Source organism: Desulfotruncus alcoholivorax DSM 16058 (genome assembly GCF_000430885.1).
GTDB lineage: Bacteria > Bacillota > Desulfotomaculia > Desulfotomaculales > Desulfallaceae > Desulfotruncus > Desulfotruncus alcoholivorax.
In genome coordinates, this window is sequence record NZ_AUMW01000011.1 from 1 (window position 1) to 57671 (window position 57671).

At 46.4% G+C, this 57671-nt stretch carries 51 protein-coding genes and 1 pseudogene (1 of these 52 running past the window's edge); 6 read left to right on the forward strand and 46 right to left on the reverse strand.

Annotated features, from left to right (window positions below; genetic code table 11):
• Positions 1-70 precede the first annotated feature (70 nt).
• Complete coding sequence (locus H569_RS22445; protein WP_169726456.1) at positions 71-226, forward strand: hypothetical protein; 156 nt, start codon at positions 71-73, stop codon at positions 224-226.
• A gap of 142 nt (positions 227-368) precedes the next feature.
• Here the strand turns inward: H569_RS22445 and H569_RS19370 are convergent, their stop codons facing one another.
• Complete coding sequence (locus tag H569_RS19370) at positions 369-908, reverse strand: DUF1097 family protein (protein ID WP_051273337.1); 540 nt, start codon at positions 906-908, stop codon at positions 369-371.
• Between the two features lie 656 nt (positions 909-1564).
• On the reverse strand, positions 1565-2650 hold the full coding sequence (locus tag H569_RS19375) for an AMP-binding protein (protein ID WP_051273339.1): 1086 nt from the start codon (positions 2648-2650) through the stop codon (positions 1565-1567).
• Positions 2651-2833: 183 nt separating this feature from the next.
• Between H569_RS19375 and H569_RS0105885 the strand changes: the two genes are divergently transcribed.
• Both H569_RS0105885 and H569_RS0105890 read left to right on the forward strand, forming a co-directional pair.
• Positions 2834-4786 (forward strand): sigma-54-dependent Fis family transcriptional regulator, encoded by a 1953-nt coding sequence (locus H569_RS0105885; protein WP_027364237.1) that lies wholly within the window; start codon positions 2834-2836, stop codon positions 4784-4786.
• Between the two features lie 55 nt (positions 4787-4841).
• Positions 4842-6476, forward strand: a complete 1635-nt coding sequence (locus tag H569_RS0105890; RefSeq protein WP_081410890.1) for an AMP-binding protein — start codon at positions 4842-4844, stop codon at positions 6474-6476.
• A 46-nt stretch (positions 6477-6522) separates the two neighbouring features.
• On the opposite strand, the pseudogene H569_RS23565 reads toward H569_RS0105890, so the two are convergent.
• Positions 6523-6594 (reverse strand): annotated as a pseudogene (locus H569_RS23565) (diguanylate cyclase domain-containing protein); the annotation flags it as partial.
• Between the two features lie 328 nt (positions 6595-6922).
• Here H569_RS23565 and H569_RS0105895 point away from each other — a divergent pair.
• The gene (locus H569_RS0105895) at positions 6923-8035 is read left to right on the forward strand and encodes an NAD(P)H-dependent flavin oxidoreductase (protein WP_027364239.1); all 1113 of its coding nucleotides are present in this window, start codon (positions 6923-6925) and stop codon (positions 8033-8035) included.
• A 271-nt stretch (positions 8036-8306) separates the two neighbouring features.
• Here the strand turns inward: H569_RS0105895 and H569_RS0105900 are convergent, their stop codons facing one another.
• The 11 genes from H569_RS0105900 to H569_RS0105950 form a co-directional block, all read right to left on the reverse strand.
• The gene (locus tag H569_RS0105900; protein ID WP_027364240.1) at positions 8307-9281 is read right to left on the reverse strand and encodes an electron transfer flavoprotein subunit alpha/FixB family protein; all 975 of its coding nucleotides are present in this window, start codon (positions 9279-9281) and stop codon (positions 8307-8309) included.
• Between the two features lie 31 nt (positions 9282-9312).
• Positions 9313-10083: an electron transfer flavoprotein subunit beta/FixA family protein gene (locus H569_RS0105905; protein ID WP_027364241.1), complete on the reverse strand. Its 771-nt coding sequence runs from the start codon at positions 10081-10083 to the stop codon at positions 9313-9315.
• A gap of 53 nt (positions 10084-10136) precedes the next feature.
• The gene (locus tag H569_RS0105910) at positions 10137-10565 is read right to left on the reverse strand and encodes a Zn-ribbon domain-containing OB-fold protein (protein ID WP_027364242.1); all 429 of its coding nucleotides are present in this window, start codon (positions 10563-10565) and stop codon (positions 10137-10139) included.
• Between the two features lie 15 nt (positions 10566-10580).
• On the reverse strand, positions 10581-11585 hold the full coding sequence (locus tag H569_RS0105915; protein ID WP_238492478.1) for a hydroxymethylglutaryl-CoA synthase: 1005 nt from the start codon (positions 11583-11585) through the stop codon (positions 10581-10583).
• Positions 11585-12754: a thiolase domain-containing protein gene (locus tag H569_RS0105920; RefSeq protein WP_238492485.1), complete on the reverse strand. Its 1170-nt coding sequence runs from the start codon at positions 12752-12754 to the stop codon at positions 11585-11587. The genes H569_RS0105915 and H569_RS0105920 overlap by 1 nt, the downstream gene beginning before the upstream one ends.
• Before the next feature lie 35 nt (positions 12755-12789).
• Positions 12790-13944 carry an acyl-CoA dehydrogenase family protein gene (locus tag H569_RS0105925; RefSeq protein WP_027364245.1) on the reverse strand — a complete coding sequence of 385 codons (1155 nt, stop codon included), beginning with the start codon at positions 13942-13944 and terminating at the stop codon, positions 12790-12792.
• A gap of 70 nt (positions 13945-14014) precedes the next feature.
• Positions 14015-14794: an enoyl-CoA hydratase-related protein gene (locus H569_RS0105930; protein WP_027364246.1), complete on the reverse strand. Its 780-nt coding sequence runs from the start codon at positions 14792-14794 to the stop codon at positions 14015-14017.
• A gap of 262 nt (positions 14795-15056) precedes the next feature.
• Positions 15057-15926, reverse strand: a complete 870-nt coding sequence (locus H569_RS0105935) for a 3-hydroxyacyl-CoA dehydrogenase family protein (protein ID WP_027364247.1) — start codon at positions 15924-15926, stop codon at positions 15057-15059.
• A gap of 42 nt (positions 15927-15968) precedes the next feature.
• Positions 15969-17312, reverse strand: a complete 1344-nt coding sequence (locus H569_RS0105940; RefSeq protein ID WP_027364248.1) for an acetyl-CoA hydrolase/transferase family protein — start codon at positions 17310-17312, stop codon at positions 15969-15971.
• Between the two features lie 34 nt (positions 17313-17346).
• Positions 17347-18531 (reverse strand): thiolase family protein, encoded by a 1185-nt coding sequence (locus H569_RS0105945; RefSeq protein WP_027364249.1) that lies wholly within the window; start codon positions 18529-18531, stop codon positions 17347-17349.
• A 38-nt stretch (positions 18532-18569) separates the two neighbouring features.
• Positions 18570-20408, reverse strand: coding sequence for an acyl-CoA dehydrogenase (locus H569_RS0105950; RefSeq protein WP_051273341.1), 1839 nt, complete (start codon positions 20406-20408; stop codon positions 18570-18572).
• Between the two features lie 479 nt (positions 20409-20887).
• On the opposite strand from H569_RS0105950, the gene H569_RS0105955 reads away from it, so the two are divergent.
• Positions 20888-22330, forward strand: a complete 1443-nt coding sequence (locus H569_RS0105955; protein ID WP_034629731.1) for a helix-turn-helix transcriptional regulator — start codon at positions 20888-20890, stop codon at positions 22328-22330.
• Between the two features lie 182 nt (positions 22331-22512).
• On the opposite strand, the gene H569_RS0105960 is transcribed toward H569_RS0105955, so the two are convergent.
• The 22 genes from H569_RS0105960 to H569_RS0106070 all read right to left on the reverse strand — a co-directional run bounded on the left by H569_RS0105960 (position 22513) and on the right by H569_RS0106070 (position 46145).
• On the reverse strand, positions 22513-24429 hold the full coding sequence (locus tag H569_RS0105960) for a sigma 54-interacting transcriptional regulator (protein ID WP_027364252.1): 1917 nt from the start codon (positions 24427-24429) through the stop codon (positions 22513-22515).
• Positions 24430-24563: 134 nt separating this feature from the next.
• On the reverse strand, positions 24564-25859 hold the full coding sequence (locus H569_RS0105965) for a DUF362 domain-containing protein (protein ID WP_027364253.1): 1296 nt from the start codon (positions 25857-25859) through the stop codon (positions 24564-24566).
• A 156-nt stretch (positions 25860-26015) separates the two neighbouring features.
• Positions 26016-27386: a hypothetical protein gene (locus tag H569_RS0105970; protein ID WP_027364254.1), complete on the reverse strand. Its 1371-nt coding sequence runs from the start codon at positions 27384-27386 to the stop codon at positions 26016-26018.
• Between the two features lie 230 nt (positions 27387-27616).
• The gene (folK, locus tag H569_RS0105975; protein WP_027364255.1) at positions 27617-28108 is read right to left on the reverse strand and encodes a 2-amino-4-hydroxy-6-hydroxymethyldihydropteridine diphosphokinase; all 492 of its coding nucleotides are present in this window, start codon (positions 28106-28108) and stop codon (positions 27617-27619) included.
• A complete protein-coding gene (gene folB, locus H569_RS0105980) occupies positions 28102-28482 on the reverse strand; it encodes a dihydroneopterin aldolase (RefSeq protein WP_207637526.1) in 381 nt (126 codons plus the stop codon). The genes folK and folB overlap by 7 nt, the downstream gene beginning before the upstream one ends.
• A gap of 14 nt (positions 28483-28496) precedes the next feature.
• Entirely contained in the window at positions 28497-29690 is a 1194-nt protein-coding gene (folP, locus tag H569_RS0105985; RefSeq protein ID WP_027364257.1) for a dihydropteroate synthase, read from the reverse strand.
• Positions 29691-29713: 23 nt separating this feature from the next.
• Entirely contained in the window at positions 29714-30199 is a 486-nt protein-coding gene (locus H569_RS0105990) for an HD domain-containing protein (protein WP_238492479.1), read from the reverse strand.
• A 202-nt stretch (positions 30200-30401) separates the two neighbouring features.
• Positions 30402-30929, reverse strand: a complete 528-nt coding sequence (locus tag H569_RS0105995) for a gamma carbonic anhydrase family protein (RefSeq protein WP_027364259.1) — start codon at positions 30927-30929, stop codon at positions 30402-30404.
• 45 nt (positions 30930-30974) lie between these two features.
• Positions 30975-31586 (reverse strand): nitroreductase family protein, encoded by a 612-nt coding sequence (locus H569_RS0106000; RefSeq protein ID WP_027364260.1) that lies wholly within the window; start codon positions 31584-31586, stop codon positions 30975-30977.
• A 16-nt stretch (positions 31587-31602) separates the two neighbouring features.
• Positions 31603-33519, reverse strand: coding sequence for a sigma-54-dependent Fis family transcriptional regulator (locus H569_RS0106005; RefSeq protein WP_027364261.1), 1917 nt, complete (start codon positions 33517-33519; stop codon positions 31603-31605).
• A gap of 344 nt (positions 33520-33863) precedes the next feature.
• A complete protein-coding gene (locus H569_RS0106010) occupies positions 33864-34337 on the reverse strand; it encodes a DUF134 domain-containing protein (RefSeq protein WP_027364262.1) in 474 nt (157 codons plus the stop codon).
• 156 nt (positions 34338-34493) lie between these two features.
• Positions 34494-36254, reverse strand: coding sequence for a formate--tetrahydrofolate ligase (locus H569_RS0106015; protein WP_027364263.1), 1761 nt, complete (start codon positions 36252-36254; stop codon positions 34494-34496).
• A 225-nt stretch (positions 36255-36479) separates the two neighbouring features.
• Positions 36480-36878, reverse strand: coding sequence for a thioesterase family protein (locus H569_RS0106020; protein WP_027364264.1), 399 nt, complete (start codon positions 36876-36878; stop codon positions 36480-36482).
• A gap of 220 nt (positions 36879-37098) precedes the next feature.
• A complete protein-coding gene (ndk, locus tag H569_RS0106030) occupies positions 37099-37548 on the reverse strand; it encodes a nucleoside-diphosphate kinase (RefSeq protein WP_027364265.1) in 450 nt (149 codons plus the stop codon).
• Between the two features lie 12 nt (positions 37549-37560).
• Positions 37561-39387 carry an ATP-dependent zinc metalloprotease FtsH gene (ftsH, locus tag H569_RS0106035; RefSeq protein WP_027364266.1) on the reverse strand — a complete coding sequence of 609 codons (1827 nt, stop codon included), beginning with the start codon at positions 39385-39387 and terminating at the stop codon, positions 37561-37563.
• 75 nt (positions 39388-39462) lie between these two features.
• The gene (gene tilS / locus H569_RS0106040; protein ID WP_027364267.1) at positions 39463-40884 is read right to left on the reverse strand and encodes a tRNA lysidine(34) synthetase TilS; all 1422 of its coding nucleotides are present in this window, start codon (positions 40882-40884) and stop codon (positions 39463-39465) included.
• A gap of 130 nt (positions 40885-41014) precedes the next feature.
• Positions 41015-43459, reverse strand: a complete 2445-nt coding sequence (gene spoIIE, locus H569_RS19380; protein ID WP_157833471.1) for a stage II sporulation protein E — start codon at positions 43457-43459, stop codon at positions 41015-41017.
• Positions 43460-43563: 104 nt separating this feature from the next.
• A complete protein-coding gene (locus tag H569_RS0106050; protein WP_027364268.1) occupies positions 43564-44433 on the reverse strand; it encodes a Ppx/GppA phosphatase family protein in 870 nt (289 codons plus the stop codon).
• A 139-nt stretch (positions 44434-44572) separates the two neighbouring features.
• Entirely contained in the window at positions 44573-44950 is a 378-nt protein-coding gene (locus tag H569_RS0106055) for a S1 RNA-binding domain-containing protein (protein ID WP_027364269.1), read from the reverse strand.
• A 74-nt stretch (positions 44951-45024) separates the two neighbouring features.
• A complete protein-coding gene (locus tag H569_RS19385; protein ID WP_238492480.1) occupies positions 45025-45426 on the reverse strand; it encodes an FtsB family cell division protein in 402 nt (133 codons plus the stop codon).
• Positions 45427-45434: 8 nt separating this feature from the next.
• The gene (locus tag H569_RS0106065) at positions 45435-45659 is read right to left on the reverse strand and encodes a helix-turn-helix transcriptional regulator (RefSeq protein WP_027364270.1); all 225 of its coding nucleotides are present in this window, start codon (positions 45657-45659) and stop codon (positions 45435-45437) included.
• 201 nt (positions 45660-45860) lie between these two features.
• The gene (locus H569_RS0106070) at positions 45861-46145 is read right to left on the reverse strand and encodes a transcriptional regulator (RefSeq protein ID WP_027364271.1); all 285 of its coding nucleotides are present in this window, start codon (positions 46143-46145) and stop codon (positions 45861-45863) included.
• A gap of 180 nt (positions 46146-46325) precedes the next feature.
• On the opposite strand from H569_RS0106070, the gene H569_RS0106075 reads away from it, so the two are divergent.
• Positions 46326-46964, forward strand: a complete 639-nt coding sequence (locus H569_RS0106075; protein WP_027364272.1) for a stage II sporulation protein R — start codon at positions 46326-46328, stop codon at positions 46962-46964.
• 39 nt (positions 46965-47003) lie between these two features.
• Here H569_RS0106075 and yabQ read toward each other — a convergent pair whose 3' ends face one another.
• From yabQ to H569_RS0106125, 10 genes are all read right to left on the reverse strand, one after another.
• Positions 47004-47561, reverse strand: coding sequence for a spore cortex biosynthesis protein YabQ (gene yabQ / locus H569_RS0106080; RefSeq protein WP_027364273.1), 558 nt, complete (start codon positions 47559-47561; stop codon positions 47004-47006).
• A 43-nt stretch (positions 47562-47604) separates the two neighbouring features.
• Positions 47605-47931: a YabP/YqfC family sporulation protein gene (locus tag H569_RS0106085; RefSeq protein ID WP_169726451.1), complete on the reverse strand. Its 327-nt coding sequence runs from the start codon at positions 47929-47931 to the stop codon at positions 47605-47607.
• Positions 47932-48002: 71 nt separating this feature from the next.
• Positions 48003-49313, reverse strand: a complete 1311-nt coding sequence (locus H569_RS0106090; RefSeq protein WP_309294772.1) for a SpoIID/LytB domain-containing protein — start codon at positions 49311-49313, stop codon at positions 48003-48005.
• A gap of 194 nt (positions 49314-49507) precedes the next feature.
• On the reverse strand, positions 49508-49768 hold the full coding sequence (locus H569_RS0106095; protein WP_027364276.1) for an RNA-binding S4 domain-containing protein: 261 nt from the start codon (positions 49766-49768) through the stop codon (positions 49508-49510).
• Positions 49769-49792: 24 nt separating this feature from the next.
• Positions 49793-50065: an HU family DNA-binding protein gene (locus H569_RS0106100; protein ID WP_027364277.1), complete on the reverse strand. Its 273-nt coding sequence runs from the start codon at positions 50063-50065 to the stop codon at positions 49793-49795.
• An 89-nt stretch (positions 50066-50154) separates the two neighbouring features.
• Positions 50155-51648, reverse strand: a complete 1494-nt coding sequence (yabN, locus tag H569_RS0106105; RefSeq protein ID WP_027364278.1) for a bifunctional methyltransferase/pyrophosphohydrolase YabN — start codon at positions 51646-51648, stop codon at positions 50155-50157.
• 190 nt (positions 51649-51838) lie between these two features.
• Positions 51839-52399 carry a stage V sporulation protein T gene (gene spoVT / locus H569_RS0106110; RefSeq protein WP_027364279.1) on the reverse strand — a complete coding sequence of 187 codons (561 nt, stop codon included), beginning with the start codon at positions 52397-52399 and terminating at the stop codon, positions 51839-51841.
• A gap of 133 nt (positions 52400-52532) precedes the next feature.
• Positions 52533-53564, reverse strand: a complete 1032-nt coding sequence (locus tag H569_RS0106115) for a peptidylprolyl isomerase (protein WP_027364280.1) — start codon at positions 53562-53564, stop codon at positions 52533-52535.
• Positions 53565-53777: 213 nt separating this feature from the next.
• A complete protein-coding gene (gene mfd, locus H569_RS0106120; RefSeq protein WP_027364281.1) occupies positions 53778-57290 on the reverse strand; it encodes a transcription-repair coupling factor in 3513 nt (1170 codons plus the stop codon).
• 159 nt (positions 57291-57449) lie between these two features.
• On the reverse strand, positions 57450-57671 hold the 3' portion of the coding sequence (locus H569_RS0106125) for an anti-sigma-F factor Fin (RefSeq protein ID WP_027364282.1). 15 nt of this gene lie beyond the right edge of the window; the window shows 222 of its 237 coding nt (coding positions 16-237); its start codon lies off the right edge, out of view; the stop codon is at positions 57450-57452.

Consider the following 57671-nt stretch of genomic DNA (forward strand, 5'->3'; position numbering starts at 1 on the left):
AGAAAGTATCTGGATATGAGCGAATACCTGCAGTGGCGAAAAGAGCAAAACCTTGCCTGCCATCGAAGTAATGTCGCTTATATCCGATAAAAATAAGGCCAATATATTTACCCTTGAACACCGCTTGTCAACCGTTACCAGCGGAGCCGTGCGCCTGTCAAGGGTCCGCGAAGCGGAGGCGCAAGCCTTTACCCTTGACTGGCGCATGGCGAGCTGGATAATTTAAGTGGCGGTGTTCAGGTTAAAATGCTAGCTGAGGAATTTTACACAACAATTTGGACTTGATCCAGGATACAATCCAAATAAAAATCCCGCCAAATATTTAGGCGGGAAGAGATGTCTATTAATATTTAAATAGATGCTTAAATCTAATGGTTACTTACACTATTTACATTATTTACATTCAATGGAGTCGTTATAGCTGCAACAATTTTTTGTACCCCAAGAACACCCAACACTAGGGCGGTTCCACCAATCAATTGGACTGCTATCCATTGCATGGGCTGGGGCGCAGGAGGAACTTTACTGGCAACGCCTGCCACGAATAATAGTAAAAAGGCATTGTTATTAAATACCACGGAGACATGATCTTTTAATAATACTATTAAGCCTACAAACAGACCAATATATATAAGTTGCGCCGGGAAAAGACCAATGGTGGGGGCCATAGCTTTTACGAACATCACCAGGGTAATGTAGTTCACTAAACCAAACAAAGAGCCGATGATTATATGAGGTATTTGCTTAGGATCCATATGCGCATAAAAATAGAGAATCATACATACAAAAGCAGGCCATGTGGGCAGATTGGTTATGTGCAGTACTATTTCACCGATCATTATTAAGGCAATAAGTAAAACTCCAAAGATTACCCTGCTCTTAGCGAATATAGGAATCTTTTGTTCCATAGTTTGTTCCCCTTTCAAAATTTATAATTTAATCAATAAAACAAGCAAAGCGCTCAAAATAACGATACTATAAATATATTGCATAACTTTATATATTATTGCAATTACAATCTAATTAAATATCACCACCAATCAAAAATGCTTTTTATAACTTTATTTAAATTCCCCACACCTCCCCACTTAGTTGCTCAACGAGATTACAATGAGATTACCAAATACAACAAAGTAATAAACGAATCATAATAAAAATTTGCAAATTGCATACCACAACTTAATGAAACCGAAAGAGAACATAGATAATTTAAGAGATTTATTTTTTATTTGGTTGAATTTAATGAAAAAATTTAATTCTTAGAATTACCATATAAGTTTTTACTGTTTAGATTTTTAACAATTTGTTTGCGAATCAAACAAAACGGATTTACTTATACTGACTAGCCAAATTATTTTCAGCTCAAACAAACTGTAAAACAGGCAAAATATAGTAAAGCCAGGCAAAAAATTAGTGGCATTGATTTTGCTCGTTTATAACTTTTAGACAAATAAGAATAATAATATTTATATGAGGAGTAGATTAAGTTGGATTTTCCAAAACCATATTTAGATGTTTATAAGGCCGGGAGGGTAGATTGGGAGATAAAATAGAACCCAAGTCTTTACCCAGCCTGCTTTTTAGTTCCGCACAAAAATATCCGGAAAATATTGCAATCAATTTTTATGGACAAAAGTAGCAGTTTACCCACTGCTGTTTTAGGAAGTTCTGTTCTAAATTCAACCATTTTGGGAACTTTGTAAGGGGCCAGCCTTTCTTTACAATAGTTGATCATTTCCTCCTCGGTTGCATTTTCCCCTTCCTTCAAAACCACGTAGGCCTTGACCGTTTCTCCCCGGTAGGCGTGAGGAACACCTGCCACCAAAGCCTCCTGAACCTTCGGGTTTTCAAACAACACTTCTTCCACCTCACGAGGGTAGATGTTGTAGCCACCGGCAATGATTATGTCTTTTTTCCGGTCCACAATATAGAAATAGCCTTCCTCATCCATTCTGGCCATATCCCCGGTATAAAGCCAACCATCCCTGAGCGTTTTCCCGGTTTCTTCCGGCCTGTTCCAATACCCCTTCATCACCTGGGGTCCTCTGATGATCAGTTCGCCCACCTCGCCGGGCGGTAAAACTCTGGTTCCTGTTTCAATATCCGCCACCGCAGCATCGGTTGCCGGATAAGGCAACCCGGTGCTCCCGGCCTTAATTTCAGCAAAAATGGGGTTACAATGGGTTACCGGAGAAGCTTCGGAAAGCCCGTAACCTTCTACTAAAACTGAATCAGCTCCTTCCAGTTTACCTGACATTTTCATAAATACTTCAATTGGGAGGGGACCGGCACCGGAGCTATAAAGTAAAACATTGGTAAAGTCATTATAATCCTGAAATACCGGATCGTTTAGCAAAGCAACCAGCATAGTCGGTACCGCCGGGAAATATGTCGGCTTTAATTCACTGATAACCTTGGCTACTTCAGATGGAACAAACCTTGGCAGTAAAATCATAGTGGTTCCCTCAGACATAGCCAGGTTCATGCAGCAGGTCATGCCATAGACATGGAAAAAAGGCAATATGCTTAGAATACGTTTTTTTTCATCACTCAAAAAAGAATGGGCTACCTGAATGGAGTTTGCATAAAGGTTCTTATGGGTAAGCATAGCAGCCTTGGGCACGCCGGTAGTTCCCCCTGTATATTGCAATACAGCATCCTCATTTGCCATCCCGTCAAATTTTTTGATCGCTGGCAAAAGTACATTTCTACAAAAATGTTCGTAATTAAGACATTGTTAAAAATTTTGACAATATTTCAATACTTTAAGAAGGTAATAGCCCGTTTAATCTTGAATATATAAAGACACCGAAATGCTTCCAGGGGGGACAAAATGAGCAATACTAAAATCGGCGTAATTTCCCCATACGCGGAATTTACTGAGATTGTCCACAAGTTGGCCCGGGACCAGCACTTAGATGTTATAGTAAGGGAAGAGATAACGGACAGATTAGTTATTAGTGTTAAAGAATGGGAAGATAACGGACAGGTGGAAATTGTTATTGCCAGGGGGGTTACGACTGCTTTACTGAAAGGAAAAGTAAAAATTCCGATAGTGAACATTGAGGTTACCAGTTTTGACATAGCTGAAGCAATATTCCGGGCAAAAGATGCCGGAGACGAAATTATTCTCGTTGACTACGAACACAAGCCTATGAGTCTTAATTACAGCAAAATTTCAGAGATGTTGAGAATAGATTTCAGGACTATTATTTACCAGTGTGAAAAACAGCTTGACAGAATACTAAAAGATATCGCTGCAAATAAATATGTTGTTGTTGTCAGCACGGGGATTCATGTACTTCAAAAGGCTATAGAACTCGGGCTAAAAACGGTTCTTGTGCACAGCAGCCCGGAATTTATTTCCGATGCCTTGAATAAAGCATGGTATATAAGTAAAGTAAGAAAAAAAGATCTGCACCTTTGCAACAGATTTCAGTCTATATTGAATAACGCGCACGATGGAATAATGGCTGTGGAAAACGGTGAAGTAACAATTTTTAATCCGGTGGCGGAAAAAATTACCGGCATGAACATTAATGACGTACTTGATAAACCCATTGCAGAGCTATGCCGTTTAAATGCCACCTTACGGGCTCTCTACGGCAATGGGAAACCGGTCAACAGCCAGATCTTGCATCTTGGGGACCTTCCGATGATTGTCAACAGGGTTACAGTACAACTGGGTCAAAACAACCACGGAATAACTGTAACCTTTCAGGCCGCTGATAAATTTCGCCGGATAGAAGCTAAAATAAGGCAAGAACTCCACAACCTTGGACTGGTGGCCAAATTTAGATTCAGCAACATTATAGGCCACAGTGCTATGATTTCAGAAACTATTAAGGAAGCCCGTAAATATGCCCGGTCTGAAGCAGCGGTACTGATTACCGGCGAGAGCGGCACCGGCAAGGAACTATTTGCCCAAAGCATGCACAATGAAAGCAACCGGAAAGAAGGTCCCTTTGTAGCAATAAACTGTGCCGCTCTGCCGGAAAATTTGCTAGAAAGCGAGCTCTTCGGCTATGAGGAGGGAGCCTTTACAGGGGCCCGAAAGGGCGGTAAGCAAGGTCTTTTCGCCCTCGCTCACGGAGGCACCATTTTCCTGGACGAAGTTGGTGAACTAAGTCCAGGCCTTCAGGCCAGACTATTGAGGGTATTGCAAGAAAAGGAAATAATGCCGGTAGGCGGCCAGAGAGTAATACCGGTTGATGTAAGGGTTATCAGTGCAACCAACCAAAATTTAATCAACTCGGTAAATCAGGGTAATTTTCGAAAAGATCTATTTTATAGAATTAGCGTCCTCAATCTTCATATTCCCCCGCTCAGAGAAAGGCTGGAAGATGTTCCTTTGCTCTTCAAACATTTCCTTTTACGGCTGGGCGGCCCTGATATAATGGAATCCCTAAATATTAATGACAACATGCTGGAGGCACTAAAAAAATATCTGTGGCCCGGCAACGTCAGGGAACTTGAGGGATTTACCGAAAGATATATTGCCCTGGGTGAAGATAATATAACTAATCACGCAACATTTAACGCTCTGTTGGCTAAACTAAAAATGACTGCCAAAGGCAATCCATCAACGATAAATAACAACCATTTTATTGTAGAATATGGAAATATGATTGATATGGAAAAACAGATACTTGCCCAGGCCATCAAGCTATTCCAGGGCAGCAAGGGTGAAATGGCCCGGGCACTCGGAATAAGCAGATCAACCCTGTGGAAGAGACTAAAAGAATTTGGTCTTGACTCCAACAAGGGTAAAGACATAGTTAGTTAATGTCTTATCTCGTTACAAAATTTTTATTCCCATATACCCTGGAAAGAAGGTTAGCATGATGGAACCGCTCTGGTATAAATCCTGGCCCGATGGGGTTCCCAAAAAATTTGATCCCCCAGAGAAAACCTTGCCGGAAATTATTGAAGAAATTGCCAATATATATCCCCGCAGGGACGCTATAAATTTTTACGGGTACAGAATGTATTACGGAAGCCTGGTAAAGATGATCAAATCCTTTTCCTATTTCTTAATAAAACTGGGCGTAAAAAAGGGGGATAGAGTTTGTCTTTTTATGGAGAACTGTCCCCAGTATATTATTTCCATTCTCTCGGTATGGCGCATAGGAGCTGTGGCCGTTCCAGCCAACCCAATGTTTAAAGAAGATGAGCTATTTTATCAATTAAATGATTCAGGAGCCGAGACTATTATCCTTCTGGATATATTATATCCGGTACTGCACCGTATACGTGAAAAGACCTGTTTAAAGAATGTAATTGTTACGGGATACTGGGATTTTCTCCCGGCTATACCCAGCCTTCCCCTGCACCCTTCCCTGAAAGTACCCAGGCAATATTTTCCTGATACGCTGGAAATGTCCGAGTTTTTAAACTGCAAGCCACTGCCTGGAACAGAGGAAATGCCACGCCCCGAAGACCTCGCCCTGCTTCAGTATACTTCCGGTACAACCGGAATACCGAAAGGGGCGATGATAACTCATGCCAATATTCTATTCAATACTATATGCTCAACACTGTGGTTAGAGGATAAGGACAGTATAAACCTGGCTGTGATGCCCCTGTTTAACGTGATGGGACTTATCCACAGCATGAACAAACCCCTGTATACAGGGGGAACGATAATCCTTCTGGCCCGCTATGACACGGCAACAGTGATCAAGGCTATTGAAAAATACCGTGTCACATACTGGGCCGGCGTAGCTACCATGTATGTAGCAGTTTTAAACTACCCGGATGTAAAGAAATATAACCTTAAATCATTACGTGCCTGCGTTTGCGGCGGATCACCCATACCACTACCTATACTCAAGGATTTCAAGGAAATGACCGGCGCAAACGTGGTGGAAGGCTACGGGCTAAGCGAAACGATTTCACAAGTGATAGCTAACCCTGTAGATAAACCTCGCCTGGGTTCAGTGGGAATACCGGTTATAAATACGTTCGTTAAAATAGTGGACCTCGCTGACCCCTCAAAAGAAGTCCAACCGGGAAATATAGGCGAATTGATGGTAAAAGGACCTCAGGTAACAAATGGATACTGGCGACAACCGGCAGAAACCGCCATAAATATCATAGACGGCTGGCTGGCCACCGGCGATATTGTAAAGATGGATGAGGATGGCTATATTTACTTTGTGGGCAGAAAGAAAGAAATGATTAAGGCTTCGGGGTTCAGTGTTTTTCCTGCCGAGGTCGAAAATTTCCTAAGTGAGCACCCGGCCATAGCTGAAGTGGCGGTGCTAGGAATACCGGATTCTTACCGGGGCGAAAGTGTGAAAGCTTTTGTTGTTCTAAAAAGTGAGTACGAAAACAAGGTAAGCGAGACCGACATTATCAACTGGGCCAGAGAAAAAATGGCTGCCTATAAATATCCCAGGGTAGTGGAATTTTGCACTGAACTCCCCAGGAACGGCTCAGGCAAAATAATGCGCCACATCCTGGCAGAAAAATAAGACCGCCTAAACTTATCCGGTTTCTGCCTCCATATTGGCTAGATAAGATAATATCTCCCGCTTGGTGACCATAAGTATCATTAAATACCTTAAAATGATCAATGTCCGCCGGAATAATTCAGATAGGCTTTGATTATCAGATCTCCCTATGGTTCATTTATTGAACATACCGTTTAAAGTTACTACTGTATAAAATGAGGTTATTTCTCCCTATTTGCACCATTGAGACACAGCCTGATTAAACTATTATTGCTCCAGTCAATACCATTAGCGTTAAGAGAGTAATATATTTGTAAAACAACAGGCAGTGAAGCTGGCCAAAAATTTGCATAGATCTATCCATTAGCATACATAGGTATAGAAAAAAAATAAGGGACCTTAGTTGCCGGTTAATTATGCTTCACCCGTAAAACGCTAGTTCAAACCAACAAAGGGAGGTATAGCTTATGATTAAATCAAGACTTTGCGACCTTGTCGGAATCAAGTATCCCATCATCCAGGCGGGAATGGGACCTTTTGGAACCAATAAGCTGAGTATCGCATCTGCAAATGCCGGCGTATTGGGCCTGATTAGTTCGAGCGGTATCACAACCAAGGACAGCCAGCGGGAAATTTTCGATTACTTCTGCCGAAGTGGCGGTGCCGATCCTGATGCCGATCCTGAAACCATTTTGAGAACGATCTTTCAGCAGACTCTGGAGCAAACCAGGGAATCACAGGGTATCTTTGGCATCAACGTAATGGTGTCGGCTGAAATGAAAGAAGCTGCTACACTGATCATCAAAACGGTGATTAAAGCCCGCGAAGAAGACCCGGAAATGAAAAAGCGGTTTAAAGTCCTGGTGACTTCCGCCGGCGATCCCCTCCCTTGGTCGGATGCAGTTAAAAAGACCGACCTGATCTGGATGCATGTTATGCCGTCCGTCAAGGCCGCGCTGCGCTGCAAGAAAGCCGGCGTTGATGTGGTCGTTGCCTCTGGTCATGAGGGAGGTTTCCATACATCCTGGGAGCCGGTTCATTCCATGATCCTGCTGCCCGCCGTGGTTGAGGCGGTTTCCGATGAGAAAACACTGGTAGTGGGCGCCGGCGGCTTTTGCGACGGCAAAACACTGGCTGCAGCTCTTACTCTGGGCGCCGACGGAGCCCAAATGGGAACAAGGTTCCTGGCTACCGAGGAGAGTGACTTTCATCAGATTTGGAAAGAGGGCGTTGTGGAGGCCGGAGACAGGGGAACCCTGATTGCCCGTGGTTTTGTCGGACCGGCCCGCTGGCTAAAGACACCCAGGAGTGAAGAGCACGCCAGGAACACCCTGCAGAAGTCGCCCGGCGTCTTCCTGGGCACACCTGACGATTATACTACCATTGACATGTCCTTGATCAATTTTGAGACTGAATCCATCAATGCCGTATACAGGGGAGACAAGGAAAAGGCATTGCTTGCCGCCGGCGAATCGGCACAGCGAATCAATGATATGCCCAAGGTGAAAGATTTGGTGCAGAGAATGGTCAAGGAAGCCGAAGATATTTTGAGGGGCATCCAATCGAAATACTTGGATTAAGTGCCTCAGTGCAAAGCTAAAACCGGGATCCGGTCTTAAAAAGATAAGGGCTTCTCACTATTAAACGTGCGAAGCCCTTATCTTTTATATGATCCTTGCCGAAAAAACAAGAACAAAAATCTATGATTGATAGAAAAACGCCGCCAACCCCCTGCGTTACTTCACGCCCATACGTGGTCAAATTCTGCAAAAGATAGCCCTGCAGAAATAATTATTTGCAGGGCCATGAGGGGAATAAACCACATGTTATGCGGTAAAAACAAAATTAATATTAAGCTATTATTTTCTTTAACTCGTCAGTCAGCAAAGGAACAACTTCGAACAAATCGCCAACAATACCATAATCGGCTACTTTAAAGATATTGGCCTCTTCATCCTTGTTGATGGCCACAATGCACTTGGCCGAGCTCATACCGGCCAAATGCTGAATGGCGCCGGAAATGCCGCAGGCAATGTATAATACGGGTGATACTGTTTTCCCGGTTTGTCCCACCTGGAAGCTGTGGGATACCCACCCGGCATCCACCGCTGCCCGGGAAGCGCCTACGGCTGCGCCAAGCACGTCTGCCAGTTCCTCCAGTATTTTAAAGTTTTCCGGCCCTTTCATACCCCGGCCGCCGCTTACAATAATATCGGCTTCGGTAAGCTCCGGGCGTTCGGAAATCTGGCGAACAATGTCTTTGATGATCTGGCGCACATCGCCCGGGCCAACTTCAGCTTTTATAATTTCAGCCTGTTTTGCATTAGGCACTGCAGCAAAAGTATTCGGGCGAATGGTGGCCATTACCGGACGGGCTTCCGGGCAGGCAGCCTTAACAATGGCCTTGCCTGCATAAACCGGGCGGGTGAACACCAGCTGGTCGCCGGATATCTCCATCCCGGTACAGTCAGTCATCAACCCTGTTTGCAGGCGCTGGGCCACCTGGGCGGCCAGATCCCGCCCCGTTACTGTACACCCGAGCAATAAGGCGGCCGGCTCATATTGTTTAATCAAACCGGCTATTACATTGGTGTACCCGTCGGTAGTATAGTTCTCCAGGGCATCGTTTTCCACCACGTATACTTTATCTGCTCCGTATTCCCCGAGAGATTCGGCCATGCCGGCAACACCCTTGCCCACCAGTACTGCGCATAACTCCTGCCCCAGTTGATCGGCGGCCTTGCGGCCTTCGCTTAATAATTCAAACGTAACTTTTTTGATTTGTCCTTCGCGCTGTTCGGCAAAAACCCAAATTCCTTGCGCCATTCTATAATCCCTCCCAAGATTTATTTCCCAATTAAATTACTTTAGCTTCTTCACGCAGCAACCTGGCCAGTTCACGGGCAGCTTCCGCAGCTTCCCCGGGAATGACCTTGCCGGCTTTGCGCGGTTCAGGCAATGAGAAAGACAATGCTTTCACCTTGGCTGAGATTTTCCCGTCGTCAAGCCCGAGATCTGCCAGAGTCTTTTTATCCATGGGTTTTTTCTTTGCTTTCATAATACCTTTCATTGACGGGTAGCGCGGTTCATTTAACCCCTTTTGGGCAGTTATTACAGCCGGCAGGGGTACTTCCAGCACTTCGCTGCCGCTCTCAGTCTCGCGGGTGGCAACGGCTTTGCCGCCTTCAATTTCAAGGCCGGTTACCACATTGACCACCGGAATGTTCAGTATTTCGGCTACTCTGCCGGCAACCTGGGCAGAACCGTCATCAATGGCCCTGAAACCGCCCAAGATTAAATCATATTCTAGATCGCTGATAGCCTTCGCCAGAATTGTAGCTGTGGCGTACTCGTCTAATTCCGCTTCACCCTGGTCTACCAGTACGGCTTTATCAGCACCCATCGCCAGGGCCTGTCTGAGCGCATCCTGTGCCTGCTGACCACCTACACTGATTACGGTAACCTCGCCGCCTTCCTTTTCCTTGATCCGCAACCCTTCTTCAACGGCAAATTCGTCATAGGGGTTCATAATTAAGCTGACCCCGGAACTGCTAATTTTACCATTAACATCAAGGATTATTTTGGCTTCGGTATCAAAAGTTTGCTTTACCAAAACAGCAATTTTCATGAAAACCACCTTTTCCTTAAAAATTTAGATTTATAACTTTAAATAATCCTGCTTTACACGCTTTGAGCGGCCATCCTAAACTTAAAGCCGTAGCGGATGACTCCCTCTTCCTCGTAGATTTTTCTAAAAACAGCCTCCACCGGCATGCCGATAGAGTAACCTTCCTCGGGCGGGTTAACCAACTGGGCTATAATCCGGGGGCCCTCGTCCAGCTCTACAATCGCCACCGGGTAACTGCCTTTACACTTGGCTTCTTCCGCAAATTCCGGCGGGGCACCCCCTCCGGCTATTACTGTCTTTGAATAAATTTTTCCTTTACCGCTCAGCGACACGTTTTCAAACTCGTTTCCCGCCTGGCAATATTTACAAACAGCTTTGGGCGGAAAGTTGATTTTGCCGCACTTTGTACACTTTTGCCCGACCAGTCTGTAACGCTGGGCAACCGCCCTTTGGTACATGGGAATGGATATATGAGCGCCCATATTTTATCACCTGCCTCAGATACACCTTTTTAGTTTAAGGTAATAGATATAACTGATATATTTTTTACTTTCAAGTAAACTCTTTACCGGTCTGGTATTTTTACAGGCGCCGGAAAGCTTAAAACTGATGGCCTGGCTCCCCGCGCCTGACCCATAGGAGCAAATAATTATTCTTGCTCCGCTGCGGGCATTGTCCAGAACATTGCACAGGCCCAGCAGCGCCGAGCATGCTCCGGTATCGCCCACCAGGCTGAATAGCTGTCCCTGATTTAGCTGTTCCTCGCTGAAACCCATTTTCTTAGCCAAAGCAGCGGCGGTTTTAGCATCGTTCTGGTGCAGCACCAGGTGGCTGTAATCGTTAGGGTCTAATTGCATTTTCCTCAACAAGCCCAGGACTGCCCCCTTAATGGTTTCATTGTAAACCTGGCTGGCATAGGTTTTTACGCCGATATCCCTGACTCCCGTCTCGCCGGGCAGCCTGTAGCGAAGTCCCATGGCTTCCCCGGCCCGGGCATAGACGCCTTCAATCTCCAGACCCGGCTCATCCTTGGCTAAGACAAAGGCACACGCGCCTGCGCCGAACCCGTGCTCCAGATCTACGGCAGCCGCCGCCGCAGGAGCATCAGAAACAACCACCAGGGCATATTTTTGGTCGGTTTGATCAAGCATCCCCATGGCTGATAAAAAGGCCTCTGTGCCAGCCAGGGTTGAATTGCCATGCTGGCAGGTCAAAATATTGTTGTTGAGGCCCAGTGCTTCAATGACGGTTCCCGCCATTACCTTTTCCGAGTAGGGAAAGTTGGCTGATGCCAGGGATAGCGCTCCAATTTGTGCGGCATCGATGCCGGAAACGGCGTCTCTGGCTGCTTCAACGGCCATGGTAATAGTGTCTTCATCTATATCCATTACTGCTTTTTCCTTGTAAGCAGCACTGCAGCTGCCCAGGGCGCTGATGTATTCATCCCTCTTAATCCGGAGGTAAGGCAGATACACCCCGTAAGAGATTACGCTTTTGTTCATCACTCGTCACCTCTCTGATAGACGAATACCGCTGCTGTTCCACCGGAACCGCCGACATTATGAGACAGCGCAAACCTGGCGTTTTTGATCTGTCGACTGGGCTCCTGGGCCTCGTCACGCAGCTGTTTAAATATTTCAACGGCCATACCGCAACCCGTGGCGCCAATGGGGTGCCCCTTGGCCTTTAAGCCGCCGCTGGCATTAACAGGCAATTTACCGTCGGGACGGGTATAGCCCTCCTCTAACAAGATATGGCCCCGCCCTTCCTCACAAAAGCCCAGATCGCCATAAGCCATAATTTCAGCAATGGTAAAACAATCATGCACTTCGGCAAAATTAATGTCTTTAGGACCGACACCGGCCTGTTTGTAAGCCTCAGCAGCAGCCTTTCGCGTTGCAGCCAGACTGGTGATGGAATTTCTGTCGTGTATCGCCAGGTAATCGCTGGCCGCGCCAAAGCCCCTCAAATAAACTGGTTTATCTGTAAAGTCTTTGGCTAATTTGGCATTACAGAGCAACACTACCGCTGCGCCGTCAGTGGTGGGACTGCAGTCCCAAACGTTAAAGGGATGCGCAACCGGAACTCCTTTAAGTGCCTGTTCCATTGTAATTTCTTTACGAAACTGCGCCTTGGGGTTGGCCACAGCGTTGCGGTGGTTTTTGACCGCCACCATCGATAAATGTTCTCTTTTCATCCCGTAATCGTACATATACCTGGCCGCCATCAAGGCATAGATGCCGGCAAAAGTAGAACCGGCCAGGCGCTCATATTCAGTGTCCCCGGACACTCCCAGCCAGTAGCGCCCTTTGCTGGAGGATACGTCCCTCATTTTTTCCACCCCGGCGGCTATGACGAGGTCGTATTTCCCTGATGCCACTGCGCAGGCGGCATTGTACAGCGCATACCCCCCGGAAGCACAGGCGTTTTCAATCCGAACCGCGTTTACATTGGGTAGGCCCACGTGCCCCATCAGCAGCGGCGCCAGCTGTCCCAGCTGAAAACCGCTGCCGGAACTAAGGCACCCGATATAAGCAGCCTGGATCTGCTGCGGCTCCAATCCTTGATCAATGCTTTGCAGCATCTCCAAATATGCTTCGGCAAAAAGTTCTTTAACGCCCTTGTTTGGATAATCACCATATTTTGTCTGGCCTGCTCCAATAATTGCCACGCCTTCCAATAGTGACACCTTCTTTCATCTTCAAGCTATATTTCAAATTCTTTTAGCAATCTGCCGGCTATAACCATCCGCTGGATTTCATTGGTTCCTTCGTACAAACGGGTAATTCTGGCGTCCCGGTAGAAGCGTTCCACCGGAAACTCCTTCATATATCCCATACCGCCATAAACCTGAACCGCCTTGTCGGCCACCCTGGCCAAAGCCTCGGAAGCAAACATTTTTACCATCGGGCCCTCTTTCACCACCGGCAGCCCCTGGTCAACCATCCAGGCCACCCGGTAGGTCAGGGCCCGGGCAGCTTCGGTATCGGTAGCCATTTCCGCCAGCATCCACTGAATGGCCTGGAAAGAGGAAATCGGTTTGCCAAATTGAATCCTTTGCTGGGCATACCTGGCGCACAGCTCCACCAGTTTATCGCAGGCGCCTACACAGCGGGCACCCAGGGCAACCCGTCCTTTGCTCAGAATTCTTAAAGCGCCGGCATAACCCCGGCCCACTTCACCTATAACATTTTCTTTGGGAACTTCGCAATCTTCAAATATTACCTCTGAAGTATGTGAACCGCGCAAACCCATTTTCTTTTCAATGGTGCCGATGGAAAAGCCGGGAAAGTCTTTTTCCACCAAGAAAGCTGTATAACCCCCGCGGGTTCCTTTTTCACGGTCAGTTACCGCGATAACTGTAAAGACTGATGCATCGGGAGCATTGGTAATGAAATGCTTGATGCCGTTTAAGATCCATTTATCACCCTTTAGTACGGCATTTGTTTTCATACTGGAGGCGTCCGAGCCGGCATCAGGCTCGGTCAGGGCAAAAGCGCCCAGCTTATCACCGCTGGCCATGTCAGGCAGGTATTTTTTCTTTAATTCTTCACTGGCCATTTCCACAATGCCGGTGGTGCCGATACCCGTATGGGCGCCGATGAGGGTCGTAAAACTCATATTGGCCCGGCCCAGTTCCTCCAACAGCAGGCATTTGTCCAGCATGCTCAGACCAAGCCCGCCGTATTGTTCAGGTATGCTCATGCCGAACAAGCCCATCTCTTTGGCCTGGTCGATGAGGTGCTGCGGAATCTTATCCTCTTCTTCAATTTGCTGGCTGTATTTATCAACTTCATTATCAACGAAATCCCTGATGGTGCGCTTCATATCCCGAATTTCCTCGGGTATGCTAAAATCCATAACCAGCACTCCTTTTTTAAATTTGAGATTGCTTCTTTGTTTCACTCCTCGCAATGACAAACCGGTTCAACTATTTACCTTTAAAATCAGCCTTGCGCTTCTCCAGGAAAGCAGAGGTTCCTTCGACCCGGTCCTCAGTTGAAAAAGCAATTGTCTGCGCAAATTTCTCAAACAATAATCCGGAATTCAAGTCGGTATTGGCGCCTACATTAATGGCGGTTTTAGCCAGGCTTACGGCCACAGGTCCTTTGGCGATAATCTTTTGAGCCATTTCCCTGGCTGCAGGCAACAAGTCTTCCGGCTGCTCCACTACCTTGTTCACCAGCCCGATTTCTTTGGCCTCCCGGGCACTGATAATATCACCCGTAAAAATTAATTCTTTGGCTTTTCCTATGCCTACAATCCTTTGCAGCCGCTGGGTACCGCCGGCCCCCGGAATAATTCCCAGGTTAACCTCGGGCTGGCCCAGCTTGGAACGCGCAGTGGCTATCCTGATATCACAGGCCAGGGACAGCTCACAACCGCCGCCGAGAGCGAACCCGTCTATGGCGGCTATAACAGGTTTTTCCAGATTTTCAACATCGTTTAAGCACTCCTGTGCCTCACTTTTCAATACTTCCAGGGTTTCGCGTTCCCGCAGGGAGCGGATATCGGCGCCGGAGGCAAAAGCTTTGCCGCCCGCACCGGTAATAATAACTACGCGCACTTCCTTGTCGAAACGGCATTCCCTAATGGCTGCGCGGATTTCCGCCCAAGTTTGGGGATCCAGCGCATTACGAACTTCCGGTCTGTTTAAAGTAATTAAAGCTATATGCCCGTCTTTTTCCAGCAATAAATTTTTAAATTCCATATTTACAACCTCACTTAACATAATTATAGGTTCTCAATACGGTGACCATTCCTTGCCCGCCTCCCTTACGCAAACGGCAGCCAATCCTTCCTTGACCACAATATCTCCCAGTTCACCGGCGGCGATCAGCCTCAGGGGCCGCCGTACCGGCCAATAGCCGTGCGAACGGCGCTAACTTGGTTATTTAAGATTACGCCACTTCAAAAAAAGGCACGGCAACGGGCGGGCAAATTCTCCGGCCATTGCCATTGCCCGGGGTTATTTATTTACAGTACTCATAAAAACCTTTTCCGGTTTTACGTCCCCACTCTTTCTTGACAAATTTCTCAACAACTACCGGTGAGGGCTTATATTTGGGATCACCGGTCTCCTGATAACGTTCCATTCCGACATAGTAGCTAAGGTCAATACCTGTCAGGTCCATCAGCCTGAACGGGCCCATGGGATGTCCCAAAGCGTATACCACCGCGGTATCAATGTCTTCATGGGTGGCCACACCCATATCGTAAATATAAAGAGCTTCCGTTTTAATCGCCGCCACAATACGGTTGACCAGGAAACCGTAGATTTCTTTTTGTAAAACAACGGGTATTTTCCCCATTTTTTTGCATACATCAACTACAACTTCAACTGTCTCATCCGCTACGTGGGGCCCTTTAACCACTTCCACAAGCTTCATCACCAGCGCAGGATTAAAGAAGTGCATGTTGCAGACCTTCTCGGGCCGCCCGGTTACGTCAGCAATTTTGGAGCTGACAATATAGGAACTGTTGGTGGCCAGAATGGCATGGGGAGGGCAAATTTTATCCAGATCGGCAAATATCTTGCGCTTTAAATCAAGTTTCTCAATAGCTGCTTCGATAACCAGGTCGGCATTCTTGGCCGCCTCTGCCATACTTCCTGTAAAAGTTAGCCTGGCCCTGGCCGCTTTAGCGTCCTCTTCCGAAAGTTTACCCTTGGCCACCCTTTCCGGCAGGTAGGTGTCAGCAAAATTTTCAGCTTTTTGCAGTATCTCCTGGTTAATATCAGTACAAGTTACCGTATACCCGGCCAATGCGGCGGATAGCGATATTTGGTGGCCCATATTGCCCGCTCCGATAACGCAAATTGTTTTTACTTCAAAATTAGCCATTTTTTACACTCCTCGTTTGCTTTTTGGCTGTACCATCAAGAACTAAATTTTTTTATTGGTTTTAGTCCAGATTTTCATTTTTTCAGCCTGTTTGATCAGGTCTTCCCTGTATTCCGGATCGGCGATGCTAATCAGCATTTCAGCCCTTTGCCAGGTTGGTTTCCCCTTTAAATTAGCTTTACCATGTTCGGTAACCACGTACTGAACCACCGACCTGGGCAATGTAACTATATTGCCGGGGGTAATGGTTGGCACAATCCTTGATACAACGGTATCTTTGACTTTTTTGGTGGAACCCAGACAGATAAAGGATTTCCCGCCTTTGGAACGAAAGGCGCCGTAGGCAAAATCAAACTGCCCACCCGTTCCTGATATCTGCCGGGCGCCAACCGTTTCAGAGCACACCTGACCGTACAAGTCTATCTCAATAGCGTTATTAATTGATATTTGCTTATCATTTTGAGCAATTATTGCGGGTGAGTTGGTGTAATCAACAGGATAAATGGCGCAGGCGGGATTGTTATGAATAAATTCATACAGCCTTTTACTACCCAAGGCAAAGGTAAACACCATTTTAAAGCGGTCTATCGTTTTCCTGGCACCCGTAATTTTCCCTTTTTCGTACAAATCAACAAAAGCATCGCACAACATTTCGCTGTGTACTCCCAGATCTTTTAGGCCGGATTCGGCCAGCATCTGGCCTATGGTATTGGGCATCCCGCCAATGCCTAATTGAAGACAGGCCCCGTCTTCAATTTCTTCTACGATCAAAGACGCTATTTTTTTATCTACTTCCGTAGCCGGCAGGGATGGAACCTCAAATAATGGATTATGGTTGCCCTCAACAATATAGTCAACCTCAGATATATGAATAGACTCATGGTCCCCACCAAGACAGCGGGGCGCATTCCGGTTAACTTCAACAATGACTGTTTCTGCTTTCTCGGTGGCCGCCCTTTCGTAGGAGTTGGAAACGCTAAAGTTAAAGTACCCGCTCTCATCCATTGGCGTGGTGACAATCATGGCCACGTTAGGTCTTTCAGCTTGACCGGTTCTGAGAATAGCAGGTGCTTCCTCGTACAAGCCAGGCATAAAGTAAGCCAATCCGTGATCCTGCAGCTTCCTGTCATAGCCGCTAAAAAAGCCATTGTTGTAAATAAAGTGCTGCTGATCAGGGTCTGCCAAAGCCACTTTGACCGGGTAAACGGAGCAGATCCCTCTGACTTTAACGTTGGTTAATTCATCTTTTCTTTTGGCCAGTGCTTCGTCCAATACCACCGGCGTCATGGCAAAATGGCTGTACGCCACCCAGTCGCCGGATTTGACCACTTTTACGGCCTCATCAGCTGAAACAAGCTTTCTATTGTATTCGTCTGTATATCCCATAAGAAATAACTCCCTTGCTGCCTCTAATTATTGATTAACCGACCCATTCCCAGATTGCCGCCGCCCCCTGCCCGTGGCCGATGCACATGCTCTCAACTGCGTATCTGGCTCCGTAATAGGGCATTTCGTGCATAATCGTGGTGGCAATGCGAGCGCCGGTGCAGCCCAGGGGGTGTCCCAAAGCAATACCGCTGCCCCGGGGATTTAACAGCGGGTGATTTCTGATGCCGAGTTCCTCGGTGCAATAAACTGCCTGGGAGGCAAAAGCCTCATTAATTTCCCAGAGATCAATTTGTTCCCTGGTCATGCCCGCTTGTTTTAACGCTTTGGGTATGGCCACAGCCGGCCCAATGCCCATAATGGCGGGATCCACGCCGGTTACCGCATAGGTCACCAGCTTTAATTTAGGTTTTAAGCCCAGTTCCTTGATCTTTTCTTTGCCGGCAACCAGCACAACTGCCGCCGCGTCATTGGTTTGGCTTGAATTCCCGGCTGTTACCGTAGCCTGCTCATCTTGCATAAACACCGGCTTTAACTTGGCCAGTGTTTCCAGGTTGGTACCCGGCCTGATGCCCTGGTCGCGGTCAACCACCATCTTTTGGGTTCCCCCGTCATCGGTGGGGACATCCGCCTCAACCGGCAAAATTTCTTGCTTAAATAAGCCTTCCACAGTTGCCTTGTGGGCCTTGGCATGGCTTTCCACCGCCAGCTGGTCCTGTTTTTCCCTGCTGATGTTAAACCTGCGGGCCACCATTTCGGCTGTGTAACCCATGGAAATCATATTAGGGTCGCAGAATTCGCCCAGCCTGGGGTTAGGGTCGGTACCCGTCCCCATGGGAATATGCGTCATATGCTGGACCCCGCCGGCGATGATCAGGTCGGCCCAACCCATGGCTATGGTAGACACCGCAAAGGCGATAGTCTGAAGACCCGAGGAGCATAAACGGTCTACAGTGCAGCCGGGTACACTGTAGGGCATGCCGGCCATAATCGTTGCGTAACGGCCGATGTTGCTCCCCATTTCTTTCATTAATGCCGTTCCGCCCAGAATAACATCATCGACCTGCTCCCTTTTTTTCCCGGTGATTTCGGCCCGTTCCAATACTTCATTAATTACCTTGGCGGCCAGGTCGTCGGCCCTAATGTTGGCAAACCAGGATTTTTTTCCCGCCTTGGCGATCGCCGTCCGGACACCTTCAACCACATAAACCTCTCTCATCTACAAACAGACCTCCTTGCCGAAGTTTTTAATTTTAATTAGCTGACGATAAAAGCTTCCTCCGGACATTCAAGGGCGGAGACGTCTGCATTTTTAATCAGCCCGGCCTGGTAATCAACGTTGGGCAAGATATTGTTGATAAAGAATTTAGCGGAGTTAACCTTGCCTGCGTAATAAGCATAATCATGGTGACCGGTACCAAGCTCTTCAATTTTACGCTTGGCCAGCATTGCCTGGTCCAAAATAGATTCAGCCGCAAACAACTGGGCGCAGCAGGTTAGCACCCGGTGAGCGTATAAAGGTATTAAATGGCCTTTTTGAGCCTTGTCGGCATAATAAGCGGAGTAAAGTTCTTTGATTTCAGCCACGGATTGATAAGCCTTTTCCAGCCGCTTAAGCTCGGCGCCAAAACCCTCAATATTTTTATTTGCATCAATAAATGCTTTCCTGTCATTCATCCAGTTGGCAAAATGAACGCCGTCGCCCATTCTCATTTTTCTGCCCACCAGGTCCATGGCGTGAATAAATGAGGTTCCTTCCCAAATTGATAAAATCTTAACGTCCCTTGCGTACTGTGAAACGGGGTATTCTTCAGTATAGCCCACGCCGCCGTATACTTGGATAGCCTGCCCGATCATTTGCCAGGCTGTTTCAGCGGCATATGTTTTGATCAATGGCGTTAAAATTTCCGCCAGTCCCTGGCACCTTTTTGCCTTTTCTTTATCGGAACCATGTTCGGCAATGTCCAAATAATAAAAACCCCTAAAAATCATTGCCCTTATCGCTTCCACCTGGGCTTTCATTTCCAGCAGCATTCTTTTGATATCTTCATGTTTGATCAGGGGTACCCGGCCGGCTTTAGGGTTGGTGAACAGGCGTCCCTGGATGCGCTCGGTGGCATATTTGGCGGCAAAATAATAAGCAGCCGCCATTTGGGCCAGGGCATTATGACCGGTTCCGATGCGGGACTCATTCATCATATGGAACATCATGGCCAAACCTTTGGAAGCCCCTTCGCCATCCGGAGGAGGGCCGACCAGAATCCCTCGGCAGTTGTCGTTTTCTCCGAAGCTAAGCATTGCTGTGGCGGAAGCCTTTAAACCCATTTTATGCTCGATGCCGGTACAGACAACATCGTTAGGTTCACCCAAACTGCCGTCTTCATTGACCCATATTTTAGGTACAATGTACAGTCCCAGTCCCTTTGAGCCCGGCGCTCCGCCTTCCGGACGGGCCAGGACCATGTGGATAATATTTTCAGAAAGGTCGACCTCACCGCCGGTTATAAACATTTTGGTGCCCTTAATTTTATAGATTCTGGGATCGTCAGTGGGAAAAGCCCTGGTAGTGGCATCTCCCACATCCGAACCGGCGTTGGGTTCGGTTAAACACATGGTGCCGCTCCACTGCCCGTTGAGCATATTTTCAATAAACATTTCCCGGTCCTGATCGGTGCCAAATCTATAAATCAGGTTTGCCGCACCCGTGGTCAGCTTGATGTAAGAAGTCAAGGCCGGGCATGCAGCCATCAGCATTTCATTGTAGGCCCTGTATAACGTTAAGGGCATCAATTCATCGGAACCCAGCGATTCATTGGCCGAGCCCCAACCGTTTTCCTGTAAAAACTTATACGCCTCAACATAGGCGGGAGGTAGTGTAACTTTGCCGTTTTCAAATTTTAAGCCAATTTCGTCACCCTCTTTATTAATGGGGAAAACAACTTCTTTGGCAATTTTGTAAACTTCATTTAATATAAAATCGATATCGCCCTTTTCATAACTGTCTTTAAACCTTTCCAGACCGAAGACTTCTTCCATATCAAGCCATTCATTGAGAATAAATTTTAAATCCCTGATGTCGTAAGCGAATTCAGCCATTATCTAAACCCTCCCTAAATTACCCAATAATGCAACAGCATGAAAAACTACATTAAATTAGCTGCACACCTCCCCAAAGAATACGAAAGTTTTAAAATTTCTATATGTTTGGAGCAAAACATATGCCATAGCATAAAAGCATGGATATATGGTAAAAACGCTCTGTTATAAAGGCTTTGGGGATAATCTTTTGTTAACTTTGAATAATGCGTTAATTTTTAATGTTTCATTTTGCAACTATAAAGTTTGTTGATGAAACATTTGACTGCCGTTGCTTGAAACTTGGCTAAATACTATTGCAGGGTGTTAAGGTTATTACTGTGGTTCATTCACCTCCCGCCTTAGAGGCGGGAGTCCTCTGGACAGATGATGATAGAAACAAACAAGAAATTTGTAGTATAATATAAAAAAATTTACTCAAAAAACATCATTTAAAAAAAGAAGGATGAACATATCTAATTAACGAGGTGGGTAGCGGTATGGCAGATGGAGGGCACGGCAGGACTTTGCAAATTAATATGGACGATCGCGGATTATCTGTTGTCGTTTTCTCGCTTTTTTTTTCCTGGCTGCTGGCCTTCCCCTTTGAGGGACAGATATTATATGCGCTTGCAAGCAACTTTAATCTGGAGCCTCACGGTATTATTTTTGGGGCGATTGCCAGTCATTTTGCAGGGCTGTTTTTGTGCGGAGCTGTTATTAGAACCATGCGGTCCGCAAAAAGACTGATGATGTCTTCCATTGTTTGTTGCATATTGGGGACAGGTGTGTTTTTCTTTGCACCTTCGGTTCTTTGGCATATTGCACTGATTCTGTGCGCTTTTCTGGCAGGAGGCTGTGTGGCGGCCTGGGGGTTTTATCTAAAAAGCGCCACTCCCCAAAACGAGCGCATCAAAACTGTTGCCGATGGACTAATCTATTCCAACTTACTGATGATAATCCTTAACATGTCGGCCATTCACCTGTCACCCTACGCCGGACTCGCTTTATCCATGCTGTTGCTTGCGGCTGCGTTTGTTTTCGCACTCCGGCTTCCCGCGGATGGAGACAAGGCTGCTCCATCTTCCTCTGAACAGGCGGACACCAGGGTCAGTATTATTAAACCCCTAATTTTTTTGTGCTTATTTATTATAATCATCACCATCAACTCTGGATTGATGTATCAGGTCTTAAACCCTGCATTCGCTCATCTGGAATGGCTGACAAGCTGGTATTGGGCTATTCCCTATATTATTGCGCTGTTTGTTATGAGGAATCTCCCCCCGAAAACAAACAGAGCCTACATACTCTACGTGGCTATCGCTATGATCGGGTTTTCCTTTATTGCATTTATGAGCCTTGACCGTTCTGCGGCAAGCTACCTGGTAGTGGATACGCTAATGTTGGGCGCCTGCGGCGTGTACGATTTATTCTGGTGGAGCATTCTTGGAGAAATGCTGGAGTTTGACAGAAATCCTGCAAAGGTTTTTGGCATCGGACTCTCTTCCAATGTACTGGGTGTGCTGTTAGGCGGACTGATCGGAACCGCTATCACTTTGGCGGGCGGAGATAGCCAGAATTCAACGCTTATAGCGCTGGGAGTGGTTTGCATTACGCTTGTTATCCTTCCTTTATTACACAAGCGGCTGTCCGTGGTGCTCAAAGATCATGTTTATCTCACAGTGCTTTCCGAAATGCCTCCGGAAGAGAAAAGCAGGTTCTTGAATAGTACCATTGCCCTGGAGCAGCTTACGGAGCGTGAATGTGAAATTGCAAACCTGCTTTTCAGGGGGAAAACCTACAAAGCCATTGCAGCCGAGCTGCATATAAGCGAGAACACAGTGAAAACCCATATCAAGAATATCTATGCCAAGTATAAAATACAAAACCGGACCGAACTGTTCAATATTATGCTGGAACAGCGAGCCTCCATTAACCAATAGTGTAAAATGCTGATGCACAGCCGTTTGAAAAGCCCCTCACCCGAAAAGGTGAGGGGCTTCCTGCGGCCCTTCGCTATGCCATGGGGACGCTCAAACCGTCCCCATGGCTCCGCTACCTTTAATTTTAGCTGTAGCACCAACTACTCGCAAGTGTCAGTAACCAGTATGATAAAACCGGCCCATCAATATATAGCCTTATCCAAGGCTTTAACTTTGCGCCATAAAGTTGTCCTGCTGGCCCCGGTTAGTTCTGAAATTTCCTTGATGCTGGCCCCGGTAGAAAGAAGATATTCAATGACCTGCCTTTCCATATCTTCCAGCTTGCCTATTTTTAATGTTATTGAATTCTCATCACCGGTACGGACTTTAAAGGTTTTTCTAATCTTTTCATCAATAAGTTTATCAATTAAATTTTCGCAGCTTTGCTTGGGTTCAAACAAAAGAACATACTTGTGCATAACATTTTGCAATTCCCTGATATTACCGGGCCAGCTATACTTTTTTAATTTTTCCAAAGCTGGCTCCGATAAAAGAGGTACATGTTTTTTCTCTTCAAAAACAAAAACTTTTATAAAATGGTTGGCGAGCAGGTCGATATCTTCTTTCCGCACCCGCAGCGGTGGAATATCCAGGTTTAACACTTCCAGCCGGTGGTACAAATCGCTGCGGAAATTTCCTTGCGCCACTGCCTGGTAGAGTTCATAATTAGTGGCCGCCATAACTCTGACATCAACAGGTATGACCCTGTCGCTGCCAAGCCTCATAATTTCCCGTTCCTGCAAGACCCGCAGCAACCGGGCCTGCACCGGCAAAGTCATTTCCCCTATTTCATCTAAAAATATGGTGCCGCCGTGCGCCATTTCAAAAAGGCCGGTTTTACCACCTTTTTTAGCTCCGGTAAAGGCGCCTTCCTCATAACCGAAAAGCTCGCTCTCGAGCAAATTTTCCGGCAGCGCGGCACAATTTATGGCTACAAACGGGGCCTTGCGCCTGTCGCTGGCATTATGAATGCTTTGGGCAAACAACTCTTTGCCGGTCCCTGTTTCACCGCAAATCAGCACTGTGGCATTGGCGGCGGCAAATTTTTTGGCGCTTTTTATGGTGTCTTTCAGCACCGCGCTGTTTCCGATAATATCTTTAAAAGTATGTTTGGCGTACAAGCCCTTTTTAAACAACTGCCGCCGCAAATTTTGTTCCATCACCTGAATTCTATCGGCACTTTGAAAGAGTATCAGTAAATCTTTTTCCTTATCGTCGGCGGAAAGGGGCATACTGCTGACCCAAAATTGTTTTCTGCCTATTTCTTTAAACTCTTCTTCACCTTGCGTACCGTTAAATAAAGGACCCAAAATAGACGACCGGCGTAATTCCTCCACGTTCCGCCCGATAAAATGATTAACATCGGTTTCCAACAGGTTTTGCGCGGCAGGATTGATAAAAGATATCCTTTTTAATTCATCAACAATAAGAATGCCGTCATTACTGTTTTCCAGCACAGACCGGAACCGTTTTAAACGTGCCTGGTTCCGGCGGATACCATGTACCAATTCTATCGCTCTTCTCATCGAGCTGAAGATCGCTTCATAGCCTGACCGGACAAGAACGGCGTTGGCCCCCGAACGCTTGGCCATTTCGTAAATGCACAAGCCCGTGCTTACCATTACATCAGCATCGGACCTCAACATTTTAGCGGCCTGTTCTTCCATTTCATATATATCGCTGTAAGGGTAACACTCAACTTCAATTCCAAGAATTTTGGTTATAGTCTCAAAATCGGGACAAAACTCCTGGTTATGACCGAGAAAAGCTATTTTGTTCCCCATCATCTTGGCGGAATGAAGGGCCTGCAGGATGTCGAAAGATGTGATTTCTATTGATACCACAGGCACGGAAACCGCTTTTTTAATTTTTTTGCCGGTTACACCCCTGCTGATAATAACGTCTACTCCCTGGTGTTCAAATTGATAGGCCAAAGAGACGCCTTCTTCAAGGACACCTTCTTTTATTTGCAAATCCAGCTTCATTTCGCCGGCTATTTTTTTTATATAATCAGATAGCTCCGGGTAGGTAGATATTACGCCAATCTTTACGTCAGACATGAATTACCCCCCTTTTCAAAAAAATCAGATCACTTAATTAGTTTATCATAAAATTCTTAATGTTTCACCTTGAAACACAGATTAAAAAAAGACGCTCTCAGTTACTACACTGATAGCGTCAAACTATAAAATTTTTACATTATAAACATATCCATATCAAAACCGTCTTCTTTTTTATAGCGATTAAAAATATAGCGGCGATAATTGATGTATTGGTCATAATCACAATGAATGCCTTGTTCAGCAAGTAATTTTTGAAGCTGGCCCAAATCCGGAGGGCAACCCTTAACAGCAATAGCCTGCCTGATATTCGGATTATCCTTATTTTGAAGACAGGCGCATTTGCCAAAAAGTAATGTCTTTTCAAATCCGGGGCTGGCACTTTGCCTTTTCCCGGATAAAACCTCGATGCCCGGAAAAGGTTCTCCCTTAAAGGCAGAAGACAACAGAATCAGCAAAGGGTTATAAAGCTTGGAACATGATGTACAAAGAGAGCTGTCATACTTTCTAATGGCTATCCCTGTAATGCCTCGTTTTTTAAAGCCGGCCGGGCCGGAATCATCTTCCGCCCAAGGCCAATCATATTCGTACTTCTCCGCATGATCTTCTAATCGCTCACCGCGCAACTCGATATCGGACAGCCCAACAACACTGCGCCCACTGCGCCCGGCAAAAAATTTCAGGTATTCAACATCCGAGGCATTATAGCCCATCAAAGCCGCCCCAACCACGTCACAGGCCAGCATGTCCCGGGAAGCCACCAGCAAGTCCTTCCTATAAGCCTTGCCGGTAGCCCCCGGTCCTTTGGCCAGTGCATAAATGCCATCAATTACGGTAAGGGCAATGGGCAGCTTTTCCCCGATCAAAGGAAAGGCGTGTTCAAGGTCCAGCTCTTTGCCATGGCACTGCATTTTAGACTTGCGGCTGAGACATCCTTTTAGATTTTTAATTCCCAGGGAAACTTGGCACTGGTTATGGGTTTTGAGGACCGGCACATTAATAATTTTATCGGCTTGGAGAGCCCTTTTGGCAATAGCAAATTCAAAACCGCCAACATCAACCTTGTCAAAACCATCCTCATTGAAATCAACCAGTTCAACGCCAAATTCTTCGGCTAGTTTTTCATAGCCCAGTTCTTTAAAAATTTTCTTGGCAATAGAACCGCTAACCCCAAGGGTGGCTTCACCCACGGCAATATTACCAAAACCTTCTTCATGCAGAATTCTAACCAGCGCAAAAATTACCGCAGTAGTCGTGATTACCCCATAGGGCGGAAAAGGAAGCTCAAAGTCCCAGGCAACAATATTGGGCTTAATTAAAATGCTATCTCGTTGATTAAATTCCTTTAATCCATCACACAATTCAATTGCTTGTTTAACCGAAGTGTAAGCATCAGTATGCTTTACAATTGAAACCACCGGTGCCGTCATATTAATCTCCTTCCTGCATTAAGATGAATTAAATTTAGCTTTAACGCTGACAACTATTTCATTTTCCCAGTTTTAACCATAATCTTCGCAGACAATTATTTTTAATGAACCCTCCAATACACAATCCATAACCATCTGAATAACCTCCGCAACAGGTTAAATATTAATTATTTGCAGCAATGGGACAGCAGTAAGCAGCAAAATCATAATTAAACTAAACAGCCAATTTGAGCGGGCAACCTCAAAAGAAGACTGGCGCGTTAAACCGGACATGATCAAAGTTACCCCGGAAAACGGGGAAACAATTACACCCGCAGACCACCCGCCAATAATGACTAAAGATAAAAGATGGGGAGAGATACCCATCAGGGCCGGCTTTAACGAAGCACTGTAAGCCATAGCCGTTATCATTGGCGCAATTCCAACAATGGATAACATTACAATTGATGAAACAATAAAGAAACAAAGAAAATATAGATTCACTCCCAAGTAATCACGAAAAAGCAGTGCTACTTTATCACTATAATCTGAGGACAACATTGCTGCCGTCAAAAAGCCGGCCCCGATAAATATGGCCACTTCCGACGTAAACCTTGGCAGTGTATTCTCCAGGTAATCAAGGTAAGCCGGTAATATTGACTTTGCCCTGCGCAAAGAACATAACCACAAAACAGGAAAGACAAGTGCCAGAACAGGTACGGCATGAAGAACAGTAAGTGATGTTTTAGTTGCAATAAAAACAATTGAGCCTAAAAAAGCCAGGCAAAAGAAGAGCAGCTCAGCAATTTTCCGGCCGCTCGGCTGTTGATTAATTGACGGCTCATTACAATCCGGAGCGCTTTTATCCAACATCAGATAAACAAGCCATCCCACCGTTAGGGTTAAAATGGTAAAGATAATACCCACCCTGGCAAACTCTGCCCAGGATACCCGCAGATAATGGGTAACCAGGGCGACAGAGATCATATTGGGCGACCAAAAGATGGAAGCGCTAAAACCCCTTAAAATTGCCGCCGGCACTTTCCGGAACTCTTTCGGCAGTTTTCCATGAATTATAATCTGGTAAACAACCGGTATTGCCCCCATGTTCATCAACGCGCCGAAAAAATGGCACAATAACGCAGGGACCCAATAAATCCGGTGCTTACTACTCATGTACTTATTTACCAAAGCATCCAAAACCTCGTAGTATCCGCCGTATTGTATAGGAAGGCCGAAAACGGGTACCAGAATCAACAGTGTAATCAGGTTGGCATTTTGGGATAGTGCATTGATCCAAAGGCCGTAGTCCGCGCCCGAGTCAATTAGAACTAAAGCTCCTGCGATTAACAAAATTAAAGTCAGGATACGCGCGTTTCCTTTGGCGAAAGGCAGGCATACCAATAGGCACAACACGCTTATTCCGCTTAAGATATAGTTTAAATAGCTATTATGCAGCACGGTATTGAGCAGGTAAACCATTGCCAATCCAGCAAAAACAATGGACCTGGTCCCGGTAATAAAGCCGCTATTGATAATTTCATTCACCTTTTTTCCGTCTATAATTTAGGAAAGGGGACACTCCTTCCCATACGCCATGCCTTGTGTTTACTTTGGCGAAGCAGCTATACAATATGACTCAAATATAATGAATATTGCAAAATAGTACCTGTTAAAGGTTCAACTTTATTAAAGGAATGTCCTTGAAACTGTTTCGTAATTGACTGATTAAGGTTTCAAAATGAAAGCAGTGCTAAAACCCGGCTAAAGCTTTATTCCTAAGCAATGGCGTATATATCCTGTTCACTGGACAACCGCCGCGCCAGCTCATCAACCCTCTCCCCGTTGACCAACAAATCAGGACATAGATCCGCCAGCGGCACCACCACAAAAGCGCGCTGGTGCATTCTGGGATGGGGAACTTCAAGGCCCGGCTCATGAATCGATTCATCACCGTAAAGCAATAAATCCAGGTCAATCGTGCGCGGGCCCCAGCGTATCAATCTGACTCGCCCAAGCCTGTTTTCAATGTCCTGCAAATTGTCCAGCAATGATCTCGGGGAAAGAGTCGTATATATTTCCGCCACGGTATTGATAAAATGATCCTGGTCAGTGTACCCCACCGGTGCGGTGCGGTATAAAGGAGCTGATGACACAACAGAAATACCCCTGGTATTAACCAGGAGCTTTAGAGCCTCCCTTATATTGGCCCGGGCATCACCCATGTTGGAGCCAAGCCCGATGAAACAACGAATTCCTTCCGTTAGCATGAGTTTTCCTCCACTGTTTCCCTTGACCGTTTAATTTCCACTCCCATAAAAGCAAAATGTCCCGGCACCGGTGCTCCCGGCTTTTTTACCCTTACCAACACTTCGCGCAATAAAAACCCGTCCAACAGCCGGCCGGCGATTCTTTCCGCCACCGTCTCAATCAGATTGCAGGGACGGCCTGTTACCACCCGCCGCACAACTTCATATACGTCAGCGTAACTAACGGTCATTTCAGGATCATCGCTCTCCCCGGCCGCCCGCAAATCCAAGCCAAGCTCAACATCAACCAGAAAAGTTTGTCCCAAATCTCTCTCCTGGGGAAGCACTCCATGATACCCGTAAAAAGCCATTTCTCTCATAATAATTTTGTCCATTATACCACCCCATTTCAGTGGCTGGCACGCCGCGCTATGGCATCGGTCATCCTGGCTACCCGAACCATTTCTTTTACATCATGGACCCTGACAATGTCAACTCCGGCCGCTATGCCCAGAGCAACAGTGGCCCCGGTTCCTTCAACCCGCTGATCCGGCGGTAAATCCAATGTTTTCCCGATCATCGACTTGCGTGAAGTTCCCAACAAAACCGGCAGTCCAAGGCAGTCCAATTCTTTAAGCCGTCGCATTACTTCTATGTTTTGTTCTACTGTTTTACCAAAGCCAATCCCCGGGTCAACAATAATGTTATTACGCTCAATCCCGGCTTTTAGTGCTATATCGATGCTTTCCCGGAAAAACCGGATCATATCGCCCATCAGATCTTTGTATTCCGTACCGTTTTGGTTATGCATCATAACCAGCGGCGCCCCGTGCTCAGCCACCACGGCGGCCATATTGGGATCCGCCCTGAGTGACCACTGGTCGTTGATAATATGGGCTCCCTCCTCCAAAGCAATGCGCGCAACTTCAGCCTTGGTAGTATCCACACTTATAGGTATCCCAACCTCTTGAACCAATGCTTTGATCACCGGAATAACCCGTCCCAATTCTTCTTCCAAGCTGATCGGAGTATGTCCCGGGCGGGTTGATTCACCGCCAAGATCAATTATATCGGCGCCTTCATCCTCCATACGCCGGGCCTGCATAACAGCGCTTTCAAGATTGTTAAACTTTCCACCATCTGAGAACGAATCAGGTGTTACATTAAGAATACCCATAACCAAGGTCCGTTCACCCAGCACAAGGTGTTTGCCGCGGCATTCGAGCACCCTGACTTTGCGTCCCCCGAGATTAGCCAGTGCCTCTTCCAGTTGTTCAGCAATTTTGGCCAGTCCGAAGGGCTGCAGGCGCAGCTTTTTAATCACCGCCCGGTATTGCTTTTCGGTACCGGTCAGCAAAACATCGGTCTTTTCTATGGAAGCATCCACACAACCCCTGGCCACAGCGGCGTCACCGCCCTTGCCCAGCATCTCTTGCTTTAGAATGTTGGCCTGCCGGGGAGTAAGGTCGTACACCTTAAATAAATAATGAAATGCCTTGGGAGCCATTACCCCGGCCCCGCCTCCGTCTACGCCGATTTTTTTGAATTCTTCCAAAATCCCGGCCTTGTTGATAATTACTACGTTATGTAAATTAAAAGACACCACTTGCCCCTCCTGATATTACTTTAATAAAGTAAATTTCCTGATGTTTCCATTCGGCCAATCTTGTAACACTCATTCCTGGCCTTACAATTATAACACGGGCGCGAGAGGTCATCGGCCCTGGCCATATAACGTCCAAGCGAGCTGGTTTTTTCTTCTGCTCCGGCGCGATGCTCGCGAATGGCGGTTAAAATCACTTCCTTTTCCCGGTCGTTAAATCCCGACCTGTCCAACACAGGGCCGGCCAAACGCGCCCCTGCCACGGCATGGTCCTCTCCCGTTTCATATTCCAGCCAGCGGGCCAAATCATGCAACAAACCGGCAGCATAAATAATTTCCCTGGTGAGCATGGCTGTGTCATGTCCCTTTTGGCAGGCATCTTCCAGCACCAGCATATAAGTAATCCGGGCTACGTCCAACATATGCTGCAGGTCATGCCGGCAAAATCGCCGTTCAACTTCCGCAACAGCATTGTGTTCCAGGCATTCCCTGTAATAATTGTCATTCATAAGTTTGCCCACCCGGTGCAATCTATCACCTTCTGACAAAACAGCTGTATTTTTTTGATCATAACACAAAATCCCGATCAGGAACAAGCTGTCAAGCATTTTCCGGGTAGACCACCATGCCGAAAAGCGACACCAAGGAATATCAAAAACCCCGGAATACACCGGGGTTTTCTTTAAGAATATTTCAGTTGATTTACAATATCTACTCTTCTACTTTTCCTATCCCCTGTTTTAGATAGTTTTCGGCCAACGCCACATACGCATTGGCACTTTGTTCAACCCACCAGAGGGAATTACCCGAAAGTTCTTTTTTGGGTTTTGCGGGGGTCCCGGCAGCAAGGTGCCGGTCGGGAATCTGCGTGCCGTCGGTTACCACACTGCCCGCGGCAATCATAGCTTGTTCCCCTACCACTGCATTATCCAGTATAACCGCATTCATACCGATGATGCAGCCTTTTTTTAATGTGCAATTGTGAAGCACCGCACCGTGCGCAACAGTTACTCCTTCCTCAATGATGGTCTGCCCGCCAGGCAGCATATGCACCACTACATTGTCTTGAATACTGCTCCTCGGCCCAACTACGATTTTGCCGAAGTCAGCCCTTAGTTGAGCTCCAAACCAGATACTGGCCCCCTCTTCCACCGTAACATCACCAATTAAGGTCGCATTTGGCGCGACAAATGCTTTTTCGGAAACCTTTGGTTTTTTTCCGTTTAATTCAATCAGCATTTTACCTACCCCCTGTGTAAACAAGCTTGTTAAAAATGTTAACTATTAGACCCTTTTGAGCAAAATATCTTCAAGCTTAAACCTGGGCCTTTGAGGCGGAGCCTGGTCAGGATAGCCTACCGGAATTAATGCCACGACAACTAAGTTGTCGCCAAGCTCCAGCAGCTTTTTCACCTCTTTTTGATTAAACATCATAACCCAGCAAGTGCCTAAACCAAGGTCGGCTGCCCTTAGAACGATATGTTCCGCGGCAATTGCGACATTTAAGCTAACGTAAGCTCTGGCGGCATTGCGGTCCATTTCACGTTTGTTTAAATAATCTTCCATGTTTAGTTTTTCAAAAACAGTTTCTGCAAAAGCTCCTGCTTCTCTAAGTTCAGCTATTCTTTTAGGTCTTGTTTCCACAGCATCCAGGTCAGCGCAGCATACTATTGTAACTGGTGCCTGTTCAATAAAATTAATTCCCATGGTGCATTGGCTTAATTTTTTCCTCATTTCAGCGCTCTCCACCACAACAAACCTCCAAGGTTGGATGTTGGTGCCCGACGGAGCCAATCTAGCCGCTTCCAGCAATTCCTCAATACAACCTGCCGTCAGAGGGTCGGTTTTATATTTACGTATACTTCTTCGCTGCTCAATGGCTTGTTTAAGCTCCAATAGATTCTCCCCCTTCCTAGGCCCGGTGGGCCTCTGCTTTTTTTAACTTTTTCCATAACGTCGTACGGCTTAAACCCAATATTTTGGCTAACTCACCCTTACCGCCTTCAACTATATCCGCAGCCTGCTCAATAACCTGGCGCTCCATATCTTCCATACTGCTCAGTTTAACCATCAGAACCTGGCCGCTGTCACAGGGAAAAGATTCGCCATGCCGGTTTTGCTTCATTTTTTTCAGCAGTTTTCTAAAAGTTGTCACGCCTTTCTCGTCATCTTCGCCCAGTGCCACATACCGTTCAACAAAGCCCTCCAATTCCCGAACGTTGCCAGGCCAAAGATAGGTTTTTAAATCCTCCAGCACCAGCTCATTGTAATAATCATTCCCTGTCAACCTCCGGTAAAAGTGTTTAAACATCAGAGGCACGTCTTCCAAACGCATACGCAACGGCGGGATATGAAGATGAAGAACATTTAAACGGTAGAAAAGGTCAATCCGAAATTCCCCCTTTTCTACAGCCTCCTGAAGGTTACGATTGGTAGCGCTGATAACCCTGACATCAACGGGTATAACCCTCGTCCCTCCAACAGGCAAAACTTCTTTCTGCTGCAAAACCCGAAGCAACCTGGCCTGTAGAGAAGGGCTAAGATCGCCAATTTCGTCCAGGAATATGGTACCACCGTTGGATATGGCAAACAGCCCCTGCTTACCGCCCTTCCTGGCTCCGGTAAACGCCCCGTCTTCATAACCAAAGAGTTCACTTTCTAATAAACTTTCCGGCAAGGCAGCACAGTTTATTGCCACAAACGGGCCATTTCTCCTCGCGCTTTCGTTGTGAATACTTTGGGCGAAAAGTTCTTTTCCCGTGCCGCTTTCCCCGGTTATAAGCACGGCAGCATCAGAACGAGTGTATTTGCGAGCTTCTTTTACCGTCTCTTCAATCATCGCGCTTCGCCCTAAAATATCACTAAAACGAAATTGAGCCACAAGCCCCTGGCGATTAATCTCTTTTTTAATCGTAGTATCAATTTTTTTAATTTTTTCATCTACCTGGAAAATTACTACCAACCCGGATTGATTCCCTAAAGTAATAGGAACACGGTTTACCACCAAAGAAAGGCCGTAGATAGATAACACTTTCCCACTGGCAGCCCCACCGTCACCTATCAATTCCCTGCACAAACCGTTAAATTTAATTACTCGGCTCAATGGTTGCCCCAGAACTTTTTCTGCAGAAAGACCAATTATCCTTTCAGCCACCGGATTGTATATTACCACTTTGCCCAGTTCATCAATACCTAAAATACCATCGTAAGCATTATCTAAAATAGCCTGAAGAGACCGGCAAAGTTTAGCATTTCTTCGCCTTACCCGGCTAATTTGCACCGCCTTTTCCAGCGCATCCCTGATAAATAAAGGGTCATCCTGCACCAGAAATGCCGGCAGCCCGGCTACCCGCGCGCTTTCAATCGCAGTCAAGGCTGATGCAACAACTGCGTCAACTTGTCCCCGCATTTTAGTAAGCGCTTCAACAAGCTGCTCCCGCTCCCGGTAGCGCATTAGCTGCACATCCATTCCCAACATCGAAGCAAACCCTGAAATATCCTCCCGATACGAAAGGTACTCGTACTCAGCCATTACCACTTTGCGCCCTACACTTTTGGCTTTATTTAAAGCAGCCAGCACATCATAACCGGAAACTCTGACAGGCACAACCGGCAGCTTAGTTTTGCCCCGTAATAATGCTGCTATTGTAGATCCAGTGACTACCGCCTCAACGGCCATACCATTTTCCCATTTTTTTAGGACTTTTTCCATGTTTATGCCATCATATTTATTGATTATTAAGTTAATCCCAAGTTCACAGGCTAAATCATAGGCCGCTTTGCTGAAATTATCATTAGGTGACATTACTCCCACTTTAGGCAGTGCCACTAAAACCACCTCTAATATAATTAATAATAGTAACCACAAAAATTCACTTTATGTATCCAATAACTATTAATAACTAATTGATTATTATGCATTAATTATGAACCATTATATGACACTGTGACAACTGAATACCGGCTGGCCGGTTTGTCATCTATAATATATTATATTTTAAAAATTCTGTCAATACACGCGTAGGATGGTACAAATAAACCTTCGATGTTTAAGCAAAAAAGGGGCAGCGGGGACCACCGGCCCTCAAACCACAATTTTTCAGGATAGTAGCTTTGACACATTATTTTCTTAAACAAAAATAAATGGAGAGGATTTACCCCTCCAATAACTACTTATTCATTAACCTTATTTCTTTGTCTTTCCTGCCAGCGGCAGCCGAATGCCTCACCTTTTGAATTGATTCTGTATACTTCATCACTCTTGCAATCCGGACAGATCATTTCCGTCCCCCTGCCTCCCATGCCACAGGGCACCTGCCATTGCTTATTGCAGCTAAAGCACTTGAAGTTGCGAACAGCAACCTCAAAATTTCCGCCCTCAACCCGAATGGCCTTGCCGTTTACTAAAGCCTCAGCCACCTTTGAGCGCGCCGAAGAAAGAATGCGGTGGTAGGTGGGGCGTGATACTCCCATTTTTTCAGCACAGCCTTCCTGTTCCAGCCCCAAAAGGTCTTTCAGCCGTATTGCTTCAAGTTCTTCTACGGTCAGCTGGACTTCTTCCAAATCGGTCAGCGGAACTCCAGCAGGTTTAAAAAAAGTCAATTCGGGCATAAATTCAACCCTGCGACATTTTGGTGGTCGAGACATTATTAAGCACTCCAATCTGATCAAAAAAATTAAGTCAACCCGAATTTATATACTTCTATTATCACCAATTTTTCTCCTGCCCATATTTAAAAATATTGTTGATTAAAAGTAAAAAGGGACTCCCTTTTAGGAAGTCCCCTTAATTTTGGATTGTTTTTAGAACAGACCTTGAACTTTACCGGTTTCGGTATCTACATCAATTCTCCGGTAGGCCGGGTCGGAGCTGGTACCTGGCATCAGGCTGATGGTACCGGCCATCGGGCAAAGGAACTTGGCTCCTGCATAGATCAAGACGTCACGGATGGGCAGAGTCCAACCCTTGGGCACACCTTTGAGGGTGGGGTCATGGGACAGGCTCAGGTGAGTCTTGACCATCATTGTAGCAAAATCTTTATAGGCAGGATTCTCTTCAAACATTTTAGCCTTGGCTTCGGCTTCCGGAGTCCAGCTTACGCCGTCAGCGCCGTAAACTTCTTTGGCGATAATTTCCACACGCTGGCGCAGAGGCATTTCCAACGGATAGAGGAATTTGAAGTTGACTTCATCGTTACAGGCGTCGATAACGGCGTCGGCCAGTTCCAGAGCGCCGTCGCCGCCTTTGAGCCAGTGCTCGGACAGGGCGCAGCGGGCGCCGGCTGCTTCAGCAGCCCTGCGGACAGCGAGAATTTCTTCCTTGGTATCGGTGTGGAAAGCGTTAATGCAGACAACCGGGTTGATGCCGGCTTTCCGGATAGTATTGATGTGGTGCACCAGGTTTTCGCAACCCTTTTCAACCAACCCGACGTTCTCCTTGACATACTCTTCGGGCAGAGGACGGCCTGCGACAACTTTCGGGCCGCCGCCGTGCATCTTGAGGGCCCTGATAGTGGCTGTAAGCACGGATACGTTGGGAATATGGCCGCTGAAACGGCATTTTACGTTCCAGAACTTTTCAAATCCAATGTCAGCGGCGAATCCGCTCTCAGTGATGTGGTAGTCGAACATCTTCAGGCCGATACGGTCGGCAATGATGGAGGACTGGCCAATGGCAATGTTGGCAAACGGACCGGCATGTACAAGCACAGGCTGGTATTCGGCAGTGCTCATCAGGGTCGGGTTGATGGCATTGCGCATGAAAGCGGTCATGGCACCGGCTACTTCCAGGTCCTCGGTAGTTACAGGATTGCCCTTCTTATCGTAAGCAACAATAATTCTGCCAATGCGCTCGCGCAGGTCTTTTAAGTCGGTGGCAACGGCAAGAATGGCCATAATTTCGGAACTAACGGCAATACCGAATTTGGATTGCATCATATATCCATCCATTTTGCCGCCAATACCGATAATAATGTTACGCAGTGCCTGGGCACAGAAGTCAATGATCCAGCCAAACTGAACATTGGTGGGATCGATATCCAGGCGCTTTAAATTACGCTTGGCTAATTCGGCATCATCATAGTTTCTTTCGTGCTGCATCCTGGCGGTAAGCGCCACCATGCCCAGGTTATGCGCATTCATAATGTCATTCAGGTCGCCGGTGAGACCCAGTGAAAATTCAGTCATGGGGATGGCCAGCGCGTTGCCGCCGCCGGCAGCTGTACCTTTGATATTCATGGTGGGTCCGCCGGAGGGCTGGCGAATCGCAGCGCCTACGTTTACACCCCTCTTGCCAAGTCCTTCCGTCAAGCCCATGGTAGTGGTGGTTTTACCTTCGCCCAGCGGAGTTGGGGTAATAGCGGTTACTTCGATAAATTTACCGTCGGGCTTGTCTTTAAGGCGATCGGCAATTTTCATGAAGTCAAGTTTACAGATCCTGCCCATTGGAATAATTTCGTCTTTTTGTAAACCTAGTTTTTCAGCCCATTCATAGGGCAGGGGCATATTCTTCTCCGCCAGTTCGGCAATTTCAAAATCCTTAAGTTTAGTTGCATCGTATGCCATTAATTATTTCCTCTCCTCTCGCTAATAGTTCTTGATAATTTTAATCTTTAACCCCCTACTTAACCCCCCTTATGGCATTTTTGGTTTTTTATTTGCACAAAAGAAATAATCTGCCTTAGACCTAATACTTATTTATTGTTTTTGGAAATTATTTATTTCATACACAATACATTAATAAATAACTATAGTATATTTCTACCGGGCCAAAACATTCCCTTCATATTTTCATAATCTTTCCTTAACTTTCATTAAAAATTTTTCAGTGGAAACTATAAACCGTTCATGCCGGCCCCGGCCTACCAAACCTTTACCGTCAAATGCTTCAACTTTAAATACCAACCGGCGCCCGTCAATCTCCAAAAGTTCGGAGCGGGCTTCAACAAAGCCACCAATGGGAGTGGCAGCCACATGCTCCACATCCACTTTAATACCAACCGTTGAGTGCCCTTCAGGCAGCAACTGGTCGACAGAACTGAGCGCGGCTTTTTCCATCAAACCAATCATGGCCGGAGTGGCGAACACATTAATGCTGCCGCTGCCATACGTAATGGCGGTATTTTTTTCATTAACTTCTTCTCTGGCCGCACCTCTTAACCCGGTTTCAATTTTGGCGGTTAAGGACATAGCTATCCCTCACCTCATTATTTCTTTGAAAGGAATAAATTCTACATGTAGAGAACATTTCCTGCAAATCCAAAACATAATTTGCTGCGCAATAAAAAAAGCGCTCTAAATCAGTTCCCTTAATGCGCGCTTTTTTATACTTAAATCCTCAGCTCTTGCCATAAATATGGCCAGATATAATTTCCTGATAAGTGAAACAAAAAGCGGCCCTGCCGCTTTTTTACTCATAAATCCAGTTATCTGTATCTCTTTTATATTCAATTATTTCTTCAGGAGCAAAAAATATGTTTATCTCTCTGTTTGCACTCTCTACCGAATCGGATCCGTGGATTACATTTCTGCCGATATCCATGCCAAAAGTTCCGCGTATCGTACCCGGCACTGCTTTAAGCGGGTTTGTAGCCCCCATCATGTCCCGGGCCGTACTTACCGCATCCTTACCTTCCAAAACCATTGCCACGACCGGCCCGGAGGTTATATATTCCACCAGAGGTTCAAAAAATGGCTTACCTTTATGTTCTCCATAATGGCGTTCGGCCAGTTCTCGCGAGATTTGCAGCATTTTCAGCGCGACAATTTTTAATCCTTTTTTTTCAAAACGGGAGATTATTTCTCCCACCAGATTTCTTTGTACGCCGTCAGGCTTAACCATTACGTAAGTGCGTTCCAATTTGCTTCCTCCTTATGCTTTGTTAGCTTCAACGCCGGCTTCCCGCATAAGTGCTCCAAACTCTTCCGATTCCAGCGTTTCCTTCTCCATTAAATTGCGTGCAATTAAATGGAGTACTTCCATATGCTTATTCAACAAGTCTTTAGCCCGGTTGTAATTTTTTTCGATCATATGCCGGACTTCCCTGTCAATTGCTGCAGCAACTTCTTCACCATAGTTGCGGTCACGGGCTATATCGCGTCCCAAAAATACTGTTTCCTGCTTGCGTCCCAGCGTCATGGGACCCAGTTCATCACTCATCCCGTATTCCATAATCATTTTGCGCACCAGTTCAGTGGAGCGTTCCAAATCGTTTTGTGCTCCGGTACTAATTTCCTTTAAAACCAGGGCCTCAGCCACACGACCGCCCAGCAGCATGGTAACCTGATCAAACAATTGGGATCTGGTCATGTAATAACGGTCTTCCTTGGGCAATAACAGGGTATAGCCTCCCGCCCTGCCCCGCGGAATAATTGAAACCTTGTGCACCGGATCGGTATGTGGCAGCAGGTAGCCTACCACGGCATGCCCGGCCTCATGATAGGAAACCAACCTTTTCTCCTGTTCGCTGATGACTCTGGATTTCTTCTCCGGGCCCGCAATAACGCGCTCTATTGAATCCTCCAGTTCACTTTGGCCAATTTCTTTTTTATTGCGGCGGGCCGCCAGCAGCGCAGCTTCATTCATCAGGTTGGCCAGGTCGGCCCCGGTAAATCCGGGGGTTCGCCGGGCCAAAACATCTATATTCACTTCCGCCGCAAGCGGTTTGCCCCGGGCGTGAACTTTTAAGATTTCCTTGCGGCCGTTGACATCCGGTATATCAACCACCACTTCGCGGTCAAAGCGCCCCGGTCTGAGCAATGCCGGGTCCAGTATATCCGGACGGTTGGTGGCGGCAATAATGATAATGCCTTCGTTGGCCTCAAATCCATCCATTTCCACCAGCAACTGGTTCAGGGTCTGCTCACGCTCATCATGGCCACCGCCCAAACCGGCCCCGCGCTGGCGGCCGACGGCATCGATTTCGTCGATAAAAACTATACAGGGGGCGTTTTTCTTGGCCTGTTCAAAAAGATCGCGCACCCGGGAGGCCCCCACACCTACAAACATTTCCACGAAATCAGAACCACTGATGCTGAAAAACGGAACCCCGGCCTCCCCGGCCACGGCCCGGGCCAGCAAGGTCTTGCCCGTTCCGGGTGAACCAAACAGCAAAACTCCTTTGGGGATGCGAGCGCCAAGCTCGTTGAACTTTTTTGGGTTTTTAAGGAACTCTACAATTTCTTCCAGTTCCTCCTTAACTTCATCAGCTCCGGCCACATCGGCAAAAGTAACTTTTTTCTTGTCGTCGGTATGCAGCCTGGCCCTGCTCTTACCGAAAGACATCACCCTGTTACCCCCACCCTGGGTTTGCTGCATCAGGAAGAAAAACAACAGCACAAAAATTAAAATTGGCAGCAGAGTGGTTAAAAGACCGGTCCACCAACCCGGCTGGGGCAAAGGAAGCACATTATAGCTTATCTTTTTTTCAAGCAAAATGTTCCCTAACTCCTCGATGCCCGGGGTTATGGTCCTTGCCTTGAACTGTGTTCCATCCACCCGCTGTCCCGTGATCAGAACGGTCCCATCTTCAGGCTGCAGTGTTACCTGTTTTATCTTGCCCTGGTTCAAGGCTGCGTAAAATTCGTCATATCGCCATTCTTGAACTGTTGTGTTAGGGTGGGAGGTATACTTGATCAGGGCAATGGTAACCAGGACGATCAATAGATAAATACTAAGGTTCTTCATGACCTTGTTCAAACACGGCCACTCCTCTCAAATCCCAGGCAATTTTATCAAAAAAACATAATTGTTTCAATTAAAAAAGCCCGTTTTTTAGCTTATACAAGAATTTTTTCCGTAATTATTTATATATAATCGTAAAACAGTAATTGTTTCACCGGTAACTTTCCATTTCTCACCCGGGCGCTGCCCGGCAACCCAAACGATATCTGAGCCGGATACAACGAGCGGGATATAATCTCTGATTTTTAAAGGTATCTTATTATCAATGAAAAATTTTTTAAGTTTAATTGTTCCGTCAAGTCCCAGCGGCATAAACCTGTCCCCGTTTAGCCTCCTCCTTACCACCAGGGGCATGGACAGTTTATCGTAATCCAATATGGCTTCCCAGGGCTCGGCGCCCGAAAGATACGCCACCTCTTCCCTGGCAAGAAGCTGAGCCCCAATAGACATCCCAACTTCCGGTATGGGAGTTATACCCGGAATATTGATACGGTACTGGTAAAAGGGTACCGCCTCCTTGTCGTGGTTCAAGGTGAGTTCTACCAGATTGTAGTTTATTACACACGTCACACCCCTGGGAAATGCAATTTGCCGGTAACCCCCTCCATCTTTTATTATTTCCAAAACCTTATTAATATGCTTATATTCCAAGTCATCCCTGTCACCGCAAAGCTCAAACCAGGCCAGTCGTATTACCCTGCTTCTCAGTGCGGGCGGGATCGCGAGCAGCCGGTCCCTTTCCAGCCTAACCGTGCCGCCACCGGATTCCAACCTGGCCTGCCGGTAGGCTTTACCGGCCTGTTGATCCAAGTAGATGTCTTCTTCCCTGATAATTTCTCCCAGCCGGTTGATAGCTTGAATTAAATTGGGGTTATAATTACTTTCAAGCAAAGGAACCAACTCCAACCGGAGTTTGTTGCGAAAATATTTTGTTTTATCATTGCTGGCATCATGCCTGTAGGCCAGTCCGTGCTGCTGGCAATATGACTCGATTTCCTTTCTCCTGATGGTGAGCAAAGGCCTGATAAAAAAATTATCTCTGACAGGCAACATCCCCCTGAGGCCTCTCGTCCCCGTACCCCGGATAAAATGCAACAGGATTGTTTCGGTTTGGTCATCAGCATGATGTCCCAGCGCCACTCTGGCCGCCCCCGTTTTGGCAGCCACTTCACTTAAAAAATTATACCTTACTTCACGGGCCGCAACTTGGTCCGATACGCCCCGGGCATTCTTATAGGCAGGAACATCGCGGGATTCAACATAAGCTTCCAGGTGCAGGCGTTCCGCCAGCTCCGAAACAAACCTCGCATCAGCGTCTGCTTCTTCACCTCTGAACCGGTGATTCAGATGTGCCACAACCAATCTTATTTTTAACTCATCTTTCAACCTGTATAAGATATGTAATAATGAAACTGAATCTGCCCCGCCTGAAACTCCTACTACAATTGTTTCTCCTGCGGTGACCATTGCATGTTCTTTTATTTTTTCAGCCACCAGCTGGACCAGAGGCATTTTATCACCCACATTTTTATTGTTTTAATTTTCAACACCGGAGAAAAAATTTCCTTCTATTATAAAAAATTTCACAAGTAAAATATATAAAGGCCCGCTTAAGCGAGCCCGGGTTGTCCCTTTCTTTTTATTATTTGACCTTTTCCGCCCGTACCACAAGCACAGTCATGTCGTCCGCCGCCCGGTTCCCTGCGCCGGCGCTGCTAATCGCCAGCCGTAAAATTAATTCCGCCACCTCCTGGGGAGGGAGTTCAATGATTTCCCCCAGCACCGCACTAATCCAGTCATCTTTCTCACTTTCCCCCGGGCGCACATCCGCAACCCCGTCCGTCACCATAACCAGCATATCGCCTGCAGCTATATTCATCGTTACGGAAAAAACATTTATATCGTCAACAACACCTACCGGAAGGGAATTCGCTTTAATGACCTCAACCTGGCTGCGATGAACAAAAAAACTTGGAGAAGCACCAATTTTGATCACCTCGGCGTTTTTGGTGTAAAGATCTACTATAAGCAAGTCAGCGGTGGTAAAATTGTCCTCGGGCAGACGGCACATCATTACGGAATTCAATATTCTTACTGCCAGATCTTGGTTAAAGCCAGATTTCAGCAACTGCTGCAGCAGGGCCAAGGTAGCTCTGCTTTCAGCCGCCGCACCCGGACCTGACCCCATTCCGTCACTCATCATAATAGCAATTTTGCCGTCTCCCAATTGGATGAACTCATATGCATCTCCGGAAATTGCATTACCCTTTTTAGGCGCACCGGCCACACCCAAACCCAACCTGAGTTTTAAGTCCGGGTAATATCTGACCGTACAAAAATCTTCCCTTTTATAACGCGTACAGTCATTGATGGCCGGGGCTAAATTTAGGCCTGTCAGATCGCTTAAAATAGGAGCAACATCATAAATACATCTTTTACCTCCGCCGCAGGCCGGCAAGACAATTTCAATTTCCATAGCCCCGACTCCCGGGAATATAGATAAAGAGGCAACGTTTAGGCCGGCCTGTTTTAACTCCTGCTTCATTTGTTCACCGCGACGCGCCCAATTTTGGTCTTCAAATTCCATATTTCTAGCAAGATTGTCAATTATCCCCTGCATGCCTCGCAACTGTTCCGATACCAATTTTCTGCTTTCACGCAAGCGGCTTTCCCAAAACTGGTTCATTTTTTGCATTCTGTACAGGCAATTCGCGGCAACAACCAGCTCTCCGGCACGTGAACAGCGGGTCCTCATATTTTCTTCCAATTCGTCTTGTCCGGCTGTACCTTTTTGCTCAACTAAGTCCAATAACACCTGCATCTTTTGGTAAGTAAGTGTTTGTTCCCTTTCCCAACAGACCCGGTTTAAAACGCAGTTTGAGCAAACCATGTTTTTAATTTCGTTAATTAATGGAACCCATCCCCGGCCATCCTGCCCCTGTTCCAATGCACCGCCAACTTGCTCATAAACACTGGATATTTCTTTAAAAACAGACCCCCAATCGCTGACCCGTTCCTTCAAGCCCGTCAGCACGCCGTTCTCGGCAGCAGGTGAAGCTTCCACCCAAGGGTTGATCGTTGGAAAAAATTTTTTAATTTTATTAATTAATGAGCATGGGACCAACAAAAAGATTAAGGCTGCCGCCGAGCACTCTGAAATTACACCGGCTATATCCTGACCGCTGCTCAGGTAGACCGTAAGCAAAATGTTGCCCAATAAAAAACCACCTGCTACCCCTATTTTGCCCAGGCCACCGCAAAGCCCTCCCAAAAAACCGGCAAAGGCAAAGGCCCCCAGCGCCGCAGGCGAAACATCGAAGATCAACCCGGGCAACACACCCATAATGGCTCCGGCAGCGGCGCCAAATCCAGGGCCACCCAGGAAAGCCGCAGTCATTACCACGATTCCGGACAGGATACCGCCAAGGCTAACACCGTTACACTGCACCTGCCCTGCCCCGGCAACAGCGGATATTACCAGAGTTATAATACAAAATAATTCATCAACGGACACCTGGTTCCCCCGGGTAATCCGGTCAAACCCTGTTAGCGCAGTATAATAAGCTGAAGCAAAAAATGCGGCAAAAATGGCTTCAAACAGAACCCTGACATACGCATAAGCAGTTGGATCATCAAAAGCCGCATGGCCGGTTCCCGTAACCACCACCGACGCAAAAACTATGCCGCCCAGCATTATTCGGAATCTGGGGGCTTTTGACGGTAAAGCCAGGACACCCACACCAGCGGCCATCAGAGAAATGAAATGAATCAACAGATCCCAGCCGTGGGTTGCTGTTGCCAGTCCCAAGGTTGAACCCATCAGTGCCGCCCAGACAATTTTGTGCCTATAAGCAAAAGAAGCCGCCACAAAAGCAGCGCCAAACGGAAAGATCTCCCCCAACAAAACCGCCCTTCCAAGCAAAAAAGCCGATGCCAGTATACCTAAATTAACGGCCAGTTTTTTAAATTCGGGAATCGCCAAAAGCTTTAGGCGACTGCCCCTTTCGTACCGGTTATCATTAAAAGTGGCTCGTTCTTTGCTTTTTCGATTACGCTGAAACATGTTGACTTCGACTCTTTCAAACAAAAAATCCACCCCTTTGGCCCGCAATATTATTTCCATTATATTACAGGTGGGTGAAAATGTAATGTCTTATTTGGAATTTTATGCCATTTTTATTACGACATTTTTCAGCACCAACAACATAAGACCAGTCCGTACAAAATATCCGCCTCGCTTACCAACAGGTATTCCTTTTCCAGCCCGTGTAAAATTACGCTTAATATCAAAACTCCCGCCGGTATAATATCGGCCCGTTCAGGCTGCAACCCGGGCAACTGTTTCCTTTCTTCCACCGAAAGACGAATTAAATCACTATAAATCTGATCAACCATGTTCAAAGTTAATTTATAACCATGCACTTTTTCCCGGTTATAAACACGTAAGCCTAAAGCCATGGCAGCCAAAGTTGTCACCGTGCCGCCAACCCCGACCACATCCCCGGTGCAATCCCGCTTAACGGTCTCAATAGCTTTTCTCAGCACAGCTTCAACTTGTTCCTGACCACAACCCCACTCGGTCATCCGCACTGCACCGGCATTCATGCTAATGGATTGGGGCCGGCCGCTGCTTGCCCAGGTAAATTCTGTGCTGCCTCCCCCAATATCAACCACAGTTACTGCCTCATTGTATCCCGTTCCTGCCATAACTCCCTCGTAACTTAACCTGGCCTCCTCAGTACCCGACAACACCCTGGGCTTTATCCCTGTTGCTGATAATACCGCATTAATAAAATCCCTGCTGTTTTTAGCATCCCTTACCGCGCTGGTGGCGGCAATATTAATTTTTTTTGCACCATGCTCACATGAGCGGCGGACAAAGTCTTCAATGGCAGCAATTGTCCTGGAAACAGCCTCATCCGACAGCCGGCCTTCCATGATACCCTGTCCCAGTCTCGTTGTTCTCATGTCCGTAATAATGGGTACAACTTTGCCTCCTGTTATATCCGCAACCAGCAGCCGGGTAGAATTGCTTCCCACATCAATGGCTGCAGCTAACATAAGAAATCACCCCGCTATAGGAAAGGGGACACACCTCCTCTTTTGGGTCGGAGTAGGGGCGGACGACCCTGTCCGCCCGCAGGGGTCGGAGGTATGTCCCCAAAAGTATAAAAAGCATTCTTTATAAGAATGCTTCACATTAGCTTTTTCTCGCTGAACCCCGGCCACCCCGCTTCGATTCGGTGTTGCGCCGTAAACTCTGCAACCGTTCATCACTGTCCTTTAAAAAACGAGATAGCTTTTCCTCAAACGAAACTTCCGGCCTTGCAGGCTTTCGCCTTCGTTCAATTGTTTGCTTTATTGAAAGCCCGATCTTACCCTTGGGGTCAACAGATATAACTTTAACCTTAACCACATCATTAAGTTTTAAAAAGTCATTTATATCCTTGACGTATTCCTCGGCAATTTCGGAAATATGTACCAGACCCGTCTTCCCGTCAGGTAATTCAACAAAAGCCCCGAAGCTTGTTATGCCGGTGACTTTGCCTTCTATAATCTCTCCCAGCTGGACTGGCATATCGGAAATAGTTCCTCCCACATTGAAAGACCTTGATTAATTATATCAAAGCCACACCATGTGTCAAGCAGTGTTTAATCCCGAACACCGTGAACAGCATTTGAACCCTGGGCATTAGACCCACCGGGCTGCACAGGTACAATTCTAGCCTCACCTGGCTTAACCAGTCCCAGTTTCTCCCTGGCCACTTGCTCAACGTAAGCGTCTGATTGCAGACGTTCAAGCTGTTTTTGCAGCCCCTGATTCTTATCCCTCATTTCCGCAATTTCTTTCTGCATCGCGTCAAGGTCTCTCTGCATTGAATAAAGTTGGTCAAAACGCGTTACAAGAGAAAAAGAGATATACATTAAAAGCAACGCCACAATCAGCAATGGCAGTTTGCTGCTTCCGGGCCGGAAGACTCTGCGGCGCCGAATCCCTGGTTCATCTTTTATATTTACCACATTTTTAAGTCCTGGATTTGGCGAACCTGTCACGTTGTTTTTCACTCCTCTTCTTCAGGCCCAAACAGGCCCAGGCTCTCACCGGGAATTATAATAACCACCTCATAGCCCTTTGTACGTGCCCTGCCATAAAGCGTAGCCACTGTACTGGCGCTTAGCCCCAGTTGTTTTGCCACCCGGTCGTTTGAATAACCCGTTTCCTTTAAAGCAACAACTTGCCGTTCCCGAAAGCTGAGCTTCTCAACACCTCTGATCTCAATTTTCAATTCAGCTCACCCCGGTCAACCAGGTTAGCGTAAATGATTAACCCACATTTTAATTACAAACTGCGTACAATCTTTCTACATATCCATAATATTTCCTGCCAGTACCAAAAACTTTTTTCAAAAAACGCGTAGGGGCGGCATGCCGCCCCTACAGGTGAAACAATTTGGAAAACTGATAAAAAATAAAAGCCGGTCTTTGGATTAGCCGGCTTCCTTTTCGTCTACCAAGGCCAGGTATTCCTCGCCAAGCTTGGTCAGACTGCAGATTTTACTTTTACCTTCTGTTGAAACATCAACCAGGCCCAGGGCATATAACTGCATGATTACATGATCCAAAACAGCTCTTTTAACCCTGGAGAGTAATGAAAGATCTTCTTTATTCATATTACCCTCGTTAATTAGTGCCTCTAACACTCTGTTAGCTTCCTCGGGAAGTCTTTCACCGGCCTTTACCAGGTAATCCGCCAATGTAGTAGTGCCAATCAACTTGCATACCTCCTTTATTCCCTTATTGGGGACATGCCTTCAAGTGTGTCCCCATTCCTATATATCTATTTTTGACTTTTTTTTCTTAATTAATAAGCCATTAAGCAAATTTTTTTGCGGGTTTATTTAAGAAATTTATGGAAAAAATATTACTAATTAACTAAAAAAGCAGGTGATGTCATGCACAAGCTAAAACAAATTGCTTTATTATTAATGATTATGACCGCCGCAAGCTGCGCCTATATCAGTTACCTAAGGTGCACCACCGTTCCGTCCGGTTTAATCCGACTTCATGTGATTGCCAACAGTAACTCTTTTTATGATCAGCAATTGAAATACCGGATTAAAGATCGTATTGTTTTAGAAACAAGGGATGATTTCAGCAAAGCTAAAAATATTGAAGAAGCCCGTAAAATAGCCGATAGCAGCGCAAGGACAATAGCAATGGCGGCCGCAGATGAAATTAAACGCCAGGGGTATAACTACCCTGTAAAGGTAGCGCGGGGAACATTTCAATTCCCGGCTAAAACATATACAATTAGAAAAGAATCCGGACAGATAAGTCAACTCACCCTTCCCCCCGGAAAATATGAAGCAGTACGGGTTATTATCGGGGATGGCAAGGGTGCCAACTGGTGGTGTGTACTTTATCCGCCCCTGTGTTTTGTAGACCTGGCCAAATCCGCACCAACCGCTTCGATTGCAGCGGCCTCAGCAGCAGAAAAGCAAATTCAAGGTCAGTATTACGGTTCGAAACCCCGGGTTGAATACAGGATAAAGGCCATAGAACTTTTCCGTTCACTGATTAATAAAGAATAAAACCAAGACCATAAAAAACCGCCCGTAACAGGCGGTTTTTTATGGCCCCGGTTTTTTCCTTTTTAGCAAATTAGCAGCTTTACCAGCTATTTTTCCAACCAGCCTTTTGACCGGCGCCGGAATGATAAACTTGAACATAACCCTTACACCCCGGCCGGCTAAACGCATTCCAAGGCCCAGCATCCTGAAAAGAAAGGCTGCCGCCATATACAGTACTTTAAAAGGAAATACCATCACCATTGCAATCAATACAAAAGCCCTGGCAACCAACCGGCAAAATTTTATTAACTGTTCAATAAATTTAATGATTACCAGCCTTACATTGCGTTTAAAGATCAAAAAATAACTGCCTGCACCCAGACTAAATCCAATTAAAACAAAAAACCTGACTTCACCTCGATTGAAAAATAGCACCAAAGCATAAATTAAAGGCGTAAGTATCAGCCAAAAAATAATATCGCCCACCAGGACCCCGGTTTTTCTCAACCTGAACACCTGTGCCAAACCGGCGTAAACGTCATAGAAAAGACCGGCCAGAACCCCGGTCATAATCGTATACAGAAACACCATAAATTGGTTGGTTACCGGCTGTGTCACACATAATACCTCCAGTTATGCCGTGCAGCGCACCACCCGGTGGTTATTTAAAAATTCTATCCAGCATTCCTTTCCCTTTTATGCTCTTCCCGCTTTTTCGATCATAAAATTCAAGAGCAGATATTCGTCCTTCAATAACCATATTTTTTGTTTCCAAGTCCAGATTAGTTATATGTAAACCCTCACCTCTTAGCACCAAAAAACCCAAGTTAGTATCAAGGTTTATTTCTCTTTCGTTAAATTTACCGACATACTCTACTCCTTGAACCACCAGGTGGTTCCTTTCGGTAAGGGTCAACCGGTTGCTGAATCCTTGTTTTTGTTCCACCACCAGTATCACCTCCCGGCCCGAATACGGGTAACCTTTCATATCATATCTATGCCGCCTAGCCGGGAATATGCGCAAAAAGGTGGCCCCAATTTGGACCACCTTGCAACCTGTCAATCCCATAATTTCTGTATTTTAACATCCCTAAAATAAAATTTAATTATCTCTTCAGGGTCTTTTCCTTCATTGGCCATTTTTTGACTACCCCATTGGCATAACCCAACTCCATGTCCAAACCCGTTCCCCTCCAGCAACAGATTATTCCCTTGAACTTCAGCCCGGGAAATAAGTGTGGAACGAACTTGTTCACTGCCAAGGGCGAGTCTTAACTCAGAGCCGCCAACTGTTGCAGAGCCAATTTGAATTTTTGTGACTCTTCCTGAAGGCCCCCTTTCTACTATCTTTACTTTATTTACGTCACCAGGGTCGGTTCCAGTGATATTTTTAACAGCCTCACGCACGCGATCCAATGGTATTTCAGCATGCCAGTCTCTGTTTTGTGGTGAAGTTACCGCCAGGCATCCGTCCCGCGCACCAGCCTTAATATATTTTGTGGGCCCTTTATTATACCCAAGCCCCTCCTGGGCTGAGGCGGAAATGCCACCGTCGCAAGCTGAGAACCACCCTTTGATATAATCGTTTTGATAAGTAATAACCTTGCCTCTGGTCATTTTAACTGCCTTGCGAACGTTATCATTGATACGGGAAGGATCGTAAGCTTGAAATTCCTCAACACTGGTAGATGCGTCTGTTCCATGCAACTTTTTAACCCTCCCTGCCTGGATATTCTCCATGGTGAACGTCCGGGCAACAATGGCCTGGGCAGCTAATGCGTTAATTGACCAGGTGGGTTCCATCTCTGCAGCCACCACACCGGCCAGATAATCTTCCAACTTAATATTTTCCCTGGTGCCTTTCTCATTAACATAAAGACTAATTGTTGGCTCTTTGTCGGGTGCACCGGGAACACGTTCCAGGGGTTTGCGCTGGGGGTTTAAGTTGCATGCCCATAATATTCCTAAGACAACTACTAGTGCTGCTATAATTTTGATATACCGCATAACCATCCCTCCCGTTATTAATTTTTCTATATCTTTTGTGGGAAGGTTGTAAATTATTCTAGTGTTTCCCCTTCCCTCTTGATCAGGCCCCCTGGTAAAGTAGTTCAGCACTCCTTTTAAACGCGCTGCCCCCTCATAGCGAAGACCTCCGGCAAATGATGGCACATACAAACCTGGGTAAGCAACCAGAGGAGGGAACTCCGGATAAACAACACGGCAATTAACGTAAATTGCCATTAAGCAGCCAAACTTATCGATTAGCCAGCCGGTTAATTTTCGCCCCCGCTTATGAATTAAGTTTAACCGTGGCAATACAGCCCAGACATCCCCCAGCTTTTTATAATTATGACCTGAAGGCAACATTAGCAGCACCCCCAACCCATCGAAGCGGGCGGACAGGGTCGTCCGCTTCGATGTATTTATTGTAAATATTACCATATTAAGTCAAATGCCAAATTTTAAAAATATATTACTCTCTCTTAGCCTTAAACCACTTTATTATCATATACTCGCAAATGCTTGCCAAACAAAACAAAAAAGGCCCCTGGGGACCTTACTTATTCCTTCAACCTAAAATCTTCAATTAATTCATACAACTCTTTAGCCTGGCTTGCAGGAGTTGTTTCCCGCACCTCAACAATCCTAATCTTAACCCGTCGCTGACCCAATGATATTTCAACCACATCACCGGCACCAACAACAGTACCAGCCTTAGCGATTTTGCCGTTAACCATTACCTGCTGCCGGTCACACACTTCCTTGGCCAGGGTGCGGCGTTTAATTATACGGGACACTTTTAAGAACTTGTCTAATCTCAAAATGCCTCTGCCTTGTCTACTAAATTAGGAAATGGCTTCGCGTAAAACTTTGCCGGCTTTAAAGACCGGCACTTTAGCCGCCGCAATATCTATTTCCTCACCGGTTTGCGGATTGCGGCCTTTGCGGGCAGCCCGCTCCCTTACTTCAAAAGTCCCGAAACCAACCAATTGGACCTTGTCACCGTTTATGAGGGCTTCTTCAACGCTTGCTAAAAATGCCCCAACAGCTTTTTCCGCGTCCTTTTTGGTCAGTTCTGCCTTTTCTGCCACACTGGCAATGAGTTCTGCTTTGTTCATAGATACCCCCCTCAAAGATTAAACGTGGTAAACATGCTCTAAACTATTCGCTGTCCAGCTTCAAGTTCCTTCTAAACAGTAAATTTTTCCTACATTTTTTCTATTTTTTCATTCTTTTTTTTCTCATTCCATAGTTTATCCATTTCTTCCAGCGACATATCAGCCAAGTTCTTATTCATTAAGGAAGCACTCTTTTCAATATATTTAAAACGCCGGGTAAATTTACCTATGGCAGCTAAAAGAGCAACTTCAGGATCAATACCGGCCAGCCTGGCGGTATTAACCACCGCAAACAATACATCCCCTGCTTCATTTTCAATGTCTTCCCGGATGCCGCTGTCCAGCGCTTCCTCCCACTCATCGAGCTCCTCTTTAATTTTTTCCAAAGCGCCCCTGTAATCAGGCCAGTCAAAACCTACCCGCGCAGCTTTTGCCTGTACTTTTAAAGAGCGTGTCAGGGACGGTAGGCCGCAGGGCACCCCGTCAAGTATAGATTGATTTTGACCTGTATCACCATCCTTTTCGGTACTTTTAATTTTTTCCCAGTTAACCAGCACTTCAGCACTGTTCTTGACGCTTATATCGCCAAAAACATGGGGATGGCGGCGTATCATTTTCCGGCAAATGCCGTCCACCACGTCATTGATGTCGAATATTTCTTTCTCTTTTGCTATCTGGGCATGGAAGACAATTTGTAGTAATAAGTCTCCCAATTCTTCACAAATTTTATACATATCTTCCTGTTGAATGGCTTCCAGCACTTCATATGTTTCTTCCAGCAGGTAAGGGGTCAAGGTATGGTGATCCTGTTCACGGTCCCATGGACAGCCGTTTTCTCCACGCAGCCGGTCCATTATTTCCACCAGTTCGTCCAGGGGATACCGGCTTGAACCCTTGTATAAACTAGAATCAACAGGAGGAATATACAGGCTGGTAAGATGATCTATCCAATCAACCCTGTCGATAGCATAAAGCGGCAGTTGTTCAACTCTTTCCTGACCCGGAACACCTGCAGCCCGTACTAAATACACGGAGTGGTCGGCAGGGTAGATTTCCAGCAAGGCAAGTTTTGAATCTGATGCCACCAGGCGGCTGTACACCTGAACAATCACCGCGGCAATCGCCGGGTTCAATTTTAATTCACCCGGCTGCAAACAGTCCGCAATTTGCATACCCTGCACGGGGTCTATCCTGAGCAGGGCATAGACGGCATCTAAAAAGCTCATGGCTGGAACAATATTAGTTTCAATCCCCCTGCGCTCCGACTCTTGCAAAATGAGGCTTACTGAAGACTCCGCCACCAACGGGTGCCCGGGAACGGCATATACTACCGGACAGGACTCAGCAGCAGCTAAAACATCATTAGCTATCATCCGGTAAACCCCTTCAAAACTGTTAGCTTGTTGATAGTATTTATCAAATGATTGGAACAATATGCTTTGTTCTTTGATCCAATCAACCACAGGATGCACTTCTGTGCGAAGGTATAACTTGGTTGCATTTTTTAAAGCATAAAGGTTGGCCAGGGGCAGTGAATCCTTGCCACCAGGTCCCAACCCAACTATGGTAATTGTTCCCGCCAATTTTAAGAACCCCCTGGATTTATGCAATTTCTTACCGCTATCCTTACCAATTACCACAAATTTTACTGATTTCCTTTAAGAACAATTAAAAAAACGCGCTAAAATCAGTTCCATTACCGCGTGTCTCTTGCCATATATGGCAGTTTATATATTTATAAAGTAATAAAAAACAGCCCACAACGGGCTGTTTTCATTGTTCCATTTGTTTAGCCAGAAACCCTGCGGCAGTTTCGGCCAGCTTTAATTCCAATTCCCCCATTATTAAATCACTTTCCCGGGAAGCCAGGATCACTGCGCCAATTGGGTCACCCTCGGCAATTATCGGCGCTATGACCTCTGCGGAATATTTACATTCACCGTCCCCCGTAATCAAACATTCCTTACAATAGGGGTCTTTGCCAGGATTATTGATTATTACCGCCTTGCGATCTTCCATTACTTTTTCTACGGCAGTACTTATTGGTTTATTTAAAAATTCTTTTTTGGGTGCACCGGAAACGGCAATAATAGTATCCCGATCGGCTATACAAGCAATGTGGCCCAGGGCCTCGTGTAATGAATCAGCGTATTCCTTTGCGAAATCACCCAATTCACCAATGGGAGAATATTTTTTTAAAATTACTTCACCTTCCCGGTCAACAAAAATTTCCAAGGGGTCGCCTTCCCGGATTCTAAGCGTTCTCCTTATCTCCTTCGGGATAACCACCCTGCCAAGATCATCTATACGTCGCACAATGCCGGTTGCTTTCATCAGCCGCCCCTTCCCTCCTTTACCTGAAGATAATCACGACTAAAAACCTTCTATGTTAGTATATAACCGGAGGGAAGAAATTATTCATTTTTTTCCAATCGCAACAAATTATTTTCATCTTTGCATGAATCAGTTATTTTTTTGTCGAATCGCTTTTTTTAGCCTGATCCGGCTGGGTCTTTTCCAGGTTGTTCACAATTTTGGCCTTATCCCGCAAATCTTTCATATATTCATCTGTTTTTTTGTTAACTGCATCCTGTTTAAGAGAGGAAATTATACCGGCCCTTGACTCTTCCAATGTTTTAGTTTGGGCCGGGATAATTTTATCCAGGCGAATAATATGGTAACCGAACGTTGTTTTAACCGGCTCTGTAGTATACTCTCCTTGCTTCAGGTTAAAGGCGGCATCTTCAAACTCTTTGACAAAACCGCTGCCCTTGCTAAACGGAGGATATTGGCCGCCGTTATCTTTACTGCCCTGATCGTCACTATACTCTTTGGCTAGTTTGGCAAAATCTTCCCCTGCCTTAATTTTTTGGATAACTTGAAGTGCCAGCACTTTGGCATCCACTTCAGAACGTTTTTTACCGTTTGAATAATCACCCACACCGATTAAAATATGACTTACCTGCCGTTGCTCCGGTTGGCTGAACTGTGTTTTATTTTGCTCATAATATGCTTTAATTTGCTCACCGGTGGGTTGCGGAACTTCAGCCGCTATTTTTTCCTGTAAATTCTTCATGGCCAGTTGTTCCCTGACCAGATCATTTAATTTAGGCTCATTGACCCCGTTGGCAGCTAAAAATTTTTTAAAATCAGCTTCAGTGCCAAGCTGCTTTTTAAGCTTGTCGATTTCGGCTTGAACTTCCTTGTCACTTGGCATCATACCCCGCTTTTTGGCATCCTGCAAAAGCAGTTTTTGATCGATCATTTGGTCTACAAGGTTTTTGCGAAGCACTTGTTCCAACTGTTTACCCTGGTCTCCCTCAAAGCTGAAGCCTTGCTGCTCGAGGTTTGTTTTCATCAAGGCCACCTGCTCGTCCAGTTCTTGGGCTGTAATATCCTCACCGTTAACTGATGCCACCACGTTTTTACTTCCGCAGCCCCAGAGGATGATGGAAGCCAGTATTATAATCAATCCCAGGATATAAAAACTTTTACGCAAATTATCTCCTCCCCATAATTAATAATGCCACCTGTGGGCGGCACCAACTCATTCAATTATATAGCAAATAAACACCTACAGCAACAAGCGATAATTTCCGCGCGAGGTATTCAAAATTCAGTAATCGGAATAAAGAATACTTCGAAACGATAAACCGTTCTCTCATTCTGACTTCTGGCTTCTGACTCCTGAGTAGTTACATTTACGATATTATCATTTAAACTCTTCCAAAAAACGTTCCAAATCAGCCAGTTGCTTTTCAATAGTTCTACCGGCCTCTCTGTATTTCAACCTGATTTCAAACCCTTCTTCGGTGTTGTTAAATTTTACTTTGTTTTCATAATTCTCCCCGATCCTGACCAATTTATCACCGGTAAGACTATGGTTGAGAGCAAATACCATTCGATAAAAACCCTGCTGCCTGCTGATGGACTTAATTTTAAAGCTGCCGGCCATAACCCGTATCCGGGCAACTCGCAGCAGGTTTTGTACCTGCGGGGGCAAATCCCCGAAACGGTCAACCAGTTCCTCTTCGAGGTCCGGAACCTCTTCCGGTTTTTTAAGAGCTGCTATTCGCCTGTAAAGTTCCACTTTTTGATTGGTATCGGTAATATAATCATCGGGAATATAGGCCTCAACAGGTAATTCCACCACCGTTTCCACAGGCTGTTCAATTTTCCGGCCCCTCGCTTCCTGCACGGCTTCTTCCAAAAGCCTGCAGTAAAGGTCAAAGCCGACCGCTGCAATATGGCCATGCTGTTCCGCACCCAGCAAATTGCCTGCACCCCTGATCTCCAGGTCACGCATAGCCACTTTGTAACCCGAACCAAGTTCGGTAAATTCCCGGATGGCGGAGAGTCTTTTTTCAGCCACTTCGTTTAAAACTTGGTCCTTACGAAAGGTAAGATAAGCGTAAGCCAGCCGGTTGGCCCGGCCGACCCTGCCGCGAAGCTGGTAGAGCTGCGCCAGGCCAAAATTATTGGCATCTTTGACAATCAGCGTATTTACGTTAGGTATATCCAGGCCGCTTTCAATAATGGTGGTGCATACCAGCAGGTCATATTCACCATCAATAAAATCGAGCATTATTTGTTCCAATTCTTCTTCCCGCATCTGCCCGTGGGCGGTAATGATCCTGGCCTCAGGCACCAGCGATTTAAGCCACAGGGTAATATTGTCCAGGTCACTGACCCTGTTATGCACGAAAAAGACCTGCCCGCCCCGGCCCAACTCCCTTCGTACGGCCTCCCTGATTAAAACCGGGTCTTCTTCCAGCACGTAGGTTTGAACAGGAAACCTGTTTTCAGGAGGCGTTTCCAGCAAACTGGTATCGCGCACCCCCACCAGAGACATATGCAATGTCCGGGGTATGGGTGTGGCTGTCAGCGTTAAAACATCAACATTGGTTCGCATTCTTTTTAATTTTTCCTTGTGGGCGACGCCGAATCTTTGCTCCTCATCCACCACCAGCAGGCCCAGATCCTTAAATACAACATCTTCCTGCACCAGGCGGTGGGTGCCGATGACAATATCAACCCGCCCTTCCTTCAGGTCCTTGATGATGGCGCGCTGTTCACGGGGTGACCGGAACCTGCTCAGCATTTCCACCCTTACCGGGTAACCTGAAAAGCGTTCCCTAAAGGTATTATAATGCTGTTGAGCAAGGATGGTTGTAGGAACCAGCACCGCAACCTGCTTGCTCTCCATCACCGCCTTAAAGGCCGCCCGCAAAGCCACTTCAGTTTTTCCGTAGCCCACATCCCCGCAAAGCAACCGGTCCATGGGCCGCTTGCTTTCCATATCTCGTTTAACATCTTCTATGGCCTTGATCTGATCTGCAGTTTCCTCATAGGGGAAGGCATCCTCAAATTCCTTTTGCCATACCGTATCCGGTCCGAAAGCATAGCCCTGGACCGTTTCACGGGCTGCGTAAAGGGCCAATAATTCCTGGGCCATATCCCTTACCGCTTCCCGCACCCGGCTCTTTACCCTGCTCCACTCCGCGCCGCCCAACCTTGACAGCCGCGGGGCGTCAGCCTCGGCGCCGAGATATTTTTGCAGCAATGATACCTGGTCCGTTGGAACATAAAGCTTATCCTCACCGGAATACTTAATTAACAAGTATTCTTTGCGAATACCCCCTATATCCAGCGGCACTATCCCCTGGTAGCGGCCGATTCCGTGATTAACGTGAACTACATAGTCCCCTACTTTAAGGTCGGTAAAGGGCTCCATCCGGTTCCCTTCGCGGGGCTGCTCCCGGCGCTTACGCCGCCTTTGTCCGAAAATCTCGCCTTCGGTAATAACCACCAACCGGGCGTTAACCAATTCAAAACCGTTGGACAACTGCCCGTGACAGATCACCGCGTTGCCGGGTTTAACCTCCTGGTCCAGATTGCTGACATAAAATACATCAATTTTTTCGTCCCTTAAAGCATCAAGCAGGTGCCTGCCCCTATCCTGCCCCGTTACCAGCATGACTACTGCATTACCGTTACGCCGCCACTGTTTAATTTCCTCTGCCAGCATTTCAGTATGGCCAAGAAAACTATGCATCGACTTGGCGGTAAGGTTCACAATATTTTGAGGCCGGACAAAAGGCGATTGGCGGGGCATGAATGTAAAATATGCGGCTCTCCTTGATCCAATGCTCCCGTATAAATCCTCCCAATCAATATACCCTTTAAGCTGACCGGGCAAAATCTTACCCCTGGAAAGGAGGTCTGCATATGTTTCACTTCGTTCACGCTGAATACTTTGCACTACTTCTTTAATTTTTTGGGGTTCGTCAATGTAAACAGGAACGTTTGCCGGTAGATAATCCAGCAGGGTTGAGACCCTGGGATAAAAATAAGGCACAAAGGACTCCAAACCCTGAAAGTATACCTCATTATCCAGCATTTCCACCAATTGGCCATAATGTTCTTCAAAAAACTGCAGTGCTGCGGTATCGCCTGACCTGGCCAGCTTACGCTGCTGAATCCTGAAATCTGCCTTAACCGCTCCCCTGCCGATGGACCATTTTTCCGGAGGGATGATAAACTCCCTGGCCGGGTAAACAGAACATTGATAAACTTTTTTCTCCGACCGCTGGGACCCCACTTCAAAAAGCCTGACGGAATCCACCTCGTCGTCAAAGAATTCCAGTCTTACAGGCGTTTCCCAGGTCATGGGGTAAATATCTACAATACCGCCACGCACACTAAAATGTCCGGGGTTTTCCACCAGGTCTACCCTTTCATAGCCCATAACAAGCAGGCGCCGGACCAGTTCCTCCGTCTCCAAACGGTCTCCCACAGCGATATCTACAACAACTGACTTAAAAACGTCAGGTGGCGTCAGCCTGCGCATTAAAGCCTCGACCGGTGCAACAACAACCAAAGGCTCATTACGGCAAAGAGCTTCCATAATACTCAAACGGCGGGAGATAACCTCCCTGCCGTGGGCCAGTACCTGGTATGGCAATAATTCATATACCGGGAGCTGTTCAACCCGGTCCCGGGGCAACAGTGAAGACAGGTCGTCAGCAACCTGTCCCGCCTCGATTTCACTGTTTGTTATCACCAGGCCGGCAGGGCTAAAATCTTCCACCAGTGCTGCGATTAATAGATTTCGCTGGGCACCGGTCAGCCCGAAAACCTGCTGTTGATTGCGTCCGGTATTAAAAGCCTTAACCAGCCCGGTATATTCTGTTGTATTGATAATTCGGGACAACAAACCTTTCATTACATCACCATGAAAAAGGCATCACAAAAGGAGCTTTAGCACTTCGGGCTAAAGCTCCGATTACCTTTAATATATTTGCAGGTATTCAGGAGTCAGGAGTCATAATTCAAAAATGCGGTATAACAATTGTGCTTTTCTCCATGACCTCTGACTCTTTTTTTAATTCAAACCGTGATAAGAATACACTACTATACGGTCATCAGTCCCGTATATCTCTGCTCGGCATTCTTCACAAAGACCAGTGATAAAGCCATTATTTCTTTCATTTTCTTCCATTATTATACCCCTGGCCTCCTGCCCCGTCAAGTCATCGATACCAGATTGTTCCAGGTCAGGGCTTGATTCAGTTGTTTTAAAAACACAATCGCAGCATTCACAGAT

Coding starts and splice junctions, on each gene's coding strand:
- H569_RS22445 (WP_169726456.1), top strand. CDS start 71: ATGTCGCTTATATCCGATAAAAATAAGGCCAATATATTTACCCTTGAA.
- H569_RS19370 (WP_051273337.1), bottom strand. CDS start 908: ATGGAACAAAAGATTCCTATATTCGCTAAGAGCAGGGTAATCTTTGGA.
- H569_RS0105885 (WP_027364237.1), top strand. CDS start 2,834: ATGAGCAATACTAAAATCGGCGTAATTTCCCCATACGCGGAATTTACT.
- H569_RS0105890 (WP_081410890.1), top strand. CDS start 4,842: ATGATGGAACCGCTCTGGTATAAATCCTGGCCCGATGGGGTTCCCAAA.
- H569_RS0105895 (WP_027364239.1), top strand. CDS start 6,923: ATGATTAAATCAAGACTTTGCGACCTTGTCGGAATCAAGTATCCCATC.
- H569_RS0105900 (WP_027364240.1), bottom strand. CDS start 9,281: ATGGCGCAAGGAATTTGGGTTTTTGCCGAACAGCGCGAAGGACAAATC.
- H569_RS0105905 (WP_027364241.1), bottom strand. CDS start 10,083: ATGAAAATTGCTGTTTTGGTAAAGCAAACTTTTGATACCGAAGCCAAA.
- H569_RS0105910 (WP_027364242.1), bottom strand. CDS start 10,565: ATGGGCGCTCATATATCCATTCCCATGTACCAAAGGGCGGTTGCCCAG.
- H569_RS0105915 (WP_238492478.1), bottom strand. CDS start 11,585: ATGAACAAAAGCGTAATCTCTTACGGGGTGTATCTGCCTTACCTCCGG.
- H569_RS0105925 (WP_027364245.1), bottom strand. CDS start 13,944: ATGGATTTTAGCATACCCGAGGAAATTCGGGATATGAAGCGCACCATC.
- H569_RS0105930 (WP_027364246.1), bottom strand. CDS start 14,794: ATGGAATTTAAAAATTTATTGCTGGAAAAAGACGGGCATATAGCTTTA.
- H569_RS0105935 (WP_027364247.1), bottom strand. CDS start 15,926: ATGGCTAATTTTGAAGTAAAAACAATTTGCGTTATCGGAGCGGGCAAT.
- H569_RS0105940 (WP_027364248.1), bottom strand. CDS start 17,312: ATGGGATATACAGACGAATACAATAGAAAGCTTGTTTCAGCTGATGAG.
- H569_RS0105945 (WP_027364249.1), bottom strand. CDS start 18,531: ATGAGAGAGGTTTATGTGGTTGAAGGTGTCCGGACGGCGATCGCCAAG.
- H569_RS0105950 (WP_051273341.1), bottom strand. CDS start 20,408: ATGGCTGAATTCGCTTACGACATCAGGGATTTAAAATTTATTCTCAAT.
- H569_RS0105955 (WP_034629731.1), top strand. CDS start 20,888: ATGGCAGATGGAGGGCACGGCAGGACTTTGCAAATTAATATGGACGAT.
- H569_RS0105960 (WP_027364252.1), bottom strand. CDS start 24,429: ATGTCTGACGTAAAGATTGGCGTAATATCTACCTACCCGGAGCTATCT.
- H569_RS0105965 (WP_027364253.1), bottom strand. CDS start 25,859: ATGACGGCACCGGTGGTTTCAATTGTAAAGCATACTGATGCTTACACT.
- folK (WP_027364255.1), bottom strand. CDS start 28,108: ATGCTAACGGAAGGAATTCGTTGTTTCATCGGGCTTGGCTCCAACATG.
- folB (WP_207637526.1), bottom strand. CDS start 28,482: ATGGACAAAATTATTATGAGAGAAATGGCTTTTTACGGGTATCATGGA.
- H569_RS0105990 (WP_238492479.1), bottom strand. CDS start 30,199: ATGAATGACAATTATTACAGGGAATGCCTGGAACACAATGCTGTTGCG.
- H569_RS0105995 (WP_027364259.1), bottom strand. CDS start 30,929: ATGCTGATTGAATTAAACGGAAAAAAACCAAAGGTTTCCGAAAAAGCA.
- H569_RS0106010 (WP_027364262.1), bottom strand. CDS start 34,337: ATGTCTCGACCACCAAAATGTCGCAGGGTTGAATTTATGCCCGAATTG.
- H569_RS0106015 (WP_027364263.1), bottom strand. CDS start 36,254: ATGGCATACGATGCAACTAAACTTAAGGATTTTGAAATTGCCGAACTG.
- H569_RS0106020 (WP_027364264.1), bottom strand. CDS start 36,878: ATGTCCTTAACCGCCAAAATTGAAACCGGGTTAAGAGGTGCGGCCAGA.
- tilS (WP_027364267.1), bottom strand. CDS start 40,884: ATGCCTCTGGTCCAGCTGGTGGCTGAAAAAATAAAAGAACATGCAATG.
- H569_RS0106050 (WP_027364268.1), bottom strand. CDS start 44,433: ATGTTAGCTGCAGCCATTGATGTGGGAAGCAATTCTACCCGGCTGCTG.
- H569_RS0106055 (WP_027364269.1), bottom strand. CDS start 44,950: ATGCCAGTCCAGCTGGGAGAGATTATAGAAGGCAAAGTCACCGGCATA.
- H569_RS0106075 (WP_027364272.1), top strand. CDS start 46,326: ATGCACAAGCTAAAACAAATTGCTTTATTATTAATGATTATGACCGCC.
- H569_RS0106085 (WP_169726451.1), bottom strand. CDS start 47,931: ATGAAAGGTTACCCGTATTCGGGCCGGGAGGTGATACTGGTGGTGGAA.
- H569_RS0106090 (WP_309294772.1), bottom strand. CDS start 49,313: ATGTTGCCTTCAGGTCATAATTATAAAAAGCTGGGGGATGTCTGGGCT.
- H569_RS0106100 (WP_027364277.1), bottom strand. CDS start 50,065: ATGAACAAAGCAGAACTCATTGCCAGTGTGGCAGAAAAGGCAGAACTG.
- spoVT (WP_027364279.1), bottom strand. CDS start 52,399: ATGAAAGCAACCGGCATTGTGCGACGTATAGATGATCTTGGCAGGGTG.
- mfd (WP_027364281.1), bottom strand. CDS start 57,290: ATGAAAGGTTTGTTGTCCCGAATTATCAATACAACAGAATATACCGGG.